This is a genomic window from Paenibacillus sp. Marseille-Q9583 (genome assembly GCF_976954365.1).
The window spans coordinates 1-57671 of record NZ_CDRJTB010000033.1 but is presented as its reverse complement, the minus strand read 5'-3'; the positions used below and the strand labels follow the sequence as shown (position 1 = coordinate 57671).

60 protein-coding genes and 1 pseudogene (1 of these 61 running past the window's edge) are annotated in these 57671 nt (G+C 41.0%); 52 read left to right on the top strand and 9 right to left on the bottom strand.

The annotated features are described in order from the left end of the window. The 5 genes from ACWNM1_RS16465 to ACWNM1_RS16445 all read left to right on the top strand — a co-directional run. Positions 1 to 1071: the 3' portion of a LacI family DNA-binding transcriptional regulator gene (locus tag ACWNM1_RS16465; RefSeq protein WP_449601774.1), read on the top strand. 30 nt of this gene lie to the left of the window's left edge; 1071 of the gene's 1101 nt are visible here — the last part of the coding sequence; the start codon falls outside the window, past its left edge; the stop codon is at positions 1069 to 1071. A 1-nt stretch (position 1072) separates the two neighbouring features. Further along, positions 1073 to 2233 carry a Gfo/Idh/MocA family protein gene (locus tag ACWNM1_RS16460; protein ID WP_449601773.1) on the top strand — a complete coding sequence of 387 codons (1161 nt, stop codon included), beginning with the start codon at positions 1073 to 1075 and terminating at the stop codon, positions 2231 to 2233. Positions 2234 to 2282: 49 nt separating this feature from the next. Beyond that, positions 2283 to 3005, top strand: a complete 723-nt coding sequence (locus tag ACWNM1_RS16455; RefSeq protein ID WP_449601772.1) for a ThuA domain-containing protein — start codon at positions 2283 to 2285, stop codon at positions 3003 to 3005. Positions 3006 to 3025: 20 nt separating this feature from the next. Further along, entirely contained in the window at positions 3026 to 4129 is a 1104-nt protein-coding gene (locus ACWNM1_RS16450) for a Gfo/Idh/MocA family protein (RefSeq protein WP_449601771.1), read from the top strand. Between the two features lie 75 nt (positions 4130 to 4204). After that, positions 4205 to 4999, top strand: coding sequence for a hypothetical protein (locus ACWNM1_RS16445; RefSeq protein ID WP_449601770.1), 795 nt, complete (start codon positions 4205 to 4207; stop codon positions 4997 to 4999). Positions 5000 to 5064: 65 nt separating this feature from the next. On the opposite strand, the gene ACWNM1_RS16440 is transcribed toward ACWNM1_RS16445, so the two are convergent. Further along, positions 5065 to 5949 carry an AraC family transcriptional regulator gene (locus tag ACWNM1_RS16440; protein ID WP_449601769.1) on the bottom strand — a complete coding sequence of 295 codons (885 nt, stop codon included), beginning with the start codon at positions 5947 to 5949 and terminating at the stop codon, positions 5065 to 5067. 123 nt (positions 5950 to 6072) lie between these two features. Between ACWNM1_RS16440 and ACWNM1_RS16435 the strand changes: the two genes are divergently transcribed. From ACWNM1_RS16435 to ACWNM1_RS16420, 4 genes and pseudogenes are all read left to right on the top strand, one after another. Then, positions 6073 to 6960, top strand: a complete 888-nt coding sequence (locus ACWNM1_RS16435; RefSeq protein ID WP_449601767.1) for a sugar phosphate isomerase/epimerase family protein — start codon at positions 6073 to 6075, stop codon at positions 6958 to 6960. Between the two features lie 18 nt (positions 6961 to 6978). Further along, on the top strand, positions 6979 to 8025 hold the full coding sequence (locus ACWNM1_RS16430; RefSeq protein WP_449601782.1) for a Gfo/Idh/MocA family protein: 1047 nt from the start codon (positions 6979 to 6981) through the stop codon (positions 8023 to 8025). A gap of 78 nt (positions 8026 to 8103) precedes the next feature. Then, a complete protein-coding gene (locus ACWNM1_RS16425; RefSeq protein ID WP_449601766.1) occupies positions 8104 to 8799 on the top strand; it encodes an HAD family hydrolase in 696 nt (231 codons plus the stop codon). A 28-nt stretch (positions 8800 to 8827) separates the two neighbouring features. Further along, positions 8828 to 9154 (top strand): annotated as a pseudogene (locus ACWNM1_RS16420) (GNAT family N-acetyltransferase); the annotation flags it as partial. A 70-nt stretch (positions 9155 to 9224) separates the two neighbouring features. Here the strand turns inward: ACWNM1_RS16420 and ACWNM1_RS16415 are convergent. Together ACWNM1_RS16415 and ACWNM1_RS16410 are read right to left on the bottom strand one after the other, a co-directional pair. Then, positions 9225 to 9983: a hypothetical protein gene (locus ACWNM1_RS16415; protein WP_449601765.1), complete on the bottom strand. Its 759-nt coding sequence runs from the start codon at positions 9981 to 9983 to the stop codon at positions 9225 to 9227. A gap of 96 nt (positions 9984 to 10079) precedes the next feature. Beyond that, positions 10080 to 10574: a hypothetical protein gene (locus ACWNM1_RS16410; protein ID WP_449601764.1), complete on the bottom strand. Its 495-nt coding sequence runs from the start codon at positions 10572 to 10574 to the stop codon at positions 10080 to 10082. 117 nt (positions 10575 to 10691) lie between these two features. On the opposite strand from ACWNM1_RS16410, the gene ACWNM1_RS16405 reads away from it, so the two are divergent. The 12 genes from ACWNM1_RS16405 (at position 10692) to ACWNM1_RS16350 (ending at position 17838) form a co-directional block, all read left to right on the top strand. Then, positions 10692 to 10982 (top strand): hypothetical protein, encoded by a 291-nt coding sequence (locus ACWNM1_RS16405; protein WP_449601763.1) that lies wholly within the window; start codon positions 10692 to 10694, stop codon positions 10980 to 10982. Next, entirely contained in the window at positions 10979 to 11740 is a 762-nt protein-coding gene (locus ACWNM1_RS16400) for a class I SAM-dependent methyltransferase (RefSeq protein ID WP_449601762.1), read from the top strand. Before ACWNM1_RS16405 ends, ACWNM1_RS16400 begins: the two co-directional genes overlap by 4 nt. 11 nt (positions 11741 to 11751) lie before the next feature. Next, entirely contained in the window at positions 11752 to 12387 is a 636-nt protein-coding gene (locus ACWNM1_RS16395) for a pyridoxamine 5'-phosphate oxidase family protein (protein ID WP_449601761.1), read from the top strand. Between the two features lie 20 nt (positions 12388 to 12407). Continuing rightward, the gene (locus ACWNM1_RS16390) at positions 12408 to 13271 is read left to right on the top strand and encodes a S66 family peptidase (protein ID WP_449601759.1); all 864 of its coding nucleotides are present in this window, start codon (positions 12408 to 12410) and stop codon (positions 13269 to 13271) included. A gap of 21 nt (positions 13272 to 13292) precedes the next feature. Further along, positions 13293 to 13625 (top strand): DUF3024 domain-containing protein, encoded by a 333-nt coding sequence (locus ACWNM1_RS16385; RefSeq protein WP_449601758.1) that lies wholly within the window; start codon positions 13293 to 13295, stop codon positions 13623 to 13625. 20 nt (positions 13626 to 13645) lie between these two features. Further along, positions 13646 to 14173, top strand: coding sequence for a ClbS/DfsB family four-helix bundle protein (locus ACWNM1_RS16380; RefSeq protein ID WP_449601756.1), 528 nt, complete (start codon positions 13646 to 13648; stop codon positions 14171 to 14173). Between the two features lie 81 nt (positions 14174 to 14254). After that, positions 14255 to 14824, top strand: a complete 570-nt coding sequence (locus ACWNM1_RS16375; protein ID WP_449601755.1) for a TlpA family protein disulfide reductase — start codon at positions 14255 to 14257, stop codon at positions 14822 to 14824. 188 nt (positions 14825 to 15012) lie between these two features. After that, entirely contained in the window at positions 15013 to 15453 is a 441-nt protein-coding gene (locus ACWNM1_RS16370; protein ID WP_449601754.1) for a hypothetical protein, read from the top strand. 43 nt (positions 15454 to 15496) lie between these two features. Beyond that, a complete protein-coding gene (locus ACWNM1_RS16365) occupies positions 15497 to 16234 on the top strand; it encodes a DUF5071 domain-containing protein (RefSeq protein ID WP_449601753.1) in 738 nt (245 codons plus the stop codon). A 36-nt stretch (positions 16235 to 16270) separates the two neighbouring features. After that, a complete protein-coding gene (locus ACWNM1_RS16360; protein WP_449601752.1) occupies positions 16271 to 17164 on the top strand; it encodes a PhzF family phenazine biosynthesis isomerase in 894 nt (297 codons plus the stop codon). After that, a complete protein-coding gene (locus ACWNM1_RS16355) occupies positions 17155 to 17589 on the top strand; it encodes an NUDIX hydrolase (RefSeq protein WP_449601750.1) in 435 nt (144 codons plus the stop codon). Before ACWNM1_RS16360 ends, ACWNM1_RS16355 begins: the two co-directional genes overlap by 10 nt. 33 nt (positions 17590 to 17622) lie before the next feature. Continuing rightward, a complete protein-coding gene (locus tag ACWNM1_RS16350; RefSeq protein WP_042187842.1) occupies positions 17623 to 17838 on the top strand; it encodes a sulfurtransferase TusA family protein in 216 nt (71 codons plus the stop codon). Positions 17839 to 17840: 2 nt separating this feature from the next. On the opposite strand, the gene ACWNM1_RS16345 is transcribed toward ACWNM1_RS16350, so the two are convergent. Then, entirely contained in the window at positions 17841 to 18725 is an 885-nt protein-coding gene (locus tag ACWNM1_RS16345) for a LysR family transcriptional regulator (RefSeq protein WP_449601749.1), read from the bottom strand. Between the two features lie 174 nt (positions 18726 to 18899). Between ACWNM1_RS16345 and ACWNM1_RS16340 the strand changes: the two genes are divergently transcribed. From ACWNM1_RS16340 to ACWNM1_RS16300, 9 genes are all read left to right on the top strand, one after another. Next, positions 18900 to 19589 (top strand): YeeE/YedE thiosulfate transporter family protein, encoded by a 690-nt coding sequence (locus ACWNM1_RS16340; RefSeq protein WP_042187846.1) that lies wholly within the window; start codon positions 18900 to 18902, stop codon positions 19587 to 19589. 65 nt (positions 19590 to 19654) lie between these two features. Beyond that, positions 19655 to 19882 (top strand): sulfurtransferase TusA family protein, encoded by a 228-nt coding sequence (locus ACWNM1_RS16335; protein WP_036678256.1) that lies wholly within the window; start codon positions 19655 to 19657, stop codon positions 19880 to 19882. Between the two features lie 22 nt (positions 19883 to 19904). Then, positions 19905 to 20465, top strand: a complete 561-nt coding sequence (locus ACWNM1_RS16330) for a YeeE/YedE thiosulfate transporter family protein (protein ID WP_262495494.1) — start codon at positions 19905 to 19907, stop codon at positions 20463 to 20465. An 82-nt stretch (positions 20466 to 20547) separates the two neighbouring features. Next, positions 20548 to 21768, top strand: a complete 1221-nt coding sequence (locus tag ACWNM1_RS16325; protein WP_449601748.1) for an FAD-dependent oxidoreductase — start codon at positions 20548 to 20550, stop codon at positions 21766 to 21768. Between the two features lie 264 nt (positions 21769 to 22032). After that, the gene (locus tag ACWNM1_RS16320) at positions 22033 to 23001 is read left to right on the top strand and encodes an ABC transporter permease (protein WP_042127372.1); all 969 of its coding nucleotides are present in this window, start codon (positions 22033 to 22035) and stop codon (positions 22999 to 23001) included. A gap of 29 nt (positions 23002 to 23030) precedes the next feature. Then, positions 23031 to 23927 (top strand): carbohydrate ABC transporter permease, encoded by an 897-nt coding sequence (locus ACWNM1_RS16315; protein WP_042127373.1) that lies wholly within the window; start codon positions 23031 to 23033, stop codon positions 23925 to 23927. A 72-nt stretch (positions 23928 to 23999) separates the two neighbouring features. Then, the gene (locus ACWNM1_RS16310; RefSeq protein WP_449601747.1) at positions 24000 to 25685 is read left to right on the top strand and encodes an extracellular solute-binding protein; all 1686 of its coding nucleotides are present in this window, start codon (positions 24000 to 24002) and stop codon (positions 25683 to 25685) included. Positions 25686 to 25853: 168 nt separating this feature from the next. Then, positions 25854 to 27440, top strand: coding sequence for a response regulator (locus ACWNM1_RS16305; protein WP_449601746.1), 1587 nt, complete (start codon positions 25854 to 25856; stop codon positions 27438 to 27440). Between the two features lie 17 nt (positions 27441 to 27457). Further along, positions 27458 to 29206 carry a sensor histidine kinase gene (locus ACWNM1_RS16300; RefSeq protein ID WP_449601744.1) on the top strand — a complete coding sequence of 583 codons (1749 nt, stop codon included), beginning with the start codon at positions 27458 to 27460 and terminating at the stop codon, positions 29204 to 29206. An 86-nt stretch (positions 29207 to 29292) separates the two neighbouring features. Here the strand turns inward: ACWNM1_RS16300 and ACWNM1_RS16295 are convergent, their stop codons facing one another. Further along, entirely contained in the window at positions 29293 to 29499 is a 207-nt protein-coding gene (locus ACWNM1_RS16295) for a DUF1657 domain-containing protein (protein WP_036678243.1), read from the bottom strand. Positions 29500 to 29708: 209 nt separating this feature from the next. Between ACWNM1_RS16295 and ACWNM1_RS16290 the strand changes: the two genes are divergently transcribed. From ACWNM1_RS16290 to ACWNM1_RS16240, 11 genes are all read left to right on the top strand, one after another. After that, positions 29709 to 30569 carry a DUF421 domain-containing protein gene (locus ACWNM1_RS16290; RefSeq protein WP_234537026.1) on the top strand — a complete coding sequence of 287 codons (861 nt, stop codon included), beginning with the start codon at positions 29709 to 29711 and terminating at the stop codon, positions 30567 to 30569. A gap of 158 nt (positions 30570 to 30727) precedes the next feature. Beyond that, positions 30728 to 32170 carry a spore germination protein gene (locus ACWNM1_RS16285; RefSeq protein ID WP_449601743.1) on the top strand — a complete coding sequence of 481 codons (1443 nt, stop codon included), beginning with the start codon at positions 30728 to 30730 and terminating at the stop codon, positions 32168 to 32170. Further along, positions 32167 to 33321, top strand: a complete 1155-nt coding sequence (locus tag ACWNM1_RS16280; RefSeq protein ID WP_449601742.1) for a Ger(x)C family spore germination protein — start codon at positions 32167 to 32169, stop codon at positions 33319 to 33321. The genes ACWNM1_RS16285 and ACWNM1_RS16280 overlap by 4 nt, the downstream gene beginning before the upstream one ends. Before the next feature lie 20 nt (positions 33322 to 33341). Further along, a complete protein-coding gene (locus ACWNM1_RS16275) occupies positions 33342 to 34430 on the top strand; it encodes a GerAB/ArcD/ProY family transporter (protein ID WP_449601741.1) in 1089 nt (362 codons plus the stop codon). 140 nt (positions 34431 to 34570) lie between these two features. Next, the gene (locus ACWNM1_RS16270; protein ID WP_449601739.1) at positions 34571 to 35548 is read left to right on the top strand and encodes an AAA family ATPase; all 978 of its coding nucleotides are present in this window, start codon (positions 34571 to 34573) and stop codon (positions 35546 to 35548) included. Between the two features lie 3 nt (positions 35549 to 35551). Continuing rightward, positions 35552 to 36640 (top strand): DUF58 domain-containing protein, encoded by a 1089-nt coding sequence (locus tag ACWNM1_RS16265; protein WP_449601738.1) that lies wholly within the window; start codon positions 35552 to 35554, stop codon positions 36638 to 36640. Continuing rightward, the gene (locus tag ACWNM1_RS16260; protein ID WP_449601737.1) at positions 36637 to 37971 is read left to right on the top strand and encodes a hypothetical protein; all 1335 of its coding nucleotides are present in this window, start codon (positions 36637 to 36639) and stop codon (positions 37969 to 37971) included. The genes ACWNM1_RS16265 and ACWNM1_RS16260 overlap by 4 nt, the downstream gene beginning before the upstream one ends. Before the next feature lie 136 nt (positions 37972 to 38107). Next, positions 38108 to 40693 (top strand): hypothetical protein, encoded by a 2586-nt coding sequence (locus ACWNM1_RS16255; protein ID WP_449601736.1) that lies wholly within the window; start codon positions 38108 to 38110, stop codon positions 40691 to 40693. Between the two features lie 39 nt (positions 40694 to 40732). Next, positions 40733 to 41452 (top strand): ABC transporter ATP-binding protein, encoded by a 720-nt coding sequence (locus ACWNM1_RS16250; RefSeq protein WP_283911819.1) that lies wholly within the window; start codon positions 40733 to 40735, stop codon positions 41450 to 41452. Then, positions 41442 to 42821, top strand: a complete 1380-nt coding sequence (locus ACWNM1_RS16245; protein ID WP_449601734.1) for an ABC transporter permease — start codon at positions 41442 to 41444, stop codon at positions 42819 to 42821. Before ACWNM1_RS16250 ends, ACWNM1_RS16245 begins: the two co-directional genes overlap by 11 nt. Before the next feature lie 30 nt (positions 42822 to 42851). Further along, entirely contained in the window at positions 42852 to 43940 is a 1089-nt protein-coding gene (locus ACWNM1_RS16240) for an efflux RND transporter periplasmic adaptor subunit (protein WP_042187874.1), read from the top strand. Between the two features lie 18 nt (positions 43941 to 43958). Here the strand turns inward: ACWNM1_RS16240 and nagZ are convergent, their stop codons facing one another. Further along, positions 43959 to 45017, bottom strand: coding sequence for a beta-N-acetylhexosaminidase (gene nagZ / locus ACWNM1_RS16235; RefSeq protein WP_449601733.1), 1059 nt, complete (start codon positions 45015 to 45017; stop codon positions 43959 to 43961). Between the two features lie 61 nt (positions 45018 to 45078). Here nagZ and ACWNM1_RS16230 point away from each other — a divergent pair, with 61 nt between their 5' ends. Further along, positions 45079 to 45288: a hypothetical protein gene (locus tag ACWNM1_RS16230; RefSeq protein ID WP_449601732.1), complete on the top strand. Its 210-nt coding sequence runs from the start codon at positions 45079 to 45081 to the stop codon at positions 45286 to 45288. Positions 45289 to 45384: 96 nt separating this feature from the next. Next, positions 45385 to 45888, top strand: coding sequence for a ferritin (locus tag ACWNM1_RS16225; RefSeq protein WP_042127399.1), 504 nt, complete (start codon positions 45385 to 45387; stop codon positions 45886 to 45888). Between the two features lie 43 nt (positions 45889 to 45931). On the opposite strand, the gene ACWNM1_RS16220 is transcribed toward ACWNM1_RS16225, so the two are convergent. Continuing rightward, positions 45932 to 47290: an outer membrane protein assembly factor BamB family protein gene (locus tag ACWNM1_RS16220; RefSeq protein ID WP_449601731.1), complete on the bottom strand. Its 1359-nt coding sequence runs from the start codon at positions 47288 to 47290 to the stop codon at positions 45932 to 45934. Positions 47291 to 47598: 308 nt separating this feature from the next. Between ACWNM1_RS16220 and ACWNM1_RS16215 the strand changes: the two genes are divergently transcribed. The 5 genes from ACWNM1_RS16215 (at position 47599) to ACWNM1_RS16195 (ending at position 51856) form a co-directional block, all read left to right on the top strand. Then, positions 47599 to 48468, top strand: a complete 870-nt coding sequence (locus ACWNM1_RS16215; protein ID WP_449601730.1) for a cation diffusion facilitator family transporter — start codon at positions 47599 to 47601, stop codon at positions 48466 to 48468. A gap of 136 nt (positions 48469 to 48604) precedes the next feature. Continuing rightward, positions 48605 to 49015, top strand: a complete 411-nt coding sequence (locus tag ACWNM1_RS16210) for a bacteriohemerythrin (protein WP_449601729.1) — start codon at positions 48605 to 48607, stop codon at positions 49013 to 49015. A 188-nt stretch (positions 49016 to 49203) separates the two neighbouring features. Further along, on the top strand, positions 49204 to 50397 hold the full coding sequence (locus ACWNM1_RS16205; RefSeq protein ID WP_449601727.1) for a metallophosphoesterase: 1194 nt from the start codon (positions 49204 to 49206) through the stop codon (positions 50395 to 50397). 147 nt (positions 50398 to 50544) lie between these two features. Then, a complete protein-coding gene (locus ACWNM1_RS16200) occupies positions 50545 to 50991 on the top strand; it encodes a MarR family winged helix-turn-helix transcriptional regulator (protein WP_449601726.1) in 447 nt (148 codons plus the stop codon). Between the two features lie 52 nt (positions 50992 to 51043). Then, positions 51044 to 51856 carry an SDR family oxidoreductase gene (locus tag ACWNM1_RS16195; RefSeq protein WP_449601725.1) on the top strand — a complete coding sequence of 271 codons (813 nt, stop codon included), beginning with the start codon at positions 51044 to 51046 and terminating at the stop codon, positions 51854 to 51856. A 22-nt stretch (positions 51857 to 51878) separates the two neighbouring features. On the opposite strand, the gene ACWNM1_RS16190 is transcribed toward ACWNM1_RS16195, so the two are convergent. Then, entirely contained in the window at positions 51879 to 52352 is a 474-nt protein-coding gene (locus tag ACWNM1_RS16190) for a ferritin family protein (protein ID WP_449601724.1), read from the bottom strand. A gap of 145 nt (positions 52353 to 52497) precedes the next feature. Between ACWNM1_RS16190 and ACWNM1_RS16185 the strand changes: the two genes are divergently transcribed. The 4 genes from ACWNM1_RS16185 to ACWNM1_RS16170 all read left to right on the top strand — a co-directional run bounded on the left by ACWNM1_RS16185 (position 52498) and on the right by ACWNM1_RS16170 (position 56425). Next, positions 52498 to 53175 carry a response regulator transcription factor gene (locus ACWNM1_RS16185; protein ID WP_042187886.1) on the top strand — a complete coding sequence of 226 codons (678 nt, stop codon included), beginning with the start codon at positions 52498 to 52500 and terminating at the stop codon, positions 53173 to 53175. Continuing rightward, a complete protein-coding gene (locus ACWNM1_RS16180) occupies positions 53172 to 54548 on the top strand; it encodes a sensor histidine kinase (protein WP_449601723.1) in 1377 nt (458 codons plus the stop codon). Before ACWNM1_RS16185 ends, ACWNM1_RS16180 begins: the two co-directional genes overlap by 4 nt. A gap of 69 nt (positions 54549 to 54617) precedes the next feature. Beyond that, positions 54618 to 55736, top strand: coding sequence for an ABC transporter permease (locus ACWNM1_RS16175; protein WP_449601722.1), 1119 nt, complete (start codon positions 54618 to 54620; stop codon positions 55734 to 55736). Then, a complete protein-coding gene (locus ACWNM1_RS16170) occupies positions 55733 to 56425 on the top strand; it encodes an ABC transporter ATP-binding protein (protein ID WP_042187892.1) in 693 nt (230 codons plus the stop codon). Before ACWNM1_RS16175 ends, ACWNM1_RS16170 begins: the two co-directional genes overlap by 4 nt. Before the next feature lie 65 nt (positions 56426 to 56490). Here ACWNM1_RS16170 and ACWNM1_RS16165 read toward each other — a convergent pair whose 3' ends face one another. Next, positions 56491 to 57651 (bottom strand): asparaginase, encoded by a 1161-nt coding sequence (locus ACWNM1_RS16165; protein ID WP_449601721.1) that lies wholly within the window; start codon positions 57649 to 57651, stop codon positions 56491 to 56493. Positions 57652 to 57671: the final 20 nt, after the last annotated feature.

Genomic DNA, 57671 nt, shown 5'->3' with positions numbered 1-57671 from the left:
TTCGTAGGAGGGATTTCTATCGCCAGCCGTAAAGAGGTTGCCGAGCTTGCTGGAGTCTCAGAAGCCACAGTCTCTCGCGTGTTAAACAACGTAGGCCCGCTCAAGGAAGAAACGAAGGAACGTGTGTTGGCAGCTGCGCTCAAGCTGGGATATACCCCTAGTTCACTCGCGCAGAGCTTTGCTCGTAGAAGGAGTGGAAACCTTGGTGTAGTAATGCCTTATTTGCCAAAAGCTCGCTTATTCTCCACGTATTATTTTTCAGAAATATTAAGTGGAATTGGAAGTAAGGCGCGAGAAGAGGGTTATGATCTGTTAATGCTGTTTCGAAATGCCGAAGAGCTGATGGACTATAACGAATTGTTTAAGATGCGTAAGGTGGATGCTTGTATTGTACTCGGTGCCAAAGAGGAGCCAGGTGAGCTAGCCTCACTTCGACGTTTGAAGGCGGAAGGTCATCCGTTTTGCCTGATTAATCAGCATTTTGAAGGAGAGGCTTTTCACGAGGTGGATGCTGATCATGTCGAAGGAAGCTGGCAAGCGGTCAGGCACTTACTGGATCAGGGCTTTACGAGGATTGCCTTTTTAAACGGGCCAGCATCTTATTCGAACAGCCGAGATCGTTTAACTGGTTATTTGCGCGCTTTGGAGGAGTCTAACCTTCCTTTAGATGAATCACTTCTATTCGAAGGTAACTTCAGTCGTAAAAGCGGTGCTATTGCTGCCAAGAAGATGTTGCCTCTGCTGAATGAGATTGATGCCATTGTAGCGGCCAATGATCGAATGGCTATTGGATTGCAACAAGGCCTACAGGAACTAGGCATCCCAAGAGATCACATCCCAGCCATGGTGGGTTATGATGATTCAGATGCTGCTGAGCTTACTACACCAGCCTTAAGCAGTGTGCGTGTTCCCTTTTATGAGCTAGGAGAAATTGCTGTATCTAAGGTATTAGAATTGCAGGGGAATAGTCGCTCAGAAATATCAACCCCCTCACAAGTCATTCAGATTAAATTACCGACTGAACTAGTAATACGAGCTTCATCTAAATCTAAGAATTCTGAGGAGGAATAAGATGAAACAGCTTCGCATTGGAATGATCGGTTATAAATTTATGGGCAAAGCGCACAGTAATGCTTACCGCAGTTTGCCAATGTTTTTCCCGAAAGCGCTTAAACCTGAGATGTTTGTGATTTGTGGACGGAATACTGAAGCGCTTGCAGAGGCTGCCACTCAGTTAGGATGGTCGGATTGTGTTACGGATTGGAAAGATCTAATCGCTCGTGAGGATGTCGATCTTATTGATATAAATGCCCCTAGTAATGCACATAAGGAGATTGCTCTGGCAGCAGCCAAAGCTGGTAAACATATTTTTTGTGAAAAACCACTCGCACTGACCTTGGCAGATTCCCGTGAAATGCTGCAAGCCGCTGAAGATGCAGGGGTTACACATATGGTTGGTTTTAATTATCGCTTTTCACCGGCGGTTAGACTTGCAAAGAAGCTAGTAGAGAGCGGGCGGCTTGGGAAGATCTATCATTTTCGTGCTTGGTTTCTACAAGACTGGATTATTGATCCGGAGTTCCCGTTAGTGTGGAGATTGCAGAAGGAGATTGCGGGTTCAGGCTCACATGGTGATTTGGGTGCGCATCTCATAGATCTGGCACATTTCTTAGTAGGTGATGTGAAGGAAGTAATCGGTATGAGTGAGACCTTCATTAAAGAACGTCCACTTGCTGCTGAAATGACCGGATTAAGTGCCAAAGGGGATAAGGATGCTCCTAAGGGCAAGGTAACTGTAGATGATGCCACATTGTTTTTAGCCCGTTTTGATAACGGTGCCTTAGGTAGTTTTGAAGCTACAAGATTTGCAGCAGGTCATCGCTCTACCAATTCTTTTGAGATCAACGGAAGCCTTGGCAGTGTGAAATTTGATTTCGAGCGAATGAATGAACTTGAGGTTTATTTAAACTCAGATGCTGAGGATGTACAGGGCTTTCGGCGTGTGCTGGCAACGGATCCTGCGCATGAATATGCGGAGGCTTGGTGGCCGCCGGGTCATACGATTGGTTTTGAACATACGTTTATTCACGAAATGTTGGAGCTTTCTAACGCGATTGAAGAAGGACGTCAGCCTGTACCTAATTTCCATGATGGAGTGAAATGCCAAGCTGTGTTAGAAGCGGTGGAACGCTCTATTGAACAGCGCCGGTGGGTCGATATATCCGAGATGTAATCAACAAAAATGCGTGTTTGAACAACCTCTATTAGAAGGAGTGCTGAAGATGAGAAAAGCATTGATAGTATGGGGCGGTTGGGATGGTCATGAGCCTGAACAGGTAGCTGATATATTCGCTAAAGTACTGCAAGAGGAACAATTTGAAGTTGAGGTATCGAATACACTTGAGGCTTTTGCCGATGTGGAGAAGCTTCTTGAACTAGATTTGATCGTTCCGGTATGGACGATGGGTACAATCGAACAGAATCTTGTGTATAATGTCTCGGCAGCTGTTCAGAACGGAACGGGTCTTGCGGGTTGCCATGGCGGGATGTGTGATTCTTTCCGAAATAATGTAGATTGGCAGTTTATGACCGGGGGGCAATGGGTAGCTCATCCCGGCAATGATGGTGTGAACTACACCGTAGAGATTTGCCAAAGCTCAAGTCCTCTAGTAGAAGGACTAGAAGACTTCACCGTTTGTTCAGAGCAATATTATCTGCATGTAGATCCAGCTGTAGAAGTACTTGCAACGACTCGTTTTCCAATTGTTGAAGGCCCACATTCTTTCAACAAAGCCGTGGATATGCCAGTAGCTTGGACCAAACGGTGGGGTCATGGCAGAGTGTATTATAATTCACTCGGACATCATGCCGATATTGTAGCAATGCCACAGGTAAAGGAAATGATGCGCAGAGGACTGCTATGGGCTGCCGAGGGTAAAGTTTGCGCACAATCCCAAATTTCAGCGGTTAGTAGTAGCTATAGCGGAATGGCAGACAGTCAATAATCTCTGGGAGCGATTAACGAATGGATAAAGTCAAAGTAGGAATTATCGGATGCGGTAAAATTAGTAGTATCTATATGGAGAACTGCCAGAAGTTCGAGATTCTGGATCTAGTTGCCTGTGCGGACTTGGACTTGGCGAGAGCACAGGAACAAGCGGATAAATACAATATTCCGAACGTTTATACCACAGAGCAATTACTGAATAATCCGGAGATAGAGATCGTTATCAACCTGACGATTCCAGCGGTTCATGCGGAAGTATGCCTGAAAGCTATTGAAGCGGGTAAACATGTGTACGTTGAGAAACCACTAGCTGTGACGAGAGAAGAAGGACGCCAAGTTCTGTCTGCGGCACGTGAAAAGGGTGTATTAGTGGGCAGCGCCCCGGAAACATTCTTTGGATCGGGCATCCAAACCGTATTGAAACTGATCGAGGAGGGTGTAATTGGCGAACCCGTTGCAGCTACCTCATTTATGATGGGGCGTGGACATGAGCATTGGCATCCAGATCCAGAATTTTACTATGCCGCTGGTGGAGGTCCAATGTTCGATATGGGACCATACTATTTGACAGCATTGGTGCAGTTATTGGGTCCAATTCGTACGGTTAGCGGGATGACTGGTAAAGCGCTAGAAGAACGCACGATTACAAGTGAGAAGAAACTGGGTAATAAAATTCCTGTTCAAATTCCAACGCACGTTGCCGGAACATTAAGATTTGAGAATGGAGCCATTGCAACGCTGATTACAAGTTTTGATATCTTTGGCGGCAGTAACCTTCCGCATATAGAAATCTACGGCACACTTGGAACGATACAGGTTCCAGATCCAAATAACTTTGGAGGTCCAGTGAAGTACCGCCTATTGGGTGAGAATGACTGGACGGAACAGCCGCTCCTGTCAGGGTATGACCAGAATACACGCGGAATTGGTCCAGCGGATATGGCTTATGCCATCCGGACGGGAAGAAAGCACCGCGCTAGCGGAGAATTGGCTTATCATGTACTAGAAGCGATGTGGGCATTCCATGATTCTTCAGATGCTCATTCATTCTACGAAATGGAGAGTACCTGCACTCGTCCTGAAGCTCTTCCGATTGGACTCGCTCCTTACACATTAGATTAGAGAATTCATTCTGAATCTGCAACCTATCACTTCCAATCTCCGTTTGAGAAGATAAAGAGTGAGGGAGTGACAAGGATGCGTAAGAGACTTGGTAGCTGGATATGGATTTCTGTTGTTATTCTATTCATAAGTGGTTGTTCAGAAGATCAACAATCGAATAAGGAGCCGGCTCCAGCTGCTGCAATTACTGCAACTCCAGATATCTTGCCTACTGCGAGCGCTGGAATAGAAGAGCCTGAAGCGATTAAAGCTTTCCTATCTGCTCAGAAGATTCCTAACGGAGATATCTATCTACAGGATAATAAGGTTCATATCAATATCGTGGGTTTGAACTCGCAGATTGAGCAGCGGTTTGCTCAGACTTTCGCGGCAGGTACTTATGAGCTCCATGATGTTAAATATTCGATGCAAGAGTTATTAGCTGCACAAGAGCTTTTGCATAAACAAGAACTCTACCAGAAGCTTAATCTATACGGTTCCGGTGTGGACACAATTGGTAATAAAGTAACGATTACAATTCCGTCTGATTATGCTGAAACGGCCATGCTTGAGATAGAAAAATGGATCGCTCCGGATATGTTGACCTACGACATTTCAGAGCTAGGCGAACCACATGTAATAGGTCAAATCGTAGATATCGATTCCAAACAGAAGAAGCGGATTCTCATCCTTGAACCTGGTATGGAAGATCCCTCTTACTGGTTCTCATTCAATCAGAAGTCAACAATGTTTAATGAAGCTGGTGAATCGATTAGCTTTAAGGATTTGAAGGTTGGACAGCAGGTTGAGCTATGGAGCACTGGTATGGTGGAAGAATCTTTTCCCGCGCTTGCAAGTGTTCGGAGGCTAGAGCTTACTGCAATGGAATAATCGTATAACCAGCACCGTTTGCTAGAGACGAACGGTGCTATTTTTGTGAACAGAGACAGAACATCCTATTTCCGAACCCCTGAAGGGGTAATGCCTTTATACTGCTTGTATAGCTTGGTAAAATAATTGGGATTGTCGCAGCCGACTCTCCCGGCAATCTCAGTCACTGTAAAATTGGTCTCGAGCAGCAATCGCTCCGCTTCATTTACTCGGCAAAGATTAACATAATCGATGAAGGTTCGACCTGTTAGCTTCTTAAAGGTTTTGCAGAAATGATATGGATTTAGATTTACGGATCTTGCGGCGCTTTCTACGGTCATTTTGTCATCGAAATGATTCTCCATGTACTCTAGTAGTGGCTTAAAACGTTCGCGATTAAAGGAGTGACGCTCATTTGTTCTACCGGATACTTGTTCAGGTAGAAAGGTGCGAGAGAGCAGCACAAAGAGTAAATGCAGTTGATTCTTGATGACCAGTTGAAAAGCAGGTCCTTTCTGCAGTACTTCATCAACGATAGTATCCAAAAGAGAAAAATATGTGGAGCAAGTCGGTACAAGCTCTGCAGGTTTGACCGGCAGCTGATAACGATTCTCTAAATAAGGGACTACAAACTGCTCATGCTGAGGATCCTGCTTCCAATCCTTAAATAAAGAACTATGAAATACGACGGAGATAAAACGAACATGATCATCCCGCAGACTGTACCCAACATGCAATCCTCCAGAGGGAACAAACAATACCTCTCCGGCATGCAGTTCATAGGGCTTGCTGTCTATATGAAAAATGGCGCTGCCTTCTTGCATCATGATGATTTCGAAATGCTCATGCCAGTGTAGAAACAGAATGTTCTGGCCGGTTTTCGCATGCCTGCATTCATTAGAAAATAAACGGAATGGATACGTTTTTTCCTCTAATTGAGGATATTCTTTAAGATCATTAGGATAACTCATATTTCACTCAACTCCCACAAGATACGACTATATAAACACAAGATAATAAGAGTTATAAGCTCAGAAGCAGTATATACTCGGATTATAGCACTTACTATAAACCAATATTGGAGTGGTCACAAGATGAAGGATACAATGCGAATTGGAACATTAGTAGGCGGCGGCGACGCTGTAAGAGTGATTCCGCAAATTGTAGGACATGGATTTGAATCTTTTAGCTTAACCTTCTGGCAAACTACAGGGGAAACAGATCTCGTGGAAACTGGAAAGCGTGTGCAAGAGCTTGCAGCAGAACATGACTTCGTGATCTCATCTGTTGGGATCTTTGGCAATCCTTTGACGAATACTGGTGATAATTCCGATGCAATTGCGAGCTGGGAGCGACTGATTGATCATGCTCATTTGTTCGGAACGGATATGGTATCAGGTTTTACAGGAAGGCTGCCAGGGGTATCCATTGATGAATCTATTCCGAAGTTCACCGAGGTGTTTGGAGAGTTGTCCAAAAGAGCAGCTGATCGTGATTTACGAATTGCTTTCGAGAACTGTTCCATGGGTGGAGACTGGGGATCAGGTGACTGGAATATTGCTCACAATCCATTAGCTTGGGAGAAGATGTTCAATGCTGTGCCTGCTGACAATATAGGGCTCGAATGGGAGCCATGTCATCAGATGGTCCAATTGATTGATCCAATTCCGCAGCTTCGTAAATGGACAGACAAGATCTTCCATGTGCATGGTAAAGATGCCTCCATCGCTTGGGATATCGTAAAAGAATACGGTATCCACGGGCCAAATCCTTATGTATGGCACCGGACTCCGGGCTTTGGAGATACGAACTGGACAGATGTAATTTCTATCTTGCGTCAGGCAGGCTATAAAGGCACGATAGATATTGAAGGCTGGCATGATCCTGTGTATCGGGATGAGCTAGAAATGATGGGGCAAGTACATGCTTTGAATTATTTAAAACAATGCCGGGGCGGTAGCTTTGTACCTAATCCGCTGTAACCGTAGAGGGGGAGAATGATGACAGTACAGTACCGTGTAGCGGTTGCAGGTTGCGGAGGAATGGCTAACGCCTGGATTGAATACGCTTTAACACGATCGGATACTCAGATTGTTGCTCTTGTAGATATACGATTGGAGTCAGCACAAGCGATGGCAGCAAAGCATGAGATTTCCTGTCTAACGTTTACTGACATTAAAGAAGCGATTCAAACGACTGGAGCTAATCTTGTGTTTGATGTTACAATTCCGGGAAGCCATTACAGCATTTCTAGCACTGCATTAGAACTCGGATGTAATGTGTTTAGTGAGAAACCACTGGCCGAGACTATGGAAGAGTGCACTAAGATTGTTGAGATCTCAGAACGAACCGGAAAAGCTCATGCTGTGATGCAGAATCGTCGATATGATCCGCGTATTCGTTCTTTACGCAACTTAATCGAGTCTGACACCATTGGGAGAGTAGGATACATCAGTGCTAGCTTTTTCCTCGGCGCTCATTTCGGAGGGTTCCGTGATGTCATGGAAAGTCCTCTGTTGCTGGATATGGCGATTCATACCTTTGATCAGGCCCGATTTATTAGTGGAGCCAATCCGATTTCCGTTTACTGTCAGGAGTTTAATCCTCCCGGATCATGGTATAAGGGGAATGCGTCGGCAGTGTGTATATTTGAGATGTCGGACGGATCTGTATTTACTTATCAGGGGTCTTGGTGTGCAGAAGGTGCCTCTACCTCTTGGGAAGCAGCTTGGCGTCTGAATGGGGAAAAAGGAACTGCGATTTGGGATGGTCATGACATGCCGTATGCAGAGGTAGTCGTAGCAGGAGATCAGAGTGATAAATTTATTCGTGATGTTGTGCGTGTAAATGGAGAAGCTGTTGAAATGGTCAAAACCTTCCATCAAGGATGTTTGGAGGAAATGTTCCTGTCCCTAGCAGAAGAGCGTTCAGCAGAGACGAATTGTAGAGATAATCGGTATAGTATGGCAATGGTATTTGGTGCGCTGGAAAGTGCTAAAACAGGTCGGAAAATTGATCTAGTGGAGTTCATGAGTACCTCAGAGTGATGAAAACCTTTTGTTAATTTTATCCAAACTTTAATGTTCATGTTATGATAGATAAGAACATTATTCGGGGAGGATATTATGTACAAAGCCATTATATTTGATCTAGATAATACATTAATAAATTATAGTACTTGTGAAATCGAAGCGATGAAAAGAACCTGTAACGATCATAATCTCTTTGTAGAAGATATTGAGGCGTGGTCTTTATTCTATGGAGAGTTTTCAGGTCATAATTTTCGCCATTGGATGAACTTTGTGGGTGGTGGTGAGGTGAAGACTATAGGAGAGGTATTGAGGTATTCTTTTAGAGACACCCTTAAGCAGGAGGAGCTTTTTCATAGCAAACTGTCAGATACTTATTGGGATTATTTTTGCAATTCCTGTTATTTTGAAGAAGGAGCGGAACAGATCTTAACTTCATTTAAAGATAAGTATGCTCTGGGGATTATCACCAATGGGATCAGTGAGGCACAAAGAAAAAGACTGCAAGCCGGTAAGATTTATGAAATATTCAAATCCATAATGATCTCTGATGAGGTAGGCATCCGAAAACCTGATAAGAAGATTTTTGAAATGTCTTTAATAGATCTACAGCTAAGCCATCATGAAGTGCTGTTCGTTGGGGATTCTTTACAAGATGATTACCATGGTGCTGTGAATTCTGACATTGACTTCTGCTATTACAATCGCCAGAATATAGAGGTTCCTAAAGACCTCAAGCCTAACTATATGATTAGTTCTCTTCTGGAGCTTAAAGATGTAGTGGGGTTGTAGAAATGCCAGCAAGGAGAACAAGCAATGGAAATTAGAGCTTATCAAGAATCGGATATTAGTTTATGTAGCCGAAATTAACGGGTACATAGTTGGCTTTTCGGATATGACGTTGAAAGGACATTTGGATCGTCTTTATGTCCACAAAGATTTCCAAAGCCAAGGTGTAGCCTCTGCTCTCGTGAACAAGCTTGAAATGAAGGCGAGAGAGCTCGGTCTTCATGAAATGGATACCGAAGCAAGTATTACAGCTAGACCCTTTTTTGAACGACAGGGATACCAGCTTATGATGAAACAAAGTGTAGAACGAAAAGGAGTACTGTTAGTTAATTATCGGATGAGCAAAAAGCTAATTTAATCAAAAAAGCAGATTGCTCTAAGGAGCAATCTGCTTTTTTATCTAATGAAGGAGAATCAATCAACAAGCTTTATTTGGATGAAGAATAACGATTTATAAAATTAGCGATTCCATTTGGAACGAATTTGTTAACTTCATTATTATACAGGTCTGTATAGTTTGCAGTGATAACTTTACTTGGTACTAATGTTAGATTTGAAAAATATTGCTTATACGCCTTATCATAGGCGGATTTATTCACTTCTTTTTGATTTACATAAAAGCTTGGCGTATCATCCGTTTTTTCTTGGTCTGGTATGTCTGCCAAGAAGATCTCTTTATCATTAAATTTGGTTCCTTGAAAATTAATCTCGAAAACCTGCAGATAAGAATTGTACGAGCCACTGCGATCTACAATAGAAATATAATGTAATGTTCCATCCTTTTTGTTCTTATAGAGATTCAGGCCACGATTTTCATTGCGCGGTAGAAATCCACTCATACCTACATTAAATATGCCCTCTGAGCTATCCTTCAGCTTTCCTTGGTAATTGAATGGAATGATTTTTCCATTTTGGACGGTTAGAGCAATGTTGATGGGCTGAATGAATCGAAAAGAATACCCCTGTATAAGTTCGGGAGTACCATCAAAGTTCAAATCTACTAAAGTGAAATAATTGAAGTTATCGTCATAAGACCTGTCTCTAGTAGCATCCATTAACGTTTTCTTGATATACTCAGAGTAAAGTGTCTTCCATGATTTTGCAGTTTCTGCTTTTGCTGACGCAGTAATTGGAATACTCCCTAATAATAAAAGTAATGTTACTATGATCCATGCAGTTCGCTTCATGACCATTAGCTCCTTATCATATTACTATGTACTGGAAATTAATATTACTATTGTTAGACAATATGTTCCAGTAATAATATGGTATATGAAGGGTGTTTAGTTATAAATCAATTTCATTAAAGCCTCCGAGTCAAAACGATCTCCTTGCACTAACCATTGACCATCCACATCAAACATAGTCAGTATTCCCTCCAAAGGGACACGTTTACTTTCTTTGTCATCCTTATCCAACAAAACAAGATCACAAGTATATTTTAACTCAACAATATTTTTCTTTTGTTCGGAAAGGGTGAACTTTAGATTATCTGGTTTTAAAGAAAGCTTTTGTTTATTAGCGATTTGAAAAGGGATAGTTGTGATTCGGCTTCCTATAGCTTTTTCGGTATAGTATTCAGTAAAGTACGGTTTCATTTCTTCATTTCGCGCTAGAATGGATTCCTCAGAAAATAAATCATCAGAAACCTCAATGGTATATTCAACATTTTTGTACTTCTCTGCGGCTTTAGTGGCATCATCCACTTCTGTACTACAGCCCATAATTAACGTTAGGGATAATAAAATCATACTCAAGATCAATGGTGATTTACGCATTGGAACACCTCCATGTAATTGATTCTGTATTATTATACTTATATTACCATACATTGGTTTCGCAGCTTCAAGAAGAAAATGATTCAACTCCCTAAATATGGTATGGTGTAAATACTGTTGGCAACAGACGCATTATTATTACATATTAAAGAGCATTATGAGATTCATAGCGGCCATAATAAAGATGAAGTTGAACAGTTATGGGCAGCATTTTTAAATGGATATAAGAGTTTAAGAGATCTTAGTGACAATGATATTAGTGCTGTTCCTATGTTCGTTGCGCTTAGACAGCTTTGGTTATTTGCTTTATGTTTCAGTGAAGGTGAGCTTATTGGTGCAGCTGACTTTGTCAATGGATTTATCGACAGTAAAATGGATTATTTCAGAAATTTAGAGGTGATCAAATGAATGATGAATTGGGCAGTAAAGAAGCCATAAAAAGATGGGATAAATATGCAAAACTTATCTCAACTTCGTACGGCGAAAATGGGGATATCCATCGAGAAATTTTTTTGAATCCAGCTTTATTCAGTCTCATGGGTTATGTTGAAAATAAAAAGGTGCTAGATGCAGGCTGTGGTGAAGGATATTTAAGCAGAATGTTAGCTAAGGCAGGTGCCTCAGTCACTGGTGTTGATTACTCGCAGAACATGATAACGATAGCCAAGAGTAAATCATCAGTGGAATTAAAGATAAACTTCCATCATGGCAATTGTGAAGATCTCAGCTTTCTCCAGAATGAGAGTTATGATCTCATCGTTTCTAACATGGTGATTCATGATTTATCCGATTATAAGATGGCGATTCATGAAATGAATCGGTTGTTAGTCGATGGTGGGACATTTATATTCTCAATTCCACACCCTTGCTTTGTAACCCCTGGTAGCGGATGGGTGAAATCGGATACTGGAGAGAAGCTTTTTTGGAAAGTAGATAATTATTTCTATGAGGGCACTTATAATCAGAACTTCCCTATAGATCAAGAGGAAAAGTTTCTGATTTTTCATAGGACGTTATCCAGTTATGTAAATACGATTGTACGGGCTGGTTTTCAAATCGAGGAAATGATTGAGCCGAAGCCCTCTGCTGAAATGATTGAGAAGTATCCGTCGTTTGAAGAGGATTTTCGCTGCAGCGATTTTTTGGTTTTTAAACTGCGAAAGTAGGAGGGAGAAAGATGAATCATAACATTTTCAAAGAAGTTATAAACTCTGAAGAAGAGTTAAGGTCAATGTATGGGTATCCCAGTGAATTGGTAAACAACAAGAGTATAACCTTCATCGATCATCATTGCCGAGATTATATATCCAAATCACCGTTACTCTTTATAGCAACAAGTGATTCAGCTGGCAATTGTGATGTATCTCCGCGTGGGGATGCTGCAGGTTTTGTATATGTGTTAGACGACAAACATTTAATAATTCCTGAGCGACCTGGTAATCGACGGTTTGATTCTTTACGCAACATCCTTTTAAATTCAAAAGTGGGTTTGATATTTATTATTCCCGGACTTGAAGAAACCTTAAGAATAAATGGACATGCAAGGATTATCAAAGATCAAGAAATAATGGTTCATATGAAAGCTCAAGGTAAACTACCGAAATTGGGCATTGCCGTTGAAGTGGAAGAGTGTTATATGCATTGTGCTAAAGCTTTTAAAAGATCACATCTATGGGATGATACGTATTGGCCATTGAAAGCAGAGCTGCCTAAACCCTCAGTAATCATAGCAGAACATGCAAAAGAGCTTGGGATTTCTCAAGAGGATGTATCAAAAGGATTAAAGGATAGCTATGAGAATCGGTTATATTAGAAATGAAAGGATTAACTAAGATGAGCAAAGCTTTAAAACTCACTCCAGGGAATAAAGTAGGACTTATCGCTTGTTCTGATGGTGTGAGAGTGGAGAACCTGCCTAAAGTAGAAGAATTAATTAGAATTCTGAACTCGGTTGGTCTAGAGGTAGTGATGTCTAACACCTTGTTTAGAAGAGATGGTTATTTCAGCGGCAATCCTAAGGAAAGAGCAACGGAGTTGAATCGTCTATTTAATAATGATGAAATTCGTGCGATTTTTGATATTTCAGGTGGGGATTCCGCGAACCAGATCTTGGAATATCTCGACTACGATAATATTCGATTGCATCCGAAGCCTTTTTTCGGAATGAGTGACTTGTCCGTTATTTTGAACGCTTTACATACGCAAAGTAATTCGAAATCCTATCATTATCAGTTGATGAATCTCGTTTCTTCTGACGGGGCGGAGCAGCAATCTGCTTTTAATCGAACATTTTTCGAGGGACACAACGATCTTTACGATTTCGACTTTCGTTGGGTCCGTGGGAACCAGATGAGTGGGATTGTAATTGGCGGCAATATTCGATGTTTTATGAAGTTAGCAGGAACAAGTTATTTTCCAGACCCTTCGAACAAGATTTTATTCTTAGAAAGTTTAAGTGGCAGAGCTAACAAAATCGTCTCCTTATTTGCCCAGCTACAGCAAGTTAAGTATTTTGATAAATGCGCTGGAGTGATTCTTGGGTCGTTTACTGAACTTGAGAGCTATAATGAATTTTCAATCGTAGAAGCGTACTTGAAGGAAATCAGCAGGATTCCTATCGTGAAGACGGACGAGATCGGGCATGGTAGTGACAGTAAGTGTATTGTTATTGGTGAGAATAGAACTTTACAAAATTAAATGTACTAATGAGGTGTCCAAATGTTGGATTTATTTACTAAAAAAAGAATTGAAAAAATATTGTCAGAATACATTGAAGCAAAGGTACCAAAGCACATTAGAAACCAAATCAGGCTTAACTATAAGTTCAGAGGGGATAGCGTTACTTTAAATGAAGAAAGGCCTGCATATATGAGCGAAGTATGGGTAGAGTTACCCATCGCACAATTTCGATTTGAAGAAAATAAATGGAAAATCTATTGGAGAGATAGTAAGAAAAAGTGGCATTTTGTCGATGATTTTGCCCCCCAAGATGATTTTGAAAAACAGTTGGAAATCGTTGATAAAGATAGTAGAGGGATGTTCTGGAGTTAAGCACATAAAGGAGAGTTAAGATGTCTACACACGACTACCCATCTAAAGAAGTATTGAAAAATGCTATACATACGGCCTACCTGTCTCTTGATCATGAATTTGAGGGCATTGAGAATGCTCAAAAAGACACTCGTATGGAAGGCGTCGATCGTACTCCAGCAGAAATCCTTGCCTACCAATTGGGATGGTTGAACCTTGTGATGAAATGGGATAAGGATGAAAAAGCAGGCTTAACTGTCATTACGCCTTCACCGGACTATAAATGGAATCAACTTGGCGGATTATATCAATCGTTTTATCATACTTATGCCAGCTACTCATTAGACGAATTAAGATCTTTATTTAAAGAAACAGAACAGCAATGGCTGGACTGGATTGATTCTTTAAGTGATGAAGAGTTCTTTACGCAAGGCGTCTGGAAATGGACAGGAAATAATCCGAGATGGCCTATGGTCAAATGGATTCATATCAATTCTGTTGCACCGTTCAAGACTTTTCGTTCGAAGATTCGGAAATGGAAAAAGCTCAATGTAACTAAGGAAGTATAAAACAAGCCCCTGTCTAAGAGAAATCTCTGAAGCAGGGGCTGTTTTGAGCTGTTCAAGATCAATATGGAGGATATAGGATTAGTGGAAGAGAATGTATATCAGTGGATGAATAGATTAGTAAAGGACGGATTATTTTTGAAGAAAATATCTATTATTATAAGTGCATTTATATTATTGATTGCATTAAGCTCGATTATATTTGTCGTGGTAAACAACTCTTCCGAATCCATCAGGAGTCCTGAGAACATTGAACTAAAAGAGTTGTCGAAAGGTAACAAAGTACAAGTGAACTTCTCGGAGAAACCCACGGTATTCGTATTTTTCACCTCATGGTGTCCCTATTGTAATGACGACGCTCCTAAGATTGTCTCATTGTATGAGAAATATAAAAATAGAGTGAACATATACGGAATCAATTTGCTTTATCAAGATGATCTTTCTGAAGTAGAAAAATATGTGGAGGATCACAATATTAATTATCCCGTTCTCTTAGATGAAACAGGCGATCTCCATAAACATTTTGGTGAACAAGCTTTTCCTGCGTTGTTTTTTATGAACTCTGATGGCAAGGTTATGGATCAAATTATTGGCTCGACTGATTTTGACGCTATTGAGAGCTCGTTTAAGATTTTCATAAAAAACTATGATTAGTGTGAGATATATGAAATCAAAGAAACCCATAATTATCACCGCATTTCTTTCCTTTTTACTTCTGTTGCTGATTGTAGTTTGGAATCGTTGGAAAGTCAGGTTTAGTGGAGCTTATTGATGGATTAAATAATGGAAAAGAGTTCAAAACAATCTATAAATCAATCGAATCCCAAAGCTAGGAGGTTGAGATGAAGAAATTCATTATTGTAATTCTAGCCATAATTGCTTTATTGCCATTACATGGGGTCTCCGCGGATTGGGCCGGTTCGTTTGTTGTTTATTCAGGTGACATCTACGAAATATCAGACGATGAACTCATTCCCTCGGAAGAAATCGATAAGAAGATAGGGCATGTAACTAAATATTCCGATGAGGAAGGAACGTACAGGGGGAATTTCTCGAATATTTATCCTAAAGGTACGCCCTACTATTCAATTATCAATACCGATCCAAAAGATTACATTGCTATTAAGACACAAGAGGGTATCTTTGTAAAAGCTTATAATAAAGGCCATTATCCCAATGATGAATTGGTTGAAAAAACGATTTGGATGTATTTCTTATTGGGGACATCGGTTATCGTCTTATTAATAATTTGGATAATTAAGCGGAAGAAAGCAGTGTTGTAGCTAGAACGGCTTGGTGAAAAATTCAAGTTAGAAGGTGAATCAAGTGGATGAAGTAACAAATTTAATCAAAAAGTTATCCTGGGACACACCCGAAGAAGAAAAGAAAGAGGCAATAAAGAAGTTACAACATATAGAGGACGAAGATCTTCATTTGTTACTGCAACCTATATCAAAAGACTATTGGGATGGAGCGGCTGAAACAGTCATACGTTTAGGATATCCACGTGTGAAAAGCATATTGCCGGGTTTACTTGAATGGATACAAGATAGGAATTGGCCAGGCGCGGGGGAAATAGCTGATTTTTTACTTGAAATAGGGGATCCGGTGATTCCATATGTTAAAGATGTACTAAATCAACACAGTGATGATCAAGAATGGGTGTACTGGATTTTTGAAGTATTAATTAATCATTGGAATACGGCACAAGTCCTACAGATACAAGCAGAATTAATTAAGATTTCACAGGAAAAAGCCAATGACCTTTCGGCATTAAGAACCTTATTAACTCACGGTATATACGCAAAAGATGTGGTCTGTGAAATAATTGAATGTAAAAAAGATGTCATTGCTTTTGAACTCAAGGAACTTCACGATACTCATCCTGAAATTGATTGTGAAGCTCTTGAAAAAGAATTCAATGAAATAATCATCAAGCAGCCTAATTTGATTAAATCATTTTATGAGCACAATAAAGAACGTTTTTTTATATGTAATGCGATATCTAACCCCCAAGAAGTTTTAAGAGAAATAGAGATTTTCACAGCAGAGAGTCTTACTTAGTCAGTCTATATGAATTTAAATAAAGGAGACTTATCAGTGAACAACATCAAAGTGCTTCATTATGATGCGTTTTCTTCCTATCCGAACAAAGGAAATCCTGCGGGAGTAGTGTTAGAAGCTGATCATTTAAGCGAAAGTGAAATGCAATCCATAGCTCATAAGGTCGGATTTAACGAAACAGTTTTTGTAGTCTCATCAGATGTAGCTGATTTAAGGCTTAAGTATTTTACGCCAGGCCATGTGATCAATCTTTGTGGACATGCTACAATGGCATCTTTATTTGCTTTAAAAACAAAGGGTATCCTTGGAGAGGCTAGCTCGGTAAAGATCGAAACAAACGTGGGTGTGCTACCCATCCAATTCAGTATGGACAATAATAATCACTTACTAATAAAAATGAAGCAAGATCAACCGAAGTTTATTGAATTTAACGGCGATAGAGCGAAGCTTGCACACGCCATAGGTTTAACCCTTGATGAGATAGAAGAGGATCTGCCTATTGTTTATGGCTGTACTGGCGCATGGACTCTATTAGTCCCGATTAAGAGAATAGATAGCTTTAATAAAATGAAACCGATTAACTCGTTGTTTCCGGAGATTTTAACGCAGCTTCCAAAAGCATCTGTACACCCATTTTCACTCCAAACGCTTGATCAGCACGCTTTAATGCACGCCAGACATTTCTCATCTCCTTATTCAGGAACCGTTGAAGATCCAGTAACAGGTACAGCATCGGGAGCCATGGGGGCTTATTATTTAAAATATATTGATTCGCATTTGGACTTGATACAATTTGATGTGGAACAGGGATTGGAAATGGGTAGGGACGGCAAGGTGAACGTAGAAGTATATCGAAATGAATCCGGTGAAATGGATGTGTTTATTTCTGGAACTGCGGTGTTTGTGGAGGAGGTAGATTTATGGAGATGATAAAATATACTCATCTTGGAGTGTATGGAGTCTTAGTGAAGAAAGCTAAAGTATTACTAATTAAGAAAGCAAGAGGCCCTCATACGGGGAAATGGGACTTTCCAGGGGGCTCTATTGAGTTTGGAGAGGAGCCGTATGAGGCCCTTAAGAGGGAGTTTTGGGAAGAGACCGGAATTACAAGTTTAAAAGGATTGCTCCATGATTCCATTTCCTATACGTTAATTTATCCATACAGTGATACCCAGTTAGAAGAATTACACCATATAGGGATCATATATAATGTTTCATTGTTAGATGTGAACTTTGAGCTTAAGACCGATGGAGACGGACAAGACTCTGATGGGGCACAGTGGATAGAAATCAAACAACTAAACAATCTTGCTTTATCCCCTTTTGTGAAGAAAATAATGCTGGGTCATTATTAGAACTTTAATGATCTATGGAATGGAGGCAGCTTCATGATTGAAATTGATTGTTTGGGTGAAATTTGCCCAGTACCAGTAATGATGTTAAAAAAACATCAAAAAGCCATTCAGAAGGGTGAAAAGGTAATGCTAGTTACTGATCATAGCTGCGCGAAAGTTTCTATCACGGATTACTGTCGTGGTTCAAATCTAAAATGTTCCATTCAGGAAGTGATTAATGGAGTATGGGAAATTACGATTGAGGTTTAGGCTCAGCACAAAGTATCTATTAAGGTCTTTTCAATATATCTCACTAATTGTTTCGTATCGTTGTCACAGCGCTGATTTTGTTTCTTTATCATGTAGACATCGTTATTGACCTGGAACTGATCAATAGGAATGATCTTGAGTTGTTTACTATACAACTCTTTTTTTATGGACATATAAGGGAGAAAGGCGAGACCATGTCCTCTAATGGCAGCAAGCTTTACCGCCTCAAGAGAGTCTAGATTAAAGAGTATATCTAATTTAAGCTCGCCCACTGACACGGCATTCAAAGCCCTTTGCACACAATGAAGCTGTGAGGACCAGATTAAAGGATAATTGGAGAGCTCAGTCAATGTGATTTTATCAGGGCAAACGGTCGTATTGCTTGCCACCAACATAACTTGATCTGAAAATACCATATGTGAGCTTAATTCGGATTTTGGAGAAGGACCGGAAATAAACCCGACATCACCTTCTTCAAGAAGTAAACGTTCTTCTACTAAGGACGATGCCCCTTCATTTAAAGTGATATGGCAATTGGGAAAATGTTTTTTCACCTCATACAAGGTACAAGGGAGAGCATAATTACAAACCTCTGGAATTGCATAAATAGACAGCTCTTGTTGTGTTGGCTGTAAATGATTGATCTCTGTAACCATATCATCATACAATTTACAGATTTGCTCCACGTACTTCTCCGCAATAATCCCTGCTTCGGTTAGGCTAGCGCCTTTATTACTTCTCACAAAAAGTTCAGAACCCAGGGTATTCTCACATGATTTCAACTGCTGACTAAGTGCGGATTGGGTGATATGAGATTTCTGAGCGGCTTTAGAAATACTTTTTAACGATGCGATATCTAAAAATAATTTAAGCGTTTCCATATTCATACTTATTCCTCCTGTTGCCCGCTGTTAGTGCACACTATAGCATACTTGATTACGCTCCATCTGTGCCATTAGTAACACTTATACAGCATAAAGAAAGCCGATAACCACAGCCCGAATAAGTATGTTACTATTTTCACATAGTCAATTCAATAAAAACGATGGAGGTGTTAGACTATGGGGCAAACCGTAAGTCCCGAAACGAGATCAACCCGAACCAGAGCTCCTAGAAAACCTAAAAAGAGTCAGTTGCCCATCGCGTTGCTGGTCACAGCTCTCATTATTGGGTTTGGTTTTTTCCTAGACCATTCCCACGATAAAATGGTTGTCTACCTGCTTTTCGGTATTTCGTTTGGCGTTATTTTGCAAAGATCACGTTTCTGCTTTACTGCATCACTTAGAGATCCCTGTATTACAGGCAGCACTTCAGTTACAAGAGCGGTTCTGATTGCTTTTTCCCTTGCAACCATCGGATTTACAGCGATTAAGTACCCAGCGTTTCTGGAAGGTAAACCGATTCCTGGGATGGATAATGTGGGTCAGATCAGCTTGGCTTTGATCATTGGTGCTGTATTATTCGGAATTGGCATGGTTATCGCGGGTGGATGCGCTTCGGGTACATTGATGCGTGTAGGTGAAGGATTCACGATGCAGATGCTTTCACTTGTGTTTTTTGTCATTGGTTCACTTTGGGGATCACATGATATGGGTTGGTGGAGAGCTAACGTTATAAAGGATGCACCAACTGTATTTTTGCCTGATGTATTCGGTTGGCTTGGAGCACTGGTTGTTCAGTTCCTGATTATTCTTCTGTTGTACATCGCTGCAGTTAAATGGCAAGAGAAAAAGATGGGAAGCGCAGATTAGTTTAAATTATTACGTGAATATTTTCACTATTGTTATTCCAAAAAAATATAAAGGTGGTTTTTAAAATGGCTGAATTTACACTTGATTGCATGGGAGAAGCTTGTCCGGTTCCGTTAATGAGAACAGAAAAGAAAATGACTGAACTCAATGTAGGTGATGTACTAGTAGTAGCTATTGATCATAGCTGCGCAATGAAGAACGTTCCTGAATGGGCGAGAAAACAGGGACATAATGTGGAAATCGAAGAGGTTGATGATGGCGAGTGGGAAGTTGTTATTGAGAAGGTAAAATAAGATCGGTTACTAGGAAAGGACGGTGAAGGAAACGGTGAACGAATTCTGGTTGAAGATATCGTCTAACCGCTTTTATAAGCGCTTGCTCAAAGAACCGTTTACTTATGTAACTGGAGCTGTACTACTCGCTGTGTTCGCTACAGCACATCTGGCTGTTTTCTCTAAAGGATGGGGAGTAACTAGCGCTTTTGCAGATTGGGGAGCTTGGTTGTATCGATTAGCAGGCGGAAATGTAGATCAATGGGCATATTTTAGTTCGGAAAAAGCACAAAAAACATTATCTTCTGGATTTTTGAATGATGGTGGTTCGATTCGCAATCTAGGGATAATATTAGGTGCTTTAGCAGCGACTTTATTTGCTTCCGAATTCAAGCTGAAGAAAATTAAGTCCAAAAAGCAGGTTGTAGCAGCGGTACTTGGTGGGTTGCTCATGGGGTACGGAGCTAGACTGGCTAATGGATGTAATATTGGTGCATTGTTTACGGCTATAGCTTCTTTATCGCTTTCAGGATGGATATTTGGATTGTTCCTGCTGGTTGGCGCATTTATAGGCAGTAAATTATTAGCCAAATTCTTTATGTGAAAGTGAAATAGGCTGAGCTTGTAGCGCTGACGAGAGTCAGCCTATTTTATTAAGGCACAGACTCACAGGAGGGACAAAAGGAATGGAAAAGAAGACAGAACAGTATGATGTCGTCATTATCGGTGGCGGGGCTGCTGGTTTAACAGCAGGAATCTATTGTGGACGTGCAAAATTAAAGACTCTTCTCTTGGAAAAATCACTGGTAGGTGGTCTTGCCACTTATACTAATGAAATAGAAAATTATCCTGGTTTTCCTGAAGGAACGACCGGTACAGACCTTATGGGATTATTTCATAAACAAGCTAAGAAATTTGGTGTGGATTTTAAAATGACAGATGTAAAATCTGTTTCGGTAGCGGAAGATATTAAGGTAGTGGAGACCTTCCGGGTTCGTTATGAGTGCAAGGTCATTATCATAGCTAGTGGGGGGAAACCAAGAATTACCGGGGCGGCTAATGAAGATATGTTCTTATATGATAAAGGAATTTCTTTCTGTGCAACCTGTGACGCTGCAGCAAATACGGGAAAGACGGTTATGGTTGTTGGCAGTGGTGATGCAGCTATTGAAGAAGGAATGTTTCTGACCAAGTTTGCAGATAAAGTAATCGTTTCTGTTATGCATGATCATGGGAAAATGGATTGTAATGAAATTGCCAGAACGCAGGCACTAGAAAACCCTAAAATGGAATTCATGTGGAATACGGTGGTAAGTTCTTTCGAAGGTGAGGAGCGTTTAAATTCCGTCGTCCTGACAAATTTAAAATCTAATGAACTGCAAAACGTAAAGGTTGATTCATGTTTCTTATTTATTGGATATACCCCGAACACAGAAATTTTATCAGGTGTAGTTGAGTTGAATCGAAATGGATATGTCCTAGTCAATGAAAAAATGGAAACAAATATACCTGGTGTGTTCGCTGCAGGCGATGTATGTGATAAGTTCCTTAAGCAAGTGGCTACAGCTGTCGGTGATGGTGCCATTGCAGGGTATGGTGCGGAGAAGTATATTTCTGAATGTGAGACCTATGAACATCAAATTCTAAATCAAGGAAAACCATCCGTTGTTTATTTATGGAATGCAACTGATCCTTCTTGCCGGGAGCTATTACCACTCTTTGAGGCGTTTGAACATTCCCATACTGAGATCAGGGTCACAAAGGTAGACGTATATAAGTCACCCGGACTTGCTGCCAAGCTGGGAATAGATTCAGTACCATCCATAGTTTATCTAGATGATGGAAAGATCCAAAGGGTAATTACAGAGAAGATAAGTGATGAAATATTGAATGCTCTTACGAATTGATGAACAAAGCCACATGCAGATAACTCTGTATGTGGCTTTTTTTTCAACAAGCTTAAGTAATGTTGGACGAGCTATTTCAAGAAAGTGTCAAAGTATCAATAATAGTTGTTTTGTCATATACCTTTGAAAGCGCTTAGATATTAAGATTAATTCATAAGATAGCAAATCAACGGAGGGAGAGTAGAGGAGAACCAAGGCTGCAAAAAGAGAGAAAGCCATGAAAGATGCTTTATTATAAGAATCTAGGTTTAGGAGGACTTACATATGGCGAACGCAAGCGTCGCACCAGACAAGACATCAAGACCGAATCTCGGCAAGCATCGGACCAGCGGGATAAGACGCTTTTTTAAGCAAATAGATCTGCAGCTTATGGTATTGCCAGCACTTGTTTTAGTTTTTATTTTTGCCTATATCCCCATGTATGGTATTCTGATCGCTTTTCAAGACTACAAGTTAGGTAATAGCTTTATTAGCAGTGATTGGGTTGGATTAAAGCACTTTATTTACTTCTTTAATGCTCCTGAATTTGAAGTGGTTATGAAAAATACAATCATAATCAGCTTGCTGAAATTTTGTTTTGGATTTCCTGCACCGATTATTTTGGCGTTAATGCTGAACGAAGTTCGTAAGATGTTCTTTAAACGGGTTATTCAGACCGTTACATACTTGCCTCACTTCTTATCTTGGGTGGTTATCGGCTCGATGGTTACCTCGATGCTCTCCGTAGATAATGGCAGTATAAATATGCTGCTTGAGAAATTGAGATTTATTGATGAACCGATTAACTTCCTGTCTATGACCGAATATTTCTGGGGCATTTTAGTCACAACCAATGTGTGGAAGGAAATTGGATTTGCTTCGATCGTTTACTTAGCTGCCATTGCTGGTATTGATCCGCACTTATACGAAGCTGCTTCGATGGATGGTGCGAGTCGTTTTAAACAGATATATTTGATTACGTTGCCTTCCATTATGCCAGTTGTGATCATCTTTATGATTCTGGCGATCGGTAATCTGGTGAATGCAGGATTTGAAGATATTTTGATCCTTGCTTCCAATCCGGCTCTACGAGAGGTATCAGATTCAGTTGATGTATATGTTGTACGTGTCGGTATAGATAACTTCAGGTACTCCTATGCGACTGCTATCGGATTGTTCAAGGCCGTTATCAGTGTGACATTACTTACCTTTGCAAATTTCATTGCCAGAAGAGCGGGAAACAGCTTGTGGTAATGAATTACTCAATATAGGGGGACTGAATTATGAAACGTACTAACATAGGAGACCGATTGTTTATTGGATTCATATATGTATTCTTGACCTTACTGGCATTCTCCGCGTTTTATCCATTTTGGAATTCACTTGTGATTTCTTTTAATGAGGGGATGGATACTTCCAAAGGCGGAATTACTTTCTGGGTCCGTGAGTTCACGCTTGAGAATTATAAGATCGTATTTGAAGATTCTCGTTTAATGGGTGGATTCGTCATTGCAACATTGCGGACGGTAATTGGTACAGTAACAGCGATATTGGCCACTTCGATATTTGCTTATGGGATGTCGAAGCGCGAACTAATGGGTCGCAAATACTACATGATTATGTGTATCATTACAATGTATTTCGGTGGGGGACTCATTCCGTCATACATGCTTATCAGAAGTTTAGGCCTCTTCAACTCATTTTGGGTGTTTATTATTCCTGCACTTGTCAGCGTATGGAATATGATCATATTCCGGACCTTCTTCCAAGGTCTTCCGCAAGGTTTAGAGGAGTCAGCAAAGATTGATGGCTGCGGATACTGGGGAACTTTTCTCCGCATCGTACTTCCCTTGTCAGGGCCTGTCATCGCAACATTATCGTTGTTCACAGCAGTCAATCACTGGAATGAGTGGTTCGTAGCGAGTATTTACATTACGAAAGAGGAGTTAATGCCGATTCAGACCATCTTGAGACAGATATTGTTCTCTAATATTGCTTCAGAACAGCTGTCTAATGTAGATGCAAGTTCCATTGCTCATATTAACTCAGCCAAGAAAATAACGTCGAAGTCGTTAACGATGGCTACGATCATGGTTGCAACCATTCCGATTGTATGTGTATACCCATTCCTACAAAGATTCTTCGTTAAAGGGGTCTTAGTCGGATCATTGAAAGAGTAGGATGATAGAATGAGATGGGGTTTAGAGCGTATTGCTTTGAACATAGATTACAAATTGAAAGGGGAAAATACATTGAAGACTAAGAGAAAGATGCTTCTCGGAACGTTGTCTACCTTGCTATTGTCGACTGTAGTGGCGGGTTGTAGTGGCAACAATTCAAGCGCTCCAGCTGCAACTGCTGAACCAGCGAAAGAAGGAGGAACAGCGGTTAACACAGCAACTGAAGCTCCTGCGGCTGATTTGTATGAGTTAGGGAAAGAACCGCTTGAAGTATCATTCTACGGAAACTACGGCTGGTATCAAATGCCGAAATGGGGCAAAGATGCTGCTTCTAAATGGATTTTAGATAATTTGAAAATTAATGTCACTGGCATTAGCTCCGGTGGTAATAATGCTCAGAAGCTGCAAACGATGATCGTTGGTAATGAGCTACCGGATATTGTATGGACTGAGAAAGGTGCTGACGTAGAGCGTCTTCGTCAAGCAGATATGCTAGTTCCTTTGGATGAATACATTGATAAATATCCAAACTTTAAAAAGTACTTAACAGCTGGACATTTGGAATTGCTTCGTTCTCCTGATGGGAAAATCTATCAGCTGCCGAATTATTATACAACACAGCCAAACGGTAATGCCGGTTATGCGATCAATAAGAAAATTTACAAAGAACTCGGTTCTCCTAAGCTAGAGACTACGGATGATTTGTATGCTTACTTAAATGCTGTTAAAGCGAAGTTCCCAGATGTTATTCCGTTTGAGACTGGCTTAGCGAAAGATGGTAACGGTATTGACCAGTTGTTCTCCTCTTTTAAAGAGAATAACCTTTCGTTTACTAGAATATATGCTGTACCTGATGGCGATAAAATGGCTTCCATTTACAAAGATGAAGGGTTCCGTGAGTCCGTTGTCTTTGGTGCTAAATTAATGCGTGAGAAGCTTATGACACAGGATGCGAATACCCAAACAGAAGACCAGATTAGAGAGAAAGCGATGAATGGCAAGTTCGCTGTGATTGCGACATTCGATCCGATGAAGTTGCTCGCTACTGCTGATGAAGAGATGAAGAAGAAAAATCCGGAAGACGGTTATATGTTTATTAAACCAATCTACAAACCGGGCTTGGATCAAAGTAAGATTACTCCGGGAACGTACAATCAGCTAGGTTGGAACGTTGCTACAATTACTAAAAACGCTAAAAATCCAGAAGCTGTATTCGCTATGCTTGACTGGATGACAGGTCCAGAAGGTTCTATGGTTCTTAACTGGGGTCCTCCAGGACCAGATGCTTACTGGGATGGATTTGAAGCAGATGGCCTTACTCCTAAATTTAATAAAGAAAAATATCTAAATGAGCCAGAAGCACTGTCTGAAATTAGCGGCAAGGCCGGTGACTTGGTATGGGTAGGAAATACAGTTTTCTTGGATAATACGAAGAAAATGATGTTGCAAACACTTCCAGCTGACAAAATTGACTTTAGTAACCGTTGGCAGATGGAAGTAACTTGGGCTTCACAAGGCGACTTTACAGAGTTCCTGAATTGGGATCCGGCTCCAGACAGTGAAGAAGGTATTATCAGACAAAGTGTCAGAGATATCTGGTTAACTGCTAGAGCGAAATCAATGTATGCGAAGACCGATGCAGAAGCATTAGCCATTCTTGACAAAGCACATGATGATTCCATGAAGGTTGGTTATGAGAAATTCCTTGATTATGTTACAAAAGTATGGACAGAAAACAAGAAAGCTTTAGGAAAATAATAATTAGTAATACGAAGGTTTGCTACTAGGCAAGCCTTCGTTTTTACGTTGTATTCTGATGACTCATTGTTTATAGGCTGTTAGACAAATTTATGAATGGTATACTGGGAAAGAGTAATGGTAGAATTTACAGGGACAGATTTATGCATTTCAAAGGGGGACTTGTTGATGTACAACGTATTATTAGTAGACGATGAGATGTTGGATCTAGAAGGTATGAGACAATTCATTCCTTGGAATGAGCTTGGTATGGAAGTTGTGGAGGCAGCAAATAACGCGTTTACCGCGTGCGATATTTTAGATCAGCATGTTATTGATATTATCGTAAGTGATGTGAATATGCCGAATATGTCGGGCCTTGAGCTGGCTCGAATTGCCATAGAGAAAAAAAAGGATATACGCGTGATATTTGTAAGCGGTTACCAAGATTTTAGTTATGTTAAGCAAGCCCTGTCACTAAAGGCATATAGTTACGTCCTTAAGCCGATGGATGATAGTGAACTCATTGCTGCACTTCAGAAAGTAAGGCAGGATTTAGACGATGAACGTAAACGCCGTGATGTTGAAGAAGCCTATCAGCATATGATTCCAATGGCCAAAAATGATTTGTTGATACGCTTATTCGAAGGGGAATGGGAAGGGGAAGAGGGTAGCCAGGCCGGAATGTTGTCGCTTGTGAAGTCATACGGTCTGGATAAGCTGAATTGGCCTGTTCGTGTAGCTGTCTTGGAGCTTGACTACTTCAACTGGCTTCAAGGACAGGATAATCTATCTAAACATCAAATGGCTAAGGACTTCCTTTATGAAGTGAATAGAATAGGTCAGAAGCACGGAATGCCACATTGCTACAAGGTATCGTCCTATCGGATTGCATTATTGATTAACGAGCAGGAAATGGAAAAGTTCACTGAGGATATTTATGCCTCGATTCGTGCGAAGTTTCCAGTCACAATGACTGTTGGTGTAGGCAAACCAACACTTTCTATGGAACAGATTCATATCTCCTATCGACAAGCTATGGAAGCTGTGGACGGAAAAATGTTTATTGGTAAAGGTAATCTTATAATGTATGAGACCGTTAGCAGTGAACCAGGGATGATCGATGCTCGTATGTTAGATACCCGTATGGATACGCTGTTTAAAGCGGTGAAAGAGTATGAGTTAGTTCTTATTTATGATGAGATCGACAAGCTGTTCCGCTCTGTAAGTAGTTTAAGATCCAAATTCACTATTCATAATCTGGCAATGTATATCATTTGGAAGCTGGATCAGCAGTTAAAGGATGTTAGTGAGGATTTATTTGAAATTTTAGGTATGGAGATACATAGTTTAGATGTTCTACACCAATTTGATACGATCAGTGATATTCGCTCGTGGCTCGTACTCAAAACGTTTGAGATCTCCGAGTACCTGCGTAGTAAATCAGATTCAGTGAATCATAAATTGATTAGAGAAATCATCCAGACGATGCAGGACAGAATGAGCGATAACTTTACGCTTAAAGATATAGCGCAGCAGTTCTCTTTCTCCCCTAACTATTTGGGCTATCTATTCAAAGAGGAAACAGGGAAAACGTTCAGTGAAGTACTTACACAGCTTCGAATGGATCAAGCAGGCAAGCTTTTAAAAGATCCGACCTGCAAAATCTATGAAATCGCTAGCAAGGTAGGCTATCGGTATCTCCCTTATTTCAGCAGACAGTTCAAAGAGGCTTATGGTATGACACCTATGGAGTATCGCAAGCGTGACAAGTGATGGGGGATGATTGTTCTATGAAAATACGAAGAAGACATAAGTATGTGCCGATTGGGTACAAGTTAATGCTGACATATATGTTTTTTATTATTATTCCTATATCCTTGATAGGGTTCGTCTCTCATTCCATGTATAATGATTCATTACGCGAACATATCAATACGAATATTAAAGGAACGTTATTGCAGATTCGTGACAATATTGATTATAAAATGGACGAAGTTACTCGAATATCAACGCAATTATACAGTGACTTTGATTTTTATCGAAATCTTCGGAGCTATGAGGAAGGCTGGGAAAATTACGATCGGATGTCTAAGAAGGTGCTGCCGAAGCTTGACGTAGCGATTCAATCTACAGGTGTGAAGATAGGGATGTCACTATTCTTAAAGAATGAATCGATCCCTGAGATCTATTCGAATTCACTTGAGGGTTATTTGGACAATAGTAGCTTTTATCATCTCTACCACATGAAACGGATTGAAGATAAGTCCTGGTATTATGATTTTCCAACTGAAAAATACGCTGAAACTATGAAATGGTGGCAGATCGAGAGCGATGTAGAGAATAATAGGATCTCGTTGCTCCGTAGATTAATTGATACATACGAGCCTCTTAAGCCTAAAGAGATTGGATTCCTGCGGATTAATGTAAGGATTCAGGATCTATTTGACAGTGTCAATTATACGAAGATAGGAAAAGGAAGTAACCTAATTATAAAGAACGAGTTTGGAAGAACGATGTATCAATCGGGTGAACTACCGGAGAACTATACCAATGAAACAGAGCCAAATAAAGATTACCTGACGATTAAAGAAACAATTATGGTTGCTAACCAAGCCTGGCAATTAATTGCACTTGTTCCGATTACAATTCTTGAAAAGGATGCAATGAAGGTACGTTTGTTTATTATTCTAATGTGTCTCATATGCTGTGTGGTCTTTAGCTTCGTGGGCATATTTATATCCCGATATTTTTCAATTCGGATTAATAAGTTCGTATATGTGCTTAATGCCTATCGAGAAGGTGATCTTCACAAGCGTATAAAATATCGAGGGAAGGACGAATTCTCTCAAATAGCAACCGCGCTGAATGATATGGGTGAGAATATTGATATGTTGATTAAAGAGGTATATCTGACGCAGCTCCAAAAGAAGGAAGCGGAGCTTGAAATCCTACAATCGCAAATCAATCCACATTTCCTGTACAATACTTTGTCGTCTATTATTCAATTAGCCAAGTTTGGTCAAAATGAGAAGCTGCAGAAGATGGTACTGGAATTAGCGAAGTTTTACCGTTTAACGCTTAATGAAGGCCGTACGATGATTCCGGTTCCAACTGAAATTGAGCAAGCAAACGCCTATTTAGAAATCCAGAAAATTAAATATGGTGACCGCTTGGAGGTTATGTTTGATTTTGATACAGAGATCTGGCCTTATGAAACCATTAAACTGATTCTACAACCCTTTATCGAGAACGTGCTGAAGCATGCTTGGTGCGGTGATCACATCCATTTACGGATTGTAGGACGTAAGGAAGGCGATAATATACTCTTCCGTATCATTGACGATGGTATAGGCATCAGACAAGAGCGTATTGATCAAATTTTTGATTCTAAGGGACATACAAATACAGGTTATGGTGTCCGTAATGTGGATCAACGGATTAAACTGCAATATGGACCCGAGTATGGCGTAAGTATTTTTAGTCGTGTGGGAATTGGAACATCGGTTCAGATCCTGATTCCTGCCAAAAAAAGAAAGTAAGTCGGTATTAGTATTGAAGTGATGAAAAGGGGTCATTAAGCTAGTTATCGCTAGCTTAATGACCCCTTTGATTATTCAAGTGATCGTTAGAAACCTTTGTATTGAGGTTCTTCTGACTCTAATTCGGTTACCCGATTTTCAACCTGTGTAACGATTTGTTGCGTTTGCTCAGCTGCGTTTGTGAATAAAGTTTTTGCACTTTCGTTTTGTGTTTCAAGTGCAAATTGCTCCAAGCTCGCTTGAGCGCCTTTTAAAGAAGATAAACATGTTTTAACTTGTGAGGCTACTGTCATTAGGTTTCTCTCCTCTGTTTTTAGTTTCTAGCATGACGTTTCCTATTGTCCTCAACCGTTACTTTAGTTATGCAGGAAAAAAATAGAAGCATTACACGTCAACAAATTTCCATAAATAGGTAGTCCATTTCAGGATTGAATGGACCTTTTTTGACAAATAATGAGTGTTAATAAACAAGTGTTGATTTAAAAAAAGGAGGAAAATTGTGATGCCGGAGTGGTTGGAGGTTGTAGTACGAACACTCTTTGCTGTGGTTGTGCTTTTCTTTTTAACTAAATTACTGGGGAAGAGACAAGTATCGCAGCTTTCGTTCTTCGAGTATATTACGGGGATAACCGTCGGCAGCATAGCCGCCTATATTTCTCTGGATACGGATAAGTATTGGCATTTAGGTATCATTGCACTGATTGTATGGGTCGCCTGTTCTTTAGGAATTGAATGGCTTCAGATGAAGAGTAAAAAAGCAAGAGATTTCATTGACTTTAAGTCCACAGTTCTTATAAAGGACGGGAAAATACTCGAAGATCATATGAAAAAGGAACGTTTAACAACAGATGAATTATTGGAAGAGCTACGTAAAAAGGATGTATTCAATATATCTGAAGTGGAATTTGCGATTATGGAGTCTGATGGAGCGATTAATGTTCTGCTTAAGAAGGAGTATCTCCCTCTATCGGCAAAAGACCTGGGTGTGAAGGTTGCCCCTCAGAAAGAGTCACAAGCCGTCATTATGGATGGAAAAGTATTAGATAAACCGTTAGATACCTTAAATCTGACTCGCAGCTGGCTTGATGGAGCGCTAGAGAAAATGGGGCTAACCGTCGAGAATGTATTTCTCGCTCAAGTTGATTCTTACGGAGAGCTGACGGTCGATTTGTATGCCGACAACTTTAAAGTTCCACAGCCACAAGATAAACCACAATTATATGCTTTGCTAAAAAAATGTGAAGCGGATCTGGAAATGTTCAGTTTGTCGACAGAAAATGAAAAAGCTAAAAAAATGTACGAACAATGCTCAGAGCAATTGCAAGCATCTTTGAAAGTGCTAAAGCCTTTAATCCAAAGTTGATGGGCTACAAACCTCATACCTAAAAGCAAGAAAGAACCGGTTTTTCGCATCGGTTCTTTTTTTCGTATATAGCTAAATGGAGTATGAAGAATAAACCTCGTAAACACTTGGCAAACTAAGCCAGATTCGCAAGTCACAACCCAGGAGGTATACAGCCTATGTCAGGAATTTTAGAAACCATTAAAGATCAACTGGAGGGATGTAGTGATGCGGTGTATCAATCCATTTCTGTTCATGGGCATACCTGTCTTTTGATCTATATCCCTTCCATCATCGATTCTAAGACACTTCATGAAAGTATTGCTTTGCCGCTAAAAACAGAAGCAGAAGCAAAGCTGGAATGGCCAGATTTTTTAGAACGGTTAGATCAAGGTGTTGTTTTTCCTATCCATTACCTCAAGGCATTTGACTTGCAGAAGATTGTAGATATGATCGTTGCTGGAAAAGTAGTGCTTTATATAGAGGATCTTCCTTATGTTTATTATTTTGAAATTACCCAATATCAAAAAAGATCAGTGACCGAATCACAAAACGAACTTGTAGTGATTGGTCCCCAAGAGGCTTTCATTGAAGATATTGAAACGAATCTCTCTTTGATTCGACATAAAATTAAACATCCGGATCTAAAAACCATTCATTATTCGATTGGTAAATATACAAAAACCGATGTGTATGTGGTCTACATTGAAGGACTTTACAAAAAAGAAGTTCTTGCTGAGATAAAGCAGAAGTTAACTGAAATAGATATTGACGGAATACTAGGGATTAGTTATATATCAGAATATCTAAGGGATGGTAACTTCACGCCATTTCCGTTATTTCAATATACAGAACGTCCAGATTCGGTGGCAGCTTCTTTAATGGAAGGCCGAATCGGAATCTTACAAGATGGCACACCTACTGCAATGCTCGCTCCGACATCTTTTTTCACCATGCTGCAATCCTCTGAGGATTATTACCAAAGCTTTTATGCAGCAAGCTGGATTCGTGTTGTTAGATTTCTGTTCTCAATCATATCCATGATTCTTCCATCACTTTATGTAGCGATTACAACCTTTCATCCTCAAATCATTCCACCAAACCTGTTAATTACAATTGCTTCAGCGAGAGAGAACATTCCTTTCTCAGCGCTTACCGAGGCTTTAATTATGGAGCTTACCTTTGAAGCACTTAGAGAAGCCGGGACTAGGATTCCAAAGCCTGTTGGACAGACGGTTTCAATTATTGGGGGTATCGTTATTGGTCAGGCTGCGGTCCAAGCAGGAATTGTATCTGCTCCAATGGTTATTGTTGTTTCTATTACTGGAATTGCCACCTACATCATTCCTCATTATGAGCTAGGTCTGACTTTCCGGCTACTTCGTTTTCCATTACTGGTTATGGGTGGAACAATGGGGCTGCTCGGGGTATATATTACAGCTTTTTTGATTTACGGACATTTAGCTAACTTAAGACCGTTAGGTGCTCCATATCTGCAACCCGTTGCCCCACTTGTGTTACAGGACTGGAAGGATACATTCGCTCGCTTTCCCTCGAACTTTATGAAGAAGCGCAGCAACCTTTATACAGATAGGAATAAAAGGAGACTGAAAGAGAAATGAGAATCCTGAAGACAGGAGTTATTATAATCTTGCTCATAAATATAACAGGCTGTTGGTCGACAAAGGTAGAACTGGATGAACTAACATTTGTATACGGAATGTTTATTGATGGAGGCAAAGAACCAGGTACTGTTGAAATTACGATTAACTCACCTTTGCCCAATCGTCTTAACGCAGCTGGACAACCTTCAAGTGGCGGTGCAGGAGACGGAAGCACTTACTCTACCGTTTCTAAGACCGCAGAAACGATTGCAGATGCCATGCTGTTAATTCAAAAAGACTTAACCCGTCAACTTAGTCTTGCTCAATTAAAAGTAATTGTCTTAGGGAAGACCTACGCTGAACAAGGAATCAGCGAACTACTATTATGGATTGAAAGAGAGCCAAGTCTTCCTCTGGGTGCTTTTGTTATGGCTAGTCCGGGAAGTGCAAAGGAGATGAGTACTTTAACACCTATTTACGAGCAAATACCCTCGGATGTACTAAGGAACTTTGGATCAGAGAGATATTTGTTTTCAACTACGATTAAGGATTGCATGTATGCAGAGGCATCCGGTGTTGGATTTGCTATAAACAATCTTTCATTTGGTAAAAAAGAAGAAACATCAAAAGATGGAAAGCCGGAATTCTGGGCAGGAATCCAAGGGGCAATGATGTTTCAAAAAGATAAGATGAAAGGAGTTCTTAAGCTTAAAGAGGGAAGGGCATTAGCTTGGGCGGCAGGCAGTCTTAAGCTGGCCGTTTACTCCGTCGATTGGGATGAGGGGAAAAGTGCCGCAAGTGTTGTATTTGTAAGCACAAAATCATCAAAAAAGTTAAATCAAACGGATAAGGGTCCTGTGTTTACTGTGAATTTAAAGGGGAAAGCAAGTGTGATTTATTTAAGGGATCCTAAGAATAGGGATACAGAGGAACTCGGTCAAATTATCATTGCGAAGCTTAAAGAGAAAGTCTCTGATAATCTTAACGAAGCTATTCGTAATACCCAAAAAGCAGGTGCCGATGTTCTGCAACTCGGATTGTTACTGGAATGGAACGATCCAAAGCAATGGAAGCAGCTTAGAGAGCGGTGGGAAAATTATTATGCTCTAGAGGCTGATATAAAAGTGAAGACAGATTTTAGCATTGTGGATTTTGGAACAGCAAAATAAGACGTTTAGAGGGAGAAGCTATGCAAACATCGAAATGGCAGCTGTTCCGTTTTTTCATTATTTTCTTCAGCTCCCAAGCCACTATTTTTTTGATTCCGACTCTAATTGCTACTTCATCCTATCAAGGCTGGATTGGTTTAATAGTGGGATCTTTATTAGGGTTAATATTATTGTGGTTTACTTTTCACGTCGGTATGCTGCGACCTAATCAAGCGTGGGTAAGCTTTGGACAAGATATCATAGGTAAATGGCCGCACAAGTTCATACTTGTTTTGCTGTTATGTTGGTGTATTTATTATGCATCCTATGATATTGAGAACTTTGTGTTATTCTTTGGTTCTAATTATTTGAGAGGAACTCCACCTCTGTTTATTCAATGTGTAATTGGGATAGTGATTATGTATACGGCAAGTTTAGGCTTTACAACGATAGCGTATATGGCGGATGGACTTTTTCTTATTTTTTTTATAACGATGATCATTTTATTTTATTTATTTCTCCCGAATGCCGACTTTAATATGCTACCCGCCTTCATTCATTATCATGATCCCGGGATTGCCCTGAAGGACTCTATTGTAGTCATGTCTTGGTTTGGAGAATGGATTGTCCTCTTGTTTGTTGTGCCCGATCTGAAGCTTGAAGCGAAGATGCTGAAAAGATTAATATTTACAGCGATATTTGTCTTAGTCACTGTCTTAATTGGTTGGTCGCTGACGATGATGAGTTTTGGTCCACATTTGGGTCGGGAACTGCAATATCCTTTCCTTGAACTGGTGCGCAGCGCCAAACAAGATAATCTGCTAGGCAATTCGGATCCGCTGTTAATTGGAATATGGTCGTCTTCTATGTTCATACACAGCTCATTCCTTATCTATGTAGCCTCGAGATGTGTATCTGGCTTGTTTAATACAAAAGCTAGAAAAATGTACATTCCCTTTTTAACAATAGCTTCAATAACGATAGCTTTTTTATATTCACGACACATAGGCAGTTATTATAAACACTATAATAGTTTTGCTATTGTTGTCATTTGGCTAATCGTTGAAAGCATCCCAATCTATTATGCCATCACGGCTTTCTTTCGATATCGGAATAAAACTGCGAAGTAAATGTAACCATGAGGGGGAAATTTAGGTTCTGCCTTTTTAATAGGCAGGGCCTTTTCTTGTGAATTATTTATTGGATACACTTTCTGTTATGATGAAAGGACTTATTACAATAATTTCCTCAGATTGGGTGGTGTATTTACATGAATCTTCAAGAAGTTACTGAACTCATCAAATCTATTAGAACCAATCTAGCTAAAGTCATCGTTGGAAAAGAGGATGGAGTAGACCTGTTACTAACTGCATTACTTGCCAATGGCCATGTTCTGCTGGAAGATGTTCCGGGTACAGGTAAAACTTTGTTAGCCAAAGTCCTTGCAAAATCTTTAGATTGTACATTTAAGCGTATTCAATTTACACCTGACTTGCTGCCTTCTGATTTAAGCGGCATTAATTTTTATAATCAAAAGTCAGGTGAATTTCAGTTTAGACCAGGTCCAGTATTTGCGAATATTTTGCTCGCTGATGAAATTAACCGTGCAACACCCAGAACACAATCCAGTCTGCTGGAATGTATGGAGGAGCGGCAAATCACGATCGATGGTGTGACTCATGGCCTAGAAGCACCTTTTCTCGTTATTGCTACTCAAAATCCGATTGATAACCAAGGCACTTTTCCGTTGCCCGAAGCTCAATTAGATAGATTTCTGATGCGGATTACTACGGGTTATCCTTCATTTGACGAAGGGATTCATATTTTGCAGCGTTTCCGTGAGAATAATCCTCTTGAAGAGACTTTTGCTGTGGCTGCCGCTCAAGATATTCAAGCTGCGCAGCGTTTGGCCGCTTCGGTGAGTATTAGTGATGATTTGCTAGCGTATATCGTTCGGATTACGGAAGCTACTCGCAAATCTACGGCAGTAAAACTAGGGGCGAGTCCACGTGCAAGTGGAGCATTGCTCAGATCATCTCAAGGATATGCTCTAATCCAAGGTAGATCTTACGTTACACCAGATGATATTAAAGCCGTAGCTATTCCTGTGCTTGCCCATCGTCTGCTTCTTCATCGTGGATTGGGTTCAAAAGAGGGACAGGCCGCGGAAATTGTATTACAAGTGCTTCGTGAGGTAGAGGTGCCGACTGAACTCGTTGCGTCCTTAAGAGGCGGAAAGGTGGAATGAGCTATGGCTTTGCCTTGGTTCATTTTCATTACAGTAGCTCTCCTGTTCCTTCTTGCCGTTATCTATGAACGGAATGGTCTGAAAGCGCTTAGTTATACTCGTTATTTTTCAACTAAGGTCGCTTATGAAGGGGATAACCTTGAGATGATCGAGGAGATCGTTAATGCGAAACTTCTGCCATTACCATGGCTTCGACTGGAATCTAGTATTGCAAGAGGCTTGGAATTTGGAAGTCAAGATAATCTCGGCATTAGTACGGGTGAAATCTACCAGAACCATATCAGCTTGTTCTTTCTTAAATCTTACCGTCATATTAAACGGCGGCATCAAGTAACTTGCGAACGGCGTGGGATATACCGTTTGGAGTCAGTCACCATGACCACTGGAGATCCCTTTGGATTGATCCGGAAAAATAAAACGTATCCTCTCCAATTAGAGTTATTAGTCTATCCTAATATGCTGAATCTAGACGATCTTCCGCTACCTATACATAGCTGGCTGGGTGAACTTCCAGTGAAAAGATGGATCGTAGAAGATCCTTTCCTGACTGCAGGTATTCGCGAATATAGCTCAGGAGATTCTATGGGACTTATAAACTGGAAGGCTACAGCGCGCACAGGGACTATGCAGGTACATAAGAAAGACTACACTGCGGATTCCAGGCTCGTCATTTGTTTGAATATAGAGGACAGTGATTCCATGTGGAGAGCGGTAACGGATGTGGAACGTATCGAGCAAGGGATAAGATATGCAGCCACTATCGCCGAATACGCCATGCGCCATGGAATTGAGACGGGATTTATCTGTAACGGCAGATTGGATAACGGGGGCGAAAGAGATCCTGTTGAAGCAGAGCCTATGGCTGAGCTGGAAGACTTGCTAGAGCTGTTAGCTAAGCTGAATCTAGACAGAACGCTTCCTATGAGTCGATTGCTAGCTCTGCAGGCCGAGAGCGGAATAAGTGATACAGACTTTCTGATCATTAGCTGTCATAGAGGAGCAGAATTACAAGAGGCTGCTGACCTCCTATTGGTGTTGGGCAATGGTATAGAATGGCTGGATATTCCGGAACAGGGAGGAGAGAGCGCATGAAACTTCCGTTATCTGGTTACGTATGGAATACGGTTAAACTCTGGATATACTCTATCCTAGAACTATTATTAGTTTTGCCTGTATGGATTCTGTTTCAGGCTTATGTACTGCCCAAGCAAGTTGAACCTATGTGGCTGACCGCCATACCACTAATATCATTAGTAGGTATTTTGCTACGAAAACAGTGTAGTGTTAGATGGAAGCAACTGCTGGCTGCTATAATCCTTGGGACGGTGGTTGGGGCTTTTTCAGCAGGAAGTCTTTCTATCGAAAGTCTGCCTTTAGGTGTCGCAGGTTTTATATGCGCTTTTCTCGGAATGACTGCTGACTCTCGAGATCAGTCCAGTAAGAAGTATTGGACAGGTATTGTAATCTATTTTGTTGCGACCATTGTCTTTGGGAGAATTCCCGATTTGGAGGAAAGTGTTACACTACTGACCTGGTGCGGTAGTTTGTGTCTATTACTCACATTATTTATTTCTAATAGTAGCTATTTACAATATAGTTCGCTTTCTCAAGAGGGCAAAGCTTTGCCAAAAGGATTACAAAGGAATAACCGTATTTATGTCATTGGAATAGGAATTGTTGCGGCCGTATTAGCGGCAGGAGTCGGAAAAGCTATAGGGACACTGCTATGGAATATGGTACGCTCGTTCTTCGGATGGATTAGTAATTTATTCTCTGGGTCAAGTGAGCCGCTACCTCCGCCAGTAGAACAGCCCCAAGCGAGTCCGGAACTACCTTTTGTTGGAGATGAAAAGCCTGGTCTACTAGCTGCTATATTAGATGTTGCTTTATATGTTGCTGGAGCTGTGTTATTGGGCATTGCAGCTTATTATGGACTTCGGTGGTTGTATAGAAATGCCGGTGGGAAATTAAAGAGAGCCATGGATGCCTTGCTATCCATGCTGCGCAGGGAACATACTCCAAAGGACAATACACCTTATCTTGATGAGGAAAAAAGTGTATTTACATGGGAGCAAACGCTTCAAGGTCTAAAGGATTTCTGGAGTACTCGCCTTACGCCAAGACATCGAAAAGACCGCTGGGAGCAGATGAATAGTGAAACGGAGCGTGTTCGTTGGTTATATCGGCGTTGGCTTCATTTGATGCACGATCATGGTTATGAAGTTAAGAGTTATCTTACGCCGAAGGAAACAGAAGACGATATTATTAAATGGACTGCTCTTAACAAGGTTAAACATAAGGGCGAAGAACATACGGTTCATACGTCGAATTCATTGATTGAATTATATGAAAAAGTTAGATATGGAGAAGAAAATCCTTCTGCTAATGATGTGGCTGTATTGAAAGATGAATTGAAATTATAGAATTGAATATTCTTCAAATTCGTGCAAATAGGAACAAATAGGTTACAAACGCTTCAAAAGTGTTACAACATGGATACAATTGGATTTGCAGTTACCACTATAATAATTCTAGCAAAATACTCGTGGAGGGAAGTAAATGAGAAAGCATAGCAGTACATATGTTGTTTTACTATTAAGTACCTTTGTCATCAGTCAACTGACTGGCCATACCGCTTCAGCTGCACCAGCTAATGCTGTTCGTACCAATCCAGCTGTAGCTGCGGCGACAGTAACACCCCCTAGTAATCTGGGTTCCATTTCATTAGGAGCAAATATTAAAGCTACATTAGAAGATGTCAATGTTTGGTCACAACCTGGTGGGAATATTTTAACTTATACCCTGAATTATTCGAATGGGAGCAGTAAAAACGCAAACCTAATGTATTATTTTTCGAGAGTGACGACGCCAGGGGGTTCTGTTATTCCGGGTAACCCACTGAGCGCTGACGCGACTAAGAAGAAGATTGGTGCTAATGAAAGCTTGCGGGTTACATATTACGTCAACATAGGCAAGACCAATTCGTTAAAAGGGATTAAGATTCCCATGTATGTATGGGATTCCAAAACCAAAGGTTATTTAAAGCATGCAGGAAGTTTTACTGTACCAGCTAATTATTCCCCAACTGCTGTAAATGGAAAAAATGTTAGCACCACAATGAATGACATTCCTGTCATCGCTAAAAGTGAGTCCTTGGAGCTCTATAAATATAATGGGAAAGCTTATGCCAAGGTGGGTATAAGCCTGACCAATAAGGGAAGTAAGGTACTCAGTGATCCGGGTTATGCGGCTTATTTACTCTCTGCAGGTGGCAGTTCGTATGAATTAGCACTTGATCGTTCTCAGATTAGTTACAAGATTCAGCCGCAGGAGAAGAAGACTATCTATTATCTTGCCGAGATTCCTCCTTATATGAAGACGGATAATATGAAGCTGCAATTTACGCAAAAAGATGAAGCACTGAAGCTTGAGATCGCTAAATCCTCGTACAAGCTACCGGCAGCTACTACCCCTAATTTGGTGGTAGGTAAAGGTGTGACCAAGAAAATCACCATTAATAATAATCCGATAGAAACTCAGTTAAACAACGCAAACGTATACGCTGAGAATAATAAAGGGATTTGGACCTTCCAGCTTCGTGTGAAAAATGTAGGGAAGACGGCCGTTACGTTGCCAACGTATGAGCTTGCCGTCAAATCTTCAACAGGGACAACCTTTCCGATCAATGCGAAGGGATTGAGCGGCTTAACCATAAAACCTTTGGAAGAAAAAATCATTCCACTTACCGCACAAATTCCACTTGAGGTTGAGCAGAGTTCGCTGCAATTGCAAATGATAGAGGCTGTTTCAGCTCCAGCTAATACAGAAACGGGCAGTTCAGGTGAGGGAACAGGATCTGAAGGGAATAATGCCAGTACGGGTAATACAGCCAAGCTGACAGTACCGATTGCCTACTACACAATTTCATACACACTTCGGCCAGAGGTTCAAAAGGGCGTGGAGTATAGTGCATCCAATGAATATGGTTCTTTCACTTATAACTTGCTGTCTTTGCAGCGCTTTCCTTGGAAAGATGATGACATCGTTGTTGCTAGAATAAATATTAAGAATTCGCAATCGGTGGCTTTAACACTTCCAGAATTAAAAGGATCTGTGCAAGTAGACAATGACGATGTGTCTTCTTCTACAGAACTATTTATGGACAAGGAAACCTCGACGATTGCACCAGGGAAAAATGCGGAAATCTATGTATTTGCCAAAATCCCTTACACGCAAGAGTTCGATAAATTAAAAGTGAACCTCTTTACAACGGTAAAAGAAGAGAAGAGCTCGTTCCTGTCGCTTAGCACGAACAGTACGATGAATGCTGTAGCGACAATTGAACGTGGGGGAAGTTATGCAATCACTGGTAAAGGCAAGAACGCTAGTGTCCAAGAGAACAAAACAATTATTTATGAAGGTCTCAATTCTAATATCGTATATACAGAGCTACTGCTTAGCAGTGAGGAAAAAAGACAAAGCAAAATGGCTCGCCTTCAGGGTTACTTTAAAACAGGAGATGGCCAGCTATTCGAAGCTACAGTGAATCAGCCAGATACTTCAGCTACACCTGGTGGTAAGCAATTAATAACGTACTGGGCAAAATTGCCTAAATCCGTTATTCCATCAGACGTAAGTATGTATCTAGGTCCAGGAATTACTGGGAATAAGCTGTCTGAACCTGGTCAGGAACCAACGGGATTCATTAACATTGCTTCATTGAGTCTAAATCCAGTTTCTACTCCACCGGAGAATAACTTGACGAAGGTTGCGCTATATCCGTACACGATGTCTGTTCTGAGTTCGGAAGGGCGATCGCTGCAAGGTAGTAGCACTATAGATATCGTAATGAATTACAACCTACTTCGTGACAGTACCTATGACATGGGAACCTTTACCCATAAGCTGGTGCTCAAAATGACAGATCCATATGGTCTTTCACAGGAACGAAGCTTGAACATCGGTACTGAAATTCTTGAAGGGAATAACAACTCGTATACTGCAACATTTACCAATAATATGTATAAAAAATTGTCAGGTGGAGCCTACAGAATCACACTGTATGATGAGTTCCAAGGAGAACGGATCGAGCTGGCCAGCCAGGCATATAGCATAAAGATCGATAGACCAGTCACTGAGAAGTAGGAAATCATATCTATTAATGTACGAGAAGGAGCAGCTCCAATGTTGCGAGTGGAAAATGTAACGCATTCTTTTAAGAATGGTAATGAAACGACGGCAGTCCTTCATCAAATAGATTTTTCTGTGAAAGAGGGGGAGATGGTTGCATTACTGGGGAGCTCGGGTTCCGGTAAGTCAACCATGCTCAACCTGATGGCAGGTCTGATGAAGCCTACGGAAGGCCACATTTACATTGCTGACCAAGATATTGTGAAAATGAGCGAAAACAAGCTATCTGAATTTCGTAGGAAGCATATCGGGTTTATCTTTCAAGCATATGAACTAATTACTAGCTTGACTGTCCGTGAAAATGTAGAGTTGCCGCTAGTGTTTCAATCCGTCTCACCATCAATACGTAAGCAAAAAGCTCTGGCCTTGCTGGAAGGGGTCGGCATTCCGGATAAAGCCGACCTGTTCCCTTCACAGTTGTCTGGCGGACAGCAGCAGCGGGTCAGTATTGCACGTTCCTTGATCACAGAACCGTCCGTTATTTTCGCAGATGAACCAACCGGAAATCTGGACTCTAAGACAGAAGAGGAAATTATCAATATCCTGCTTAACCTGAACAAGAAGATGAAAACCACCTTCATCGTTGTAACACACGAGCTCAAAGTTGCAGAACAAATGCAACGGATTTTCACGCTTCAGGATGGATATATGATTACTGAGAAACAAACTTCTTCGGATACAGAACTCGAAGGGGGTAAACTCATTGAGGATTAGTGATATTTCACGTTTGGCTTGGGAGCAAGTCAAACGACGGAAAGTTGTCACAGGTCTTTGTATGGCAGGTATATCGATAGGCTGTGCTGCTATTATTGTTGCTTTAAGTATAGGAGATTCCGCGCAAAGCTATACGGAGCGGGAAATTAACCGGAATTTCAAAATGGATGAAATTACGGTAACTCCGAACAGCGGCATCCCTTCACAAGGGGCCGGAGAAGGAAAAGGAGCCTCTGCCTCTGATGCAAAGCTCGACCCCGGGAGGCTAACGGGCCAGAAGCTGAAAATTGTTCAAGGCCTGCGACATGTTACCGCAGCAGCACCTTTTCAAGAGCTTGGCTACATACAAATGACTACTATCGATAATAAAATTACGGACGTACAGTTAATCGGAACGGATCTTCGACTACTAACGAAATATGACCATAAATTTAAGCAGGGTGGTCCTTCTGATTCGGTTGGTATGGCAGTACTAAACTATGGAGCAACGGTAGGATTGATTGATGTCGAGACTCGGCAACGTCTTTTTGAACAACTGAGTACTGATCCTTATAATAATAAAATAATGGAACAGTACAACAGTTTAAGCATGCTTCCGTCGGATATGTTCAAACAACAGGTTCAATTACAATCATATGACCCTGCTTCTCAAACTGGACAGTCTCTAATTAGCTCACCCATTCAAATTGTTGGGGTATTGGATAGTACTGGGAACCCTGATATGGCGATGTACGACAAGAAGATTTATGTTTCGCTAGAGACTGGTGAGCGTCTAGTGGAACAACTGAAACTAATGAATGGAACTGCTGGGCAAAAGGATGTTTACAACTCAGCCATTGTAAAAGTTGACAGTACGGACAACATCGTACAAGTGGAGAAGCTTATCCAGAAACTTACACTAAATACTAGTACGAATTTGTATCAAAAAGAGGCGATGGCTTCTACATTCAGTATGTTCAAGAAAGCAGCGCTTGGTATTGGTATATTTATTCTAATTATTGCTTCGATCTCGATCATCGTTGCGATGACCATGTCCACCCATCAGCGTCGTCGCCAGATCGGTATTATGAAGGTGCTAGGCGCCAATATGGGGCAAATCCGAAATATGTTTATTACAGAGGCGGCATTGCTCGGGATGCTTGGTGGGTTGCTCGGTATAGGCTTTTCATACTTGATTGTGTTTGGCATAAATAAGCTGATTGGTTCCACAGGAGGAATGGGGATGGGTGAGCCCTTAGTAATCACTATTCCTCTGATGACCCTTCCAATAGGGATCGCATTTGCGGTAATGACAGGCGTACTATCGGGAATTTATCCAGCGATAAGCGCGTCCAGAACGAATGCGCTCACGGCGATAAAACGGGATTAGCTATTTTTAAGTTGAAAGGAAGCAGAAGTGATGAAGAGGAGAATCAAGTGGATTGTATTGGTATTGATTATTATTGCAGCGGGTTATTTTGTATACAACAAGATGTATAAACCCGAGGCACAGCTAGAACCTGTTGAACCACCACAGGCAATAACTTTTGAAGTGACACAGGAAACCATCACCAACTCTGTTCAGGTCAAAGGGAATTCACATTATGAGCAGGAAACGCTTGTTTATGCACCATATGCTTCAAAGGTAACAAAGTGGAAGGTAGAGAATGGTGGGCAGGTTAAGAAGGGAGATTTGCTGTTTACCCTCGATCAGGAAGCTTTAAAGAATGAAATTGCTACACAAGAGGCAACCATTCGAAAGGCTCAGCTAGAAGCGGAACTAAATGAATTTGTTAGTCAGCAGGACCAGGAGAACGCAGCCCTTGGTGCAACAGAAGCCGAACGTATAAAAGCACTTACAGCCCAAGAATCAGCAAGAATTGGGGATGAGCTTAACCAAGTAAATGCTGAAATACAGGCTCGTGAATTAAAAGAAAAGAAGGCTAAGCTAAATACAGCCCTCTACCATGCTCCTGCAACAGGTGTTTTTCTATTTGACAGTGCGAGTGAAATTCCGCAAACGGTAACAGATAATCAATACATCGGCAAAATTGTAGATATGAACAAGCTTGAATTCATAGCTCTTGTAGGTGAACAAGATGTCTTCCGTATTAAGACGGGAATGAAGGTCGATGTTAAAATGACAGCTTTAAAAGATTTAAAGTTGTCTGGAGAAGTGACTAAGGTATCTAAATTTGCTAAGACTGCTTCGGGTCAAAATACTACTGCTACATCGGTTCCACAATTTGAAGTGGTAATCTCACTGCAACCTAACGAGCGCTTAATTGGTGGACTAAGCTTGAGCGGAGAAATCGAGACGGTTCGCAAGGAAAATGCCATCGTTGTATCCAGCATCGCAGTAATGCATGAAGGAGACCTCTCCTACGTGATGGTGGATAAGGGCAATGGAGAATATGAACGAAGAGATATCAAAGTGGGTATGGAGACGGCTGACAAAACAGAGGCCGTCTCAGGGTTAAAGGTTGGAGATGTTGTTGTGCTTCAATAGATTGAAATAGACCTAAGCCTATTTCTCAATCGTGAGTCGCCAAGATTTAATATCTTTATTTAGCTCGGTAAGGTCAGGAACCGGAATTGGCTCGTTGGATAGATTATATTTAGCTTTCAATGCTAAAATCCGATAGACGCTCTCATCAATCCGTGATTCCTGTATCTTACCTTTTTTTACATGGTCCAGAAGCGATTCTAATACCCGTTTCTCATTATCATAGCCGTGAGCGATAAGTAAGATATCACTGCCTGCATTTATAGTATCAACCGCTGCTGTGGTAAGGTCGTAATTCTTCATGATAGCACCCATAGTCAGGTCATCTGTGATTACGAGTCCTTGATATTTCATGTCACCGCGAAGTAGCTCACCAATGATTTTATTTGATAAAGATGCGGGTTTATCAGGATCAAGTTTCGGGAACAAAATATGAGCGACCATTACGGCATCGGTTCCTTCTTTTATTGCAGCTTGAAAAGGGAGCCATTCTAATTTAGCGAGTTCTTCAGCAGTCTTATTCACAATCGGTAGCTCAAGGTGGGAGTCGACGGAAGTATCTCCGTGACCAGGGAAATGTTTGACGACAGGAACAACACCTTCGCTCTCAATTCCTTTCATTTCGGCAATCCCTAGCGTACTGACTAGTTCAGCGGAGCTACCGAAGGAACGATCTCCAATTACAGGATTATCTGGATTGCTATTGATATCAAGGACGGGAGCGAAGTTCATATTAAATCCTGCTGACAATACTTCTCTAGCGAGGAGCTTGCCCATCATTTCGGCAGCGTTAGCATCCTTACGGGTACCGACCTTTCCATTAGAAGGGAAGGAAGCGTACTCCTTAGGCATCCGGCTGACTTTTCCGCCCTCCTGATCGATACTCATAAATAAAGGGGCAGGGTTGCCGCTGTTGCTCTCTTTCATGGAATTAACAAGGCTGACCATACTCTTCAGATCTTGAATATTGTTCTTAAAAAGGATGATTCCACCGACTTTGTCTTCGGCAATCATCCTTTTTGCTTGATCATCCAGAACGGTTCCATCGATACCAACAAGGAGCATTTGTCCAACTTTCACTTCAAGGCTCATACTGGAAACCTGAACAGCAATTGGATCACTCTCTGAGGAGGGAGCTGCTGTGGAACTGGTAACAGGTGAAGATGTGGATTCGGCAGTCGGCGGATTTGTAGCGGCAGCTTGGGAACTGTTACTGCTATTGGAGCAGCTAGTTAACAGAAGCATAGGTACCATAGCAGAAGCCATTAAAAAGCTAGCAGAGGATGTAGGTCTAAGGATGTTGCGTGTAAATCTGGTCATTAGAATAGTCGTCCCTTCGTTTCTTATTTAGATATCAGAAGGATGAATCCTTGCTGACTTAGGTACACGGTGATAAGATGAACTTAAATCTTTACATATTAAAATTGAATTATGAGGTGACGGTCAAATGAAAGATGGATTAGTAAACGCACTTAATGAACAGATGAATTTCGAGTTTTATTCCGCTCATGTTTATCTAGCTATGGCAGCCTATTGTTCCGGGGAAAGTCTCGATGGATTCGCAAACTTTTTCTTAATTCAAGCAGAAGAAGAACGATTCCATGCCATGAAAATCTATAAGTTCCTTAATGATCGCGATAATCGTGCGACACTTGAAGCTCTACCAGAGCCAAAGAACGAATACTCTTCGATGCTGGATGCTTTTGAACATGCTTTCGCGCATGAGCAACAAAACACGAAACGCTTCTATCATTTAGCTGACTTGGCGCTGGATGAGCGTGAACATGCAACGATCTATTTCTTGAAATGGTTTATTGACGAGCAAGTAGAAGAGGAAGCGCTCTTTAGCAACATCATTAGTAAACTGAAACGAATTGATAAAGATAGCAACGCCTTCTACATGCTGGATGCTGAATTTGCTGCACGTACTTTTACAGCTCCTGCTGAGTAAGTAAAGTTACTTAAGATCAGAAGCCTGAGAAATCAGGCTTTTTTTATTTAATTGATGAAGGCAGTTTAATAGCCAGCAGCTTATTATCCGTTCGGATGATCAGCATGCCTCCAGTTTTAAGAGAAGGGGCAAAGTTACGAGATCCTGTCTTCACGGTAAAAATAGGCTTCAACGTCAACATGTCATAAGCGTGAAATAGGCCATCTGATTGTCCGCTATAAACCACATTTCCAAAAAGATCCGTCTGAACTACAGGATTCTCACCATTATTGAGGACTACCGCCTGACCATTTCCAAGTTTGAGTGCGGATAACGTACCTGTATCATAATTGGAATATAACATTCTTTGCTGATGGACTTGGTTTAGAGGATAATCTTTCTCTTTTGCCATAGAAGTCCAGGTTTGAACTGGCTTACCTTCCGCTGAGTAATTCCAGAAATCATATTTCACAAGCTTTTTGCCCTGAAAAATATAGAAGTCATTTCCGTCCAAGAATGCGGTCCCATTTACACCACCAAATGTGAATGCTCCATCTTTATTCTCGGTATCTGTCCATTTATATAAACGTTCTCCTTTAAGTTCACCCGTTTTTACGTTGAATACAGAAACTTTAACATTACGATTCACAGCGTCATCATCCATCATTAACGTATTGGTAATGGAGTAGAGGAGGCCGTCCTTTACTGCTAGTGGCCACCATTGACGGGTATGGTCCCATAGTTTTTTTCCTGTCAGACTGTCATAAGCAGCAAGTGCGGCAGTTGTTAATGCTCCCTGTGAGAGATAACTTCGAATAACAACCCCATCCGTTTCCATAAGTTCCGATAAGCCTGTAAAGTTATTGCTCTCCTCCGCAGCCTTCCATTTGATCTTCCCGCTGACCGCATCGACAGCTGCGAATTGACTCTCTTGTGTTACATAAATGGTAGAACCTAACCGTTGTATACTGGTGGCTTTAGGTAGTGATAATGAAGCTGACCACGCTTTTTTACCTGCTTCATTAACGGCATACAGAGAGCCACTCTTAGTCAAACCATAGATAAATCCATTACTGTACGTGAACAACGGGGCTAATGCACTTCCGAATTCCCACATTTTTTTACCTGTTGTAACATTCAATGCGACTAGTTTTTCATTCTGCTGCAAGGCAAAGACTTTCCCATTCTCGGCAAGGGCAGTAACGTTCTGCCCAGTGATTCTATCTTCTTTTAATATGGCAAGCGGTGATGACCATACAGGTACAAGAATAGGTGCTTTGACTTCATTGTAATAGGGATTGCTTGTACTTATAACTGCTTGTTCCGCAGAAATGACGGATAAAGAACCGTTGTAAGCTATTGGGGATGCAATGCATGTAACAGCTAAAACTTTAATCATTGTCTTGTGCAAAGACTGAATCATCGTTTCACGCTCCTCAAAAATAGTGATTACTATAATTAGACATTATAAATGGCAAAAAGTTACTATTTCAGTAGTACAAGCATAAACGCCTACGGCTTTTTTATAAGGACGGTAAGTGTTTAAGCGAGAGATATAAGACTTAAAGTTGAACTAAGGCAAACTATGTTACGCTCCGCAAAACAGTTATGACCTAGCAACTCTATTTGACGTAGGGAACTATTACGCCTCTTAGCAACACTGTTTCTCTAGACCCACCCGAATCTCGGAGTGTAGTATAGAACAATACTATTCTTTGGGGGTTCTTTTTTTTGGAAAATTACAACGACATCAAACAAGGTGAAAAAGGAGCATGGCTAAGCATAGTTGCCTACATATTCCTATCCGCCATCAAACTGTTTATTGGTACGGTCGCGGGATCTCAAGCGTTACTTGCAGATGGCCTGAACAACAGTACTGATATTATCGCTTCTATCGCCGTACTAATCGGTCTTAAGATCTCCAGGAGACCACCGGATTCCAATCACAGCTACGGGCATTTCAGAGCAGAGACCGTGGCATCCTTAATTGCTTCATTTATTATGATCGTTGTAGGGCTTCAAGTGCTGTACCAGGGCGTGAACAAATTTATTCAACCCGAACTGGAAAGTCCAGATCTTATAGCAGCCTGGACGGCAGTTTTTTGTGCTGTGATAATGATGGGCGTATATATGTATAACATTAGACTGGCCCGCTCTATTAATAGTAACGCTATGCGAGCAGTAGCACTAGATAATCGATCAGATGCTTTAGTTAGCATAGGTGCTTTTGTCGGAATTGTGGCTTCTGGATTTGGAATTCCATGGCTTGATCCGCTTACAGCGATTATTGTCGGCCTGATTATCTGCAAGACGGCATGGGATATCTTTAGTAAAGCTACACATGACTTAACGGATGGTTTTGATGCGGAAGAGCTTGAACTCATGAAAGAAACCGTTGCTGAAATTGACGGTGTGCAATCCATTAAAGATATTAAAGCGCGCATCCACGGGAATAACGTGCTAGTTGATACAACTGTATTAGTAGATTCCGAGCTTAGTGTGGTGCAGAGCCATGATATTACGGAAGAAATTGAAGAACAATTGAAAGATCGGCACCGAGTTTCAAATGTGCTTGTCCACATAGAACCTGTAATGAAGTAGAAAAGGATATAGTTGTGACTTTGCTTGGATGAATAGGGGAGTTTCCTTGTGATGTTGTTAATAGATCTTTTGTGCGGAAAGGTGGAGAATTAATTATATTTATCATGTAAATTTAAGGAAATGGAATGGTGACTTCGTGATTGAATGGAAGGATTCTTATGATATCGGTGTAGAGAAAATTGACTGTCAGCACAGACAGTTGCTGGCGAAATTGAACGAATTTTTTGATGCTTGCAGTAACCAGCAGGGGAAAGAGAAGATCGAAGAAACGCTGAAATTCTTGAAGGAATATACCATCGAGCATTTTAGCAATGAAGAGCAATTGATGGAGGAAATCGATTTTCCTGAATTGGCGGAACATCGTAAGACGCACGCTAATTTTGTAAAAGCCGTTCTTGAATTAGAAGAAACGATTAAAACCAAGGGAGTTTCCGTTCTCTCAACGATTAAACTTAACCGTACGTTAACTGATTGGCTTCTGAATCATATTAATAAATGCGATAAGCTTATCGGTGAATGTATGGCTACACGTGAAAGAGCAGTATAACTGAATACCTCCAATGAAGATGCCGACGGGCATTTTCTTTTTTTTTGACGGGGAATGTGATAAAGAATTGTAGTACGTCATTTGATCCGTTTTCCGAAGACAGCATCGTAATTTATACTGGGTTAACGGTTTGTGTTATGATTTGAGATAAGATGTATAGAGTTAGTATGGTAAAGGGGAGTGGAACGATGAAAACATTACGAATGTTAGCTTCAGGGTTTGCTATGCTGCTTATTCTGGGCCTTGTTAATTTTTACATTGGTTATCACGGTTGGCTGCTTGTCCATGAATGGTTCTCAGGTGCTTCCTCTGTTCTGTTCTGGACATTATTCCTGCTTGTTGCCTTTGCGTATGTCGTTGGAATGATACCGTGGCCTACAATAGTGAAGCCGTTAGCCAGATTTTTTAAAGTGATTGGGTCGTATTATCTAGCTTGTATGGAATTCGCTATTATCATGTTGCCATTAGCTGATCTGTTATATGTGCTGCTGGGCTGGATGGGTGTCGATCGATCGCACTACGTCACAGAAGCAGGTGGTACATTGCTAATATTACTGGTTGTTTTTCTAGTCTGGGGTTCGATCAACGCTTGGAGTACAGTAGTTCGTACCCATCCTATTCCTATTGATAAATCCATCGGAACTAGTACGCCACTTACCATCGCGGTTGCATCCGATCTGCATTTAGGAAATATCGTCGGCAATCGGCATCTCAAAAAAATGGTTGCGCAAATGAACGCTATGAAGCCTGATGTGATTTTGCTGGCTGGGGATGTACTTGACGATAGTATTGAGCCTTTTATTCGCAATAGTATGAGTGAACAGCTGAAGCAGCTAAAAGCACGTCATGGTGTCTACGCGGTACTGGGCAATCACGAATATTACGGTGGCTCGATTAAGGAATATACCGATTTAATGAGTAGCATAGGCATTAAAGTCCTGCAGGATGAGGTTGAAGAAGTGGCGGGAACGTATATTGTAGGTCGAAAAGATAAGACTGCCGAGACGATGGAAGCCGGTGGTAGATTGAGCGTAAACGCCTTATTGAATGGCCTTGATCTGACGCGTCCTGTGATTATGATGGATCATCAGCCTACCGGATTTGATGTTGCTGCCCAAGAAGGCGTAGATATTCTACTATCAGGTCATACACACCGTGGACAGATTGCTCCTAATCACTGGATTACCAAGCGGTTGTTCGAACTGGACTGGGGCTACCTCCGCAAGGATAAATTGCATGTCGTTGTTTCCTCTGGTTATGGGACCTGGGGACCTCCAATCCGTTTAGCCAGCCGTTCGGAGATTATTAAGCTTGAAGTGGTGTTAGAAGGGACTAAACAATACAGTGAAGAAGCCGTGTCCACGAAGACGGTATTAATTTAAAAGAAATCTTTTATGATATGAGGCTGCCCGAATCCGTAGAATTTTTCTGCGAGTTGAGGCAGTTTCTTTTTTTTGACAATTAGTAAAGCTTGTAGTATGGTTTAAAATAGTTAAGTGCTTAACTAAATTGGAGTTGAAAAATCTAAGATGGATCATTTACAACCGTTGGTATTGAATCAGCCGCTACATACTCAGGTATTTTTCACTTTAGTTGATACTACTGCAAGCTTAGTTTCTGTATCTGATAAATATTGGCAGTCGAAAGGATTAAATGGCGCAAGAATTCGTATCTTGGTAGAAATATCTAAACAGGGCGGTACGATTTTACCTTCTACACTGGCTCACAATATTGGGGTTACTAAAGCTAATATTAGTCTGTTGCTGACACCCCTAGAGAAAGAGGGTTGGATTACCCGCTCGAGCCATACTCAGGATGGTAGAAAAAGCGTTATTTCAATTACGGGTGAAGGACAACGTTTACTTTTGGAGCATCTTCCCGGAAATCGTCAAGCGGTCGCTGAACGTATGCAGGGTCTGGATGAACAAGAGCTTCGGCAACTCATCGTTTTATTAGAAAAGCTTAGCAACGGCTAGATATAAATAATGTTGTGGTCTTGAAAAGATGGAACAGAAAGGTTGGGGTGTTATGTCAATTATGGTTACAGGTGCTACTGGTCAATTAGGAAGTTTGATTATAGACAATCTTCTTCAGTTTGTGCCGGCAGGTGAGATAATCGCATGTGTTCGTGATCGGGAGAAAGCAAATGATTTTTTGGAAAAAGGGGTTGAGATTCGATTTGGCGATTATGATCAGCCTGATACTCTAATTCAAGCTTTTACAGGTGTAGCAGAGCTATTATTTATCTCTAGTTCACATCCCGATGATAACGTCAGATTAAATCAACATTCTGAGGTTGTTCATGCAGCATCAAAGGCAGGGGTGAAGCATTTGCTGTATACAAGCTTGGCATTTCCACCTAAAGGACAAATTCCAGCTAATCATGTTCACTTACTTACAGAGCAGATGATTCTTAAATCAGGTATTGACTATACGTTTCTACGCAACGCTTTGTATATGGATTTTGTGGATGTACTAGGTCTGAAAGAGGCGATCCAAAGCGGTGAGTTAATCACCTATCCGGGGAACTGGTTATTTAATTCGGTGACACGAAAGGATCTCGCTTTAGCTACAGCGGTCGTGCTTACAACTGCTGGTCATATTAATCAGATTTATGAATTAACCGCACCGCGCTCTTGGGACTTCAGCGAACTAACGGAGGTATTATCCGAGCTGACAGGAAAAAGAATCGTTCATCGGCAGGATTCAAGCATTCATCACTGGATTTATTCATTCCTCGGGAAGATAGATACAGCTTCTACTTCAAAAGATATGGAGAGACTAATTGGACGGCCTGTTACCTCTTTGAAGGAAAGTATAATCACTTTCCTTCAGGTTTAAATAATAACTCTGACTTATTCAACTATATAGTGGTTCGATCTAAAGTAAGTAAATAATTATATTTACTGGCATGTTTTAATTCATCTAATATAATCCCATAAACAGTATCGCGGTATACTCCAACAGGCAGACCAAACCATATTTTACGATACTTTTCGACTGCAGCCAGTTCACCTTGGAGTGCTTTTTCTAAACCTTCTTCATAGGAACTGATCCGTTGATATTGTTCACTACTAATTCCAGTGATATCTTGACCCGTAATTTCTTTGAACATCTCGCGGAACATGGAGTTGTGACCCCGTTCGTCATCTCGAATTGAGGTGATGATGGAGGCTTGCTCGGAATTTGGGGCCAGTTTGATAAGTTCATCATAGAAAAGCTCATCATTTCGTTCACCTTGCACAGCTTCTTTAATTAAATTTAATGCTTGTGGAAGAGAGGTTGCCCATACAGGTTTGAAATCAGATCTATTCTGAGATAAGGGTGTCCAATACATATTTCTTTTTAACCTCCTGATTAGTTCATTATTTTTAAAGTAGTATATGTACGAATGCCCAAAATGGTCTCTTTCGGTTCTTTAGTTGTTCTAACCCTTTAAAGTTGATACTATGGGTTCATCCGTTATTCAGGGAGTGTAAACGATGAAAAAGATTTTAGTAGCAGATGATGATAGTAATATTCGTACATTATTAAAGCATGTATTGACCAGAGAAGGTTATCAAGTAATGGAGGCCAGCGACGGCCGGGACGCGATACATAAACTGAAAGAAAGCATTGCGGATTTAGCCGTTGTGGATGTGATGATGCCACATGTGGATGGGTTGGAGCTATGCCAGCATATAAGAGAAACGTATGATATACCGATCATTCTGTTAACAGCCCGGCAACAGCTAAGTGATAAAGAACAAGGCTATTTGCGGGGGACAGATGATTATGTAACGAAACCTTTTGAGCCGGAAGAATTGTTGTTTCGGATCAAAGCATTATTTCGGCGTTATTCCATCGCTTCGGATGATCGGATTCGTTTAAATTCATTAGTTATTGATCGTAAAAATTATGAGATTACTGATGGTGATGAAGTACTACTGTTACCGGTAAAGGAATTTGAACTGCTCGCACAACTGGCACAATATCCAGGAAGACTGTATTCACGCAGTGAGCTGATTGAACTAGTGTGGGGAATGGATTATGAAGGTGATGAACGCACGGTGGATGTACATATCAAGCGATTGCGTCAACGGTTTTTGGATTATCAGAATGACTTTGTGATTCGGACGGTACGGGGAATTGGATATAAATTGGAGATGGTGAGCTCGTGAAGTCTTTGTATGTGAGAATGTGCATTCTCTTTTGCTCGGCCATTGTGGTGAGCAGCCTTCTTGGCTTCTTGGTATCAAATATTTATTATCAAGCTCAGATTAAATCGCAGAATGATGCGAAGCTTACGGGGATGGCCATTGGAATCCAGCAGTTTGCAGAATCTCACCCGGAATCTATGGAGGATTACCTGCGAAGTGTAGCTGTACTGGGATATAAGATCTATTTAATCGATGCAGAAGGTCAATCCCGGTTTTACGGCAAGCCATTTCGGAAAGAGGATTTAAATCCGCAGCAATTAGAGAAGGTCCTGAATGGACAAGTGTATCACGGTGTTGCTGAGTTTCCTGACAGCGCATTTATTACAGGTTTTTTTGATAATCAATTACGCAATACGATAGGCGTACCTATTGAAGTCAATAATGAGACTTTTGCGTTATTCATGCGGCCGGATGCAGAGGTTCAGTTCGGTGAACTGCGCGTGTTTTTTGCTGTCATCATCGGTTTTACCGTGTTATTTAGTCTAGGGTTCGTCATGATCAGCGTACTGCATGTGGTCAGACCCATTACACGTTTGACAACGGCAACTAAACGGATTTCAAAAGGTAGATATGATATTAAATTAAATACTTGGCGGCGGGATGAGATTGGCCAGTTAGCCTCACACTTTATGATTATGAGTCGTGAGCTGGAAAGGACCAATCGTGCGCGTCAAGAGTTTGTTGCGAATGTGTCGCATGAAATCGAATCGCCATTAACTTCTATTCAAGGATTTGCTCAAACCCTTAAAGATCCTACATTACCCGAGGATGAACGGATAGAGTACCTCAATATTATTGATCAAGAAAGTCATCGTCTATCGATGCTTAGTAAACAGCTGCTAACGTTATCTTCCCTCGATTATGATCCGAATTCCTTGCAGAAGAAACCTATAGATTTGCGTGCACAGCTTCGGCAGGTTGTACAAATCATGGAGTGGAGATTAACAGAGAAGCAATTAGCGGTTCGTTTAAGTCTTGCGGACATTAGCGTACATGGCGATCCCAATCTATTGTATCAGGTGTGGATGAATCTCATTACGAATGCTATCAAATATACACCTGCTGAGGGATCCATTATGATTTCCGCAAAGCTTGACGATGGGAACTGTGTAGTAACCTTCGCGGATACTGGGGAAGGTATTCCTGCTGAGGAATTACCACTCATCTTTGACCGTTTTTATAAAGTCGACCGGGCACGTACACGAGAAACGCATAGTAGCGGTCTTGGACTGGCGATTACGCAAAAAATTGTAGAGACACATAACGGAACCATAGAAGTATCCAGTACAGTTGGCAAAGGCACGACCTTTATTGTAACTCTTCCGCTTTTGTAACTCGTTATTCATACTCCGTTCATTTTCATCTTCTAAACTGTGACTATACAGATTAGAAGGAGTGGTAATATGTTTCTAGCCTTAAGAGAAATGCGACATTCTAAAGCCAGATACCTGTTAATAATGGTGATCATGTTATTGGTTTCCTTTCTTGTACTTTTCGTAACGGGGCTGGCCAGAGGATTAGCGTATGCTAATATCTCAGCAATAGAGAATATGCCGGCTAACTATTATGTGGTGCAGAAGGATGCGGATCAGACGTTTAGACGTTCTCAGTTAACGGATACGGAACTTAATAGTGTTCGAGCAGTAGTAGGAGATAATAATGCCTCTTCACTCGCTCTACAGATGAGTACAGTGACTACGAACGATGCGGACACTAAAGCAGACGTAACTTTTTTCGCAGTGGATATGAACGGTTTACTGGCTCCAAAAGTGATTGAAGGTGACAAGATTACGAATGATACGCAGGGAAGTGTCATCGTTGATCGTGACTTGGAACAGTCGGGCATTAAGATTGGTAGCACGATCCAAGATCAGGCAACTGGGAAGGAATTTAAAGTTACAGGATATGTTGAGAATAGCTCATACAGCCATACCCCAGTAGTCTATATTAACAATAAAGATTGGCAGGAAATGAGACAAGGCGTTAATCAAGGTAGTGAGGCTAAATCCGGAGCACCCTTTAATGTAATTGCGCTTAATGCAAACGCAGGGCAAGTGGATAAGATCTCTGCTAGTACGAAAAATGTGGAAGTTATTACGCAAAAAGAAGCGATCTCTAATATTCCGGGTTATTCATCAGAACAAGGTTCACTACTTATGATGATTGCCTTCCTGTTCGTAATCGCTGGGTTTGTTCTGGCTGTATTCTTCTATGTCATTACAATTCAGAAAACAAGCCAGTTTGGCATTCTGAAAGCCATGGGTACAAAAATGTCTTACTTGGCTTGGAGCGTTGTAGGGCAGGTCATGATATTAGCTATTGCAAGTCTAAGCATTAGCTTGCTGCTAACCTTTGGAATGAATCAGGTACTACCAGACACTATGCCGTTCCAACTGGAACCTTCTACGATTCTATTAACCAGCGGCTTGTTCGTGGGGATGTCTCTTTTAGGATCACTTATTTCTGTCGCTAAAGTGGCAAAAGTAGATGCATTAGAAGCAATTGGGAGGGCTGGAGCATGAGTGCGAAATTATTGATGAAGCAAGTAACCAAGACCTACGGAGACGGCGATACAACGGTATCTGTTCTGAACAATTTGAATCTTATAGTCAATGAAGGGGAATTCGTTGCTGTCCTTGGACCATCTGGAACAGGGAAGAGTACATTCCTATCAGCAGCGGGTGCGCTTCTTACGCCAACCAGTGGTGAAATTTTCATAGACGGTGAATCTCTTACAGATAAAAGTAAAAGTGAGCTGACTGAGCTGCGATTAGAGAAGATAGGCTTTATGTTCCAAAGCGCACAGCTATTGCCCTACTTGAAGGTAGAAGAGCAGCTTCTCTTTGTAGCTAAACAGGGGAAGATGAGTTCTAAAGAAGCTAAGGAACGGGCAGCTGATTTGATGAAGCGTCTGGATATCTGGAAACGTCGAAACCATTATCCTGAGCAACTATCAGGCGGGGAGAAGCAACGTGTAGCTATCGCAAGAGCTTGGATGAATAAACCTGCAATCTTGTTTGCAGATGAACCAACAGCAAGCTTAGATTTCAAACGAGGTAGAGAAGTTGTGCAAATGATTGCTGACGAAGTGAAGAATGAAGGTAAAGCTGCCGTAATGGTCACTCATGATGAACGGATGCTCGAATGGTGTGATCGAGTGCTGCATCTGGAAGATGGACATTTGGTTGAACATGAGTTAAGCAAAATTTAGTAAAAAAACGATTCATGCTATTTATGGCATGAATCGTTTTTTGGTGTGTGAACAATGGTTTGTTCTTATTTGTCAGCAATGGTGACTTGGCCTGAGCCGTATGTTTCAAACCAGCCTTTAATCGTGTTGAAATCGCTACTGAATGATAGTGCCAGTTCCAGTAGAATTCGGGCATGTGCTGCGTTCAGGTTGTCTCCGGCAATTATGCCGTCACCTGATGCATAGTTAGAACCAGAACCCGTACGTGTGGTAGACACGAAGATAACCCCGTTTTCCTTAATTGCTTTCGTGCGAGCTTCTCCCATAGCTTTTGATACGCCACCAGCCCCTGTGCCTGAAGTAACAATGCCCTTTGCTCCGTCTTGGACAAAACCAGTAATTGCCCCGGCTCCCGCATCTTGGTAGGCATAAGCAATTTCTACCTTAGGCATATCACTGCTCTTAATCTTCGTTAGATCGAATGGCGTTGCCCATTTGTCAGCGGTCAATAGTGCTCTGGAATTCGCCCGATAAATTCTTATATTATTCTCATCTATATATCCTAGGATTCCTAGTTGTGGGGATTCAAAAGTGTCTGTACGATAGGCATTCGTCTTGGTAACCTCTCTAGCTGTATGAATCTCGTCATTTAGCATGAGCACAGTACCGTAATATTTTGTCTTTCCGCTAGCTGCTAGTTTAATAGCGTTAAATAGATTGGCCTGAGCGTCACTTCCGATAACTGTCCATGGACGCATAGAGCCAGTTACTACGACAGGTTTGGAGCTACGCACTGTAAGATCAAGGAAATATGCAATTTCCTCCATCGTATCCGTGCCTGTAGTAACAACGATGCCATCTTGGGTTTCTAGTGCTTGATCTACTTTTAAGGAGAGATCATATAGTTGTTGCATGGTATACGAGCCAGAGCCTGCATTCCCAAATTGATAGCTAGTTACATCGGCGAACTTTTTAAGGTTAGGCAGTGCTTTAACCATATCGTCCATTAACAAAGTCCCGGCTTTATAGTTCTGGAAGCTGGTCTCATCCACAGATTTACCGGCAATAGTACCACCGGTTGCTATGACTTGGACCTTTGGAAGCTTAACCGTTCCTTCAATCGTTTGGGTAACCTCAGCGGCGTAAGTGGTAGAAACGGGAAGCATTGTTGTAGCAGAGAAAAGTAGAGTGAAAGAGAGTCCTGCGGCAACGGTAGTTTTGGCGAGCATTGATTGTAATCCATTCATAGATGTAACCTCCCATTTGA

What these genes read in the sequence shown, in the direction of transcription:
- ACWNM1_RS16460 (WP_449601773.1), top strand. Translation starts at nt 1,073, where the DNA reads ATGAAACAGCTTCGCATTGGAATGATCGGTTATAAATTTATGGGCAAA.
- ACWNM1_RS16455 (WP_449601772.1), top strand. Translation starts at nt 2,283, where the DNA reads ATGAGAAAAGCATTGATAGTATGGGGCGGTTGGGATGGTCATGAGCCT.
- ACWNM1_RS16450 (WP_449601771.1), top strand. Translation starts at nt 3,026, where the DNA reads ATGGATAAAGTCAAAGTAGGAATTATCGGATGCGGTAAAATTAGTAGT.
- ACWNM1_RS16445 (WP_449601770.1), top strand. Translation starts at nt 4,205, where the DNA reads ATGCGTAAGAGACTTGGTAGCTGGATATGGATTTCTGTTGTTATTCTA.
- ACWNM1_RS16440 (WP_449601769.1), bottom strand. Translation starts at nt 5,949, where the DNA reads ATGAGTTATCCTAATGATCTTAAAGAATATCCTCAATTAGAGGAAAAA.
- ACWNM1_RS16435 (WP_449601767.1), top strand. Translation starts at nt 6,073, where the DNA reads ATGAAGGATACAATGCGAATTGGAACATTAGTAGGCGGCGGCGACGCT.
- ACWNM1_RS16430 (WP_449601782.1), top strand. Translation starts at nt 6,979, where the DNA reads ATGACAGTACAGTACCGTGTAGCGGTTGCAGGTTGCGGAGGAATGGCT.
- ACWNM1_RS16425 (WP_449601766.1), top strand. Translation starts at nt 8,104, where the DNA reads ATGTACAAAGCCATTATATTTGATCTAGATAATACATTAATAAATTAT.
- ACWNM1_RS16415 (WP_449601765.1), bottom strand. Translation starts at nt 9,983, where the DNA reads ATGAAGCGAACTGCATGGATCATAGTAACATTACTTTTATTATTAGGG.
- ACWNM1_RS16410 (WP_449601764.1), bottom strand. Translation starts at nt 10,574, where the DNA reads ATGCGTAAATCACCATTGATCTTGAGTATGATTTTATTATCCCTAACG.
- ACWNM1_RS16400 (WP_449601762.1), top strand. Translation starts at nt 10,979, where the DNA reads ATGAATGATGAATTGGGCAGTAAAGAAGCCATAAAAAGATGGGATAAA.
- ACWNM1_RS16395 (WP_449601761.1), top strand. Translation starts at nt 11,752, where the DNA reads ATGAATCATAACATTTTCAAAGAAGTTATAAACTCTGAAGAAGAGTTA.
- ACWNM1_RS16390 (WP_449601759.1), top strand. Translation starts at nt 12,408, where the DNA reads ATGAGCAAAGCTTTAAAACTCACTCCAGGGAATAAAGTAGGACTTATC.
- ACWNM1_RS16385 (WP_449601758.1), top strand. Translation starts at nt 13,293, where the DNA reads ATGTTGGATTTATTTACTAAAAAAAGAATTGAAAAAATATTGTCAGAA.
- ACWNM1_RS16380 (WP_449601756.1), top strand. Translation starts at nt 13,646, where the DNA reads ATGTCTACACACGACTACCCATCTAAAGAAGTATTGAAAAATGCTATA.
- ACWNM1_RS16370 (WP_449601754.1), top strand. Translation starts at nt 15,013, where the DNA reads ATGAAGAAATTCATTATTGTAATTCTAGCCATAATTGCTTTATTGCCA.
- ACWNM1_RS16355 (WP_449601750.1), top strand. Translation starts at nt 17,155, where the DNA reads ATGGAGATGATAAAATATACTCATCTTGGAGTGTATGGAGTCTTAGTG.
- ACWNM1_RS16350 (WP_042187842.1), top strand. Translation starts at nt 17,623, where the DNA reads ATGATTGAAATTGATTGTTTGGGTGAAATTTGCCCAGTACCAGTAATG.
- ACWNM1_RS16345 (WP_449601749.1), bottom strand. Translation starts at nt 18,725, where the DNA reads ATGAATATGGAAACGCTTAAATTATTTTTAGATATCGCATCGTTAAAA.
- ACWNM1_RS16340 (WP_042187846.1), top strand. Translation starts at nt 18,900, where the DNA reads ATGGGGCAAACCGTAAGTCCCGAAACGAGATCAACCCGAACCAGAGCT.
- ACWNM1_RS16335 (WP_036678256.1), top strand. Translation starts at nt 19,655, where the DNA reads ATGGCTGAATTTACACTTGATTGCATGGGAGAAGCTTGTCCGGTTCCG.
- ACWNM1_RS16325 (WP_449601748.1), top strand. Translation starts at nt 20,548, where the DNA reads ATGGAAAAGAAGACAGAACAGTATGATGTCGTCATTATCGGTGGCGGG.
- ACWNM1_RS16320 (WP_042127372.1), top strand. Translation starts at nt 22,033, where the DNA reads ATGGCGAACGCAAGCGTCGCACCAGACAAGACATCAAGACCGAATCTC.
- ACWNM1_RS16315 (WP_042127373.1), top strand. Translation starts at nt 23,031, where the DNA reads ATGAAACGTACTAACATAGGAGACCGATTGTTTATTGGATTCATATAT.
- ACWNM1_RS16305 (WP_449601746.1), top strand. Translation starts at nt 25,854, where the DNA reads ATGTACAACGTATTATTAGTAGACGATGAGATGTTGGATCTAGAAGGT.
- ACWNM1_RS16300 (WP_449601744.1), top strand. Translation starts at nt 27,458, where the DNA reads ATGAAAATACGAAGAAGACATAAGTATGTGCCGATTGGGTACAAGTTA.
- ACWNM1_RS16295 (WP_036678243.1), bottom strand. Translation starts at nt 29,499, where the DNA reads ATGACAGTAGCCTCACAAGTTAAAACATGTTTATCTTCTTTAAAAGGC.
- ACWNM1_RS16290 (WP_234537026.1), top strand. Translation starts at nt 29,709, where the DNA reads ATGCCGGAGTGGTTGGAGGTTGTAGTACGAACACTCTTTGCTGTGGTT.
- ACWNM1_RS16285 (WP_449601743.1), top strand. Translation starts at nt 30,728, where the DNA reads ATGTCAGGAATTTTAGAAACCATTAAAGATCAACTGGAGGGATGTAGT.
- ACWNM1_RS16280 (WP_449601742.1), top strand. Translation starts at nt 32,167, where the DNA reads ATGAGAATCCTGAAGACAGGAGTTATTATAATCTTGCTCATAAATATA.
- ACWNM1_RS16275 (WP_449601741.1), top strand. Translation starts at nt 33,342, where the DNA reads ATGCAAACATCGAAATGGCAGCTGTTCCGTTTTTTCATTATTTTCTTC.
- ACWNM1_RS16270 (WP_449601739.1), top strand. Translation starts at nt 34,571, where the DNA reads ATGAATCTTCAAGAAGTTACTGAACTCATCAAATCTATTAGAACCAAT.
- ACWNM1_RS16265 (WP_449601738.1), top strand. Translation starts at nt 35,552, where the DNA reads ATGGCTTTGCCTTGGTTCATTTTCATTACAGTAGCTCTCCTGTTCCTT.
- ACWNM1_RS16260 (WP_449601737.1), top strand. Translation starts at nt 36,637, where the DNA reads ATGAAACTTCCGTTATCTGGTTACGTATGGAATACGGTTAAACTCTGG.
- ACWNM1_RS16255 (WP_449601736.1), top strand. Translation starts at nt 38,108, where the DNA reads ATGAGAAAGCATAGCAGTACATATGTTGTTTTACTATTAAGTACCTTT.
- ACWNM1_RS16250 (WP_283911819.1), top strand. Translation starts at nt 40,733, where the DNA reads ATGTTGCGAGTGGAAAATGTAACGCATTCTTTTAAGAATGGTAATGAA.
- ACWNM1_RS16240 (WP_042187874.1), top strand. Translation starts at nt 42,852, where the DNA reads ATGAAGAGGAGAATCAAGTGGATTGTATTGGTATTGATTATTATTGCA.
- ACWNM1_RS16225 (WP_042127399.1), top strand. Translation starts at nt 45,385, where the DNA reads ATGAAAGATGGATTAGTAAACGCACTTAATGAACAGATGAATTTCGAG.
- ACWNM1_RS16220 (WP_449601731.1), bottom strand. Translation starts at nt 47,290, where the DNA reads ATGATTCAGTCTTTGCACAAGACAATGATTAAAGTTTTAGCTGTTACA.
- ACWNM1_RS16205 (WP_449601727.1), top strand. Translation starts at nt 49,204, where the DNA reads ATGAAAACATTACGAATGTTAGCTTCAGGGTTTGCTATGCTGCTTATT.
- ACWNM1_RS16200 (WP_449601726.1), top strand. Translation starts at nt 50,545, where the DNA reads ATGGATCATTTACAACCGTTGGTATTGAATCAGCCGCTACATACTCAG.
- ACWNM1_RS16195 (WP_449601725.1), top strand. Translation starts at nt 51,044, where the DNA reads ATGTCAATTATGGTTACAGGTGCTACTGGTCAATTAGGAAGTTTGATT.
- ACWNM1_RS16190 (WP_449601724.1), bottom strand. Translation starts at nt 52,352, where the DNA reads ATGTATTGGACACCCTTATCTCAGAATAGATCTGATTTCAAACCTGTA.
- ACWNM1_RS16185 (WP_042187886.1), top strand. Translation starts at nt 52,498, where the DNA reads ATGAAAAAGATTTTAGTAGCAGATGATGATAGTAATATTCGTACATTA.
- ACWNM1_RS16175 (WP_449601722.1), top strand. Translation starts at nt 54,618, where the DNA reads ATGTTTCTAGCCTTAAGAGAAATGCGACATTCTAAAGCCAGATACCTG.
- ACWNM1_RS16170 (WP_042187892.1), top strand. Translation starts at nt 55,733, where the DNA reads ATGAGTGCGAAATTATTGATGAAGCAAGTAACCAAGACCTACGGAGAC.
- ACWNM1_RS16165 (WP_449601721.1), bottom strand. Translation starts at nt 57,651, where the DNA reads ATGAATGGATTACAATCAATGCTCGCCAAAACTACCGTTGCCGCAGGA.